49 protein-coding genes and 2 tRNA genes (1 of these 51 only partly in view) are annotated in these 57,671 nt (G+C 40.7%); 44 read left to right on the top strand and 7 right to left on the bottom strand.

Features of this window, described 5'->3' with window-relative positions:
• The first annotated feature begins 366 nt into the window (after positions 1-366).
• The 5 genes from DWW85_RS04500 to sigG all read left to right on the top strand — a co-directional run bounded on the left by DWW85_RS04500 (position 367) and on the right by sigG (position 6,832).
• Complete coding sequence (locus DWW85_RS04500) at positions 367-2,940, top strand: tubulin-like doman-containing protein (protein ID WP_117807651.1); 2,574 nt, start codon at positions 367-369, stop codon at positions 2,938-2,940.
• Positions 2,941-3,093: 153 nt separating this feature from the next.
• Complete coding sequence (locus tag DWW85_RS04495; RefSeq protein ID WP_117807650.1) at positions 3,094-3,798, top strand: 4'-phosphopantetheinyl transferase superfamily protein; 705 nt, start codon at positions 3,094-3,096, stop codon at positions 3,796-3,798.
• A 51-nt stretch (positions 3,799-3,849) separates the two neighbouring features.
• Positions 3,850-4,353, top strand: coding sequence for a helix-turn-helix transcriptional regulator (locus tag DWW85_RS04490; protein WP_117807649.1), 504 nt, complete (start codon positions 3,850-3,852; stop codon positions 4,351-4,353).
• Between the two features lie 2 nt (positions 4,354-4,355).
• Positions 4,356-5,954, top strand: a complete 1,599-nt coding sequence (locus DWW85_RS04485) for a peptide chain release factor 3 (RefSeq protein ID WP_008400679.1) — start codon at positions 4,356-4,358, stop codon at positions 5,952-5,954.
• Between the two features lie 101 nt (positions 5,955-6,055).
• Positions 6,056-6,832, top strand: a complete 777-nt coding sequence (gene sigG, locus DWW85_RS04480; protein ID WP_021943748.1) for an RNA polymerase sporulation sigma factor SigG — start codon at positions 6,056-6,058, stop codon at positions 6,830-6,832.
• Positions 6,833-7,124: 292 nt separating this feature from the next.
• On the opposite strand, the gene DWW85_RS04475 is transcribed toward sigG, so the two are convergent.
• Entirely contained in the window at positions 7,125-7,352 is a 228-nt protein-coding gene (locus tag DWW85_RS04475) for a hypothetical protein (RefSeq protein ID WP_117807648.1), read from the bottom strand.
• A 15-nt stretch (positions 7,353-7,367) separates the two neighbouring features.
• Positions 7,368-8,753, bottom strand: coding sequence for an argininosuccinate lyase (gene argH, locus DWW85_RS04470; protein ID WP_117807647.1), 1,386 nt, complete (start codon positions 8,751-8,753; stop codon positions 7,368-7,370).
• Positions 8,754-8,952: 199 nt separating this feature from the next.
• Here argH and DWW85_RS04465 point away from each other — a divergent pair, with 199 nt between their 5' ends.
• The 8 genes from DWW85_RS04465 to DWW85_RS04430 all read left to right on the top strand — a co-directional run bounded on the left by DWW85_RS04465 (position 8,953) and on the right by DWW85_RS04430 (position 13,614).
• Entirely contained in the window at positions 8,953-10,020 is a 1,068-nt protein-coding gene (locus DWW85_RS04465) for a transglutaminase domain-containing protein (protein WP_226801002.1), read from the top strand.
• Positions 10,021-10,111: 91 nt separating this feature from the next.
• Positions 10,112-10,636 carry a DUF1700 domain-containing protein gene (locus DWW85_RS04460; protein WP_117785011.1) on the top strand — a complete coding sequence of 175 codons (525 nt, stop codon included), beginning with the start codon at positions 10,112-10,114 and terminating at the stop codon, positions 10,634-10,636.
• Between the two features lie 119 nt (positions 10,637-10,755).
• A tRNA-Val gene (locus DWW85_RS04455) sits at positions 10,756-10,828 on the top strand.
• Positions 10,829-10,843: 15 nt separating this feature from the next.
• Positions 10,844-10,917 (top strand) — tRNA-Met (locus DWW85_RS04450).
• A gap of 145 nt (positions 10,918-11,062) precedes the next feature.
• A complete protein-coding gene (ispF, locus tag DWW85_RS04445) occupies positions 11,063-11,611 on the top strand; it encodes a 2-C-methyl-D-erythritol 2,4-cyclodiphosphate synthase (protein ID WP_117807645.1) in 549 nt (182 codons plus the stop codon).
• 12 nt (positions 11,612-11,623) lie between these two features.
• A complete protein-coding gene (locus DWW85_RS04440) occupies positions 11,624-12,550 on the top strand; it encodes a GNAT family N-acetyltransferase (protein ID WP_117807644.1) in 927 nt (308 codons plus the stop codon).
• A gap of 59 nt (positions 12,551-12,609) precedes the next feature.
• A complete protein-coding gene (locus tag DWW85_RS04435; protein ID WP_117807643.1) occupies positions 12,610-13,131 on the top strand; it encodes a DUF6106 family protein in 522 nt (173 codons plus the stop codon).
• 66 nt (positions 13,132-13,197) lie between these two features.
• Positions 13,198-13,614 (top strand): hypothetical protein, encoded by a 417-nt coding sequence (locus DWW85_RS04430; RefSeq protein WP_021943756.1) that lies wholly within the window; start codon positions 13,198-13,200, stop codon positions 13,612-13,614.
• Positions 13,615-13,752: 138 nt separating this feature from the next.
• On the opposite strand, the gene DWW85_RS04425 is transcribed toward DWW85_RS04430, so the two are convergent.
• Entirely contained in the window at positions 13,753-13,986 is a 234-nt protein-coding gene (locus DWW85_RS04425) for a hypothetical protein (protein WP_021943757.1), read from the bottom strand.
• 148 nt (positions 13,987-14,134) lie between these two features.
• Between DWW85_RS04425 and DWW85_RS04420 the strand changes: the two genes are divergently transcribed.
• The 6 genes from DWW85_RS04420 (at position 14,135) to DWW85_RS04395 (ending at position 22,640) form a co-directional block, all read left to right on the top strand.
• The gene (locus DWW85_RS04420; protein ID WP_309295069.1) at positions 14,135-14,788 is read left to right on the top strand and encodes an epoxyqueuosine reductase QueH; all 654 of its coding nucleotides are present in this window, start codon (positions 14,135-14,137) and stop codon (positions 14,786-14,788) included.
• A gap of 165 nt (positions 14,789-14,953) precedes the next feature.
• Positions 14,954-16,027, top strand: a complete 1,074-nt coding sequence (locus DWW85_RS04415) for a carbamoyl phosphate synthase small subunit (RefSeq protein WP_117807642.1) — start codon at positions 14,954-14,956, stop codon at positions 16,025-16,027.
• Positions 16,027-19,230: a carbamoyl-phosphate synthase large subunit gene (gene carB, locus DWW85_RS04410; protein WP_117784906.1), complete on the top strand. Its 3,204-nt coding sequence runs from the start codon at positions 16,027-16,029 to the stop codon at positions 19,228-19,230. The genes DWW85_RS04415 and carB overlap by 1 nt, the downstream gene beginning before the upstream one ends.
• A gap of 80 nt (positions 19,231-19,310) precedes the next feature.
• A complete protein-coding gene (locus tag DWW85_RS04405; RefSeq protein ID WP_117807641.1) occupies positions 19,311-20,969 on the top strand; it encodes a putative manganese-dependent inorganic diphosphatase in 1,659 nt (552 codons plus the stop codon).
• 26 nt (positions 20,970-20,995) lie between these two features.
• Positions 20,996-21,643 (top strand): HAD-IIIA family hydrolase, encoded by a 648-nt coding sequence (locus tag DWW85_RS04400; protein ID WP_021943762.1) that lies wholly within the window; start codon positions 20,996-20,998, stop codon positions 21,641-21,643.
• Positions 21,644-21,761: 118 nt separating this feature from the next.
• Complete coding sequence (locus DWW85_RS04395) at positions 21,762-22,640, top strand: TIGR01212 family radical SAM protein (RefSeq protein WP_117807640.1); 879 nt, start codon at positions 21,762-21,764, stop codon at positions 22,638-22,640.
• A 33-nt stretch (positions 22,641-22,673) separates the two neighbouring features.
• Here the strand turns inward: DWW85_RS04395 and DWW85_RS04390 are convergent, their stop codons facing one another.
• Together DWW85_RS04390 and DWW85_RS04385 are read right to left on the bottom strand one after the other, a co-directional pair.
• Complete coding sequence (locus DWW85_RS04390) at positions 22,674-23,066, bottom strand: helix-turn-helix transcriptional regulator (protein ID WP_021943764.1); 393 nt, start codon at positions 23,064-23,066, stop codon at positions 22,674-22,676.
• Position 23,067: 1 nt separating this feature from the next.
• Entirely contained in the window at positions 23,068-23,484 is a 417-nt protein-coding gene (locus DWW85_RS04385; RefSeq protein WP_117807639.1) for a helix-turn-helix transcriptional regulator, read from the bottom strand.
• Positions 23,485-23,665: 181 nt separating this feature from the next.
• Here DWW85_RS04385 and thyA point away from each other — a divergent pair, with 181 nt between their 5' ends.
• From thyA to mnmA, 17 genes are all read left to right on the top strand, one after another.
• Entirely contained in the window at positions 23,666-24,496 is an 831-nt protein-coding gene (gene thyA / locus DWW85_RS04380; RefSeq protein ID WP_117807638.1) for a thymidylate synthase, read from the top strand.
• 131 nt (positions 24,497-24,627) lie between these two features.
• Positions 24,628-25,737: a heavy metal-binding domain-containing protein gene (locus tag DWW85_RS04375; RefSeq protein WP_117807637.1), complete on the top strand. Its 1,110-nt coding sequence runs from the start codon at positions 24,628-24,630 to the stop codon at positions 25,735-25,737.
• A gap of 2 nt (positions 25,738-25,739) precedes the next feature.
• Positions 25,740-26,762, top strand: coding sequence for a rhomboid family intramembrane serine protease (locus DWW85_RS04370; RefSeq protein ID WP_117807636.1), 1,023 nt, complete (start codon positions 25,740-25,742; stop codon positions 26,760-26,762).
• 40 nt (positions 26,763-26,802) lie between these two features.
• The gene (locus tag DWW85_RS04365; RefSeq protein ID WP_117807635.1) at positions 26,803-29,310 is read left to right on the top strand and encodes a hypothetical protein; all 2,508 of its coding nucleotides are present in this window, start codon (positions 26,803-26,805) and stop codon (positions 29,308-29,310) included.
• 57 nt (positions 29,311-29,367) lie between these two features.
• Positions 29,368-32,910: a hypothetical protein gene (locus DWW85_RS04360; protein WP_226801004.1), complete on the top strand. Its 3,543-nt coding sequence runs from the start codon at positions 29,368-29,370 to the stop codon at positions 32,908-32,910.
• 226 nt (positions 32,911-33,136) lie between these two features.
• Positions 33,137-34,123, top strand: a complete 987-nt coding sequence (locus tag DWW85_RS04355; RefSeq protein ID WP_117807633.1) for a rod shape-determining protein — start codon at positions 33,137-33,139, stop codon at positions 34,121-34,123.
• Positions 34,124-34,140: 17 nt separating this feature from the next.
• Complete coding sequence (locus tag DWW85_RS04350; protein ID WP_117807632.1) at positions 34,141-36,174, top strand: YgiQ family radical SAM protein; 2,034 nt, start codon at positions 34,141-34,143, stop codon at positions 36,172-36,174.
• A 217-nt stretch (positions 36,175-36,391) separates the two neighbouring features.
• A complete protein-coding gene (locus DWW85_RS04345) occupies positions 36,392-37,576 on the top strand; it encodes an acetyl-CoA C-acetyltransferase (RefSeq protein WP_008400709.1) in 1,185 nt (394 codons plus the stop codon).
• 49 nt (positions 37,577-37,625) lie between these two features.
• Complete coding sequence (locus DWW85_RS04340) at positions 37,626-38,417, top strand: enoyl-CoA hydratase-related protein (protein ID WP_008400710.1); 792 nt, start codon at positions 37,626-37,628, stop codon at positions 38,415-38,417.
• Between the two features lie 151 nt (positions 38,418-38,568).
• Complete coding sequence (locus DWW85_RS04335; RefSeq protein ID WP_117807631.1) at positions 38,569-39,441, top strand: 3-hydroxyacyl-CoA dehydrogenase NAD-binding domain-containing protein; 873 nt, start codon at positions 38,569-38,571, stop codon at positions 39,439-39,441.
• Positions 39,442-39,477: 36 nt separating this feature from the next.
• On the top strand, positions 39,478-40,644 hold the full coding sequence (locus DWW85_RS04330) for an acyl-CoA dehydrogenase (RefSeq protein ID WP_008400712.1): 1,167 nt from the start codon (positions 39,478-39,480) through the stop codon (positions 40,642-40,644).
• Positions 40,645-40,660: 16 nt separating this feature from the next.
• Complete coding sequence (locus DWW85_RS04325; protein WP_008400713.1) at positions 40,661-41,446, top strand: electron transfer flavoprotein subunit beta/FixA family protein; 786 nt, start codon at positions 40,661-40,663, stop codon at positions 41,444-41,446.
• 27 nt (positions 41,447-41,473) lie between these two features.
• Positions 41,474-42,535 carry an electron transfer flavoprotein subunit alpha/FixB family protein gene (locus DWW85_RS04320; RefSeq protein ID WP_117807630.1) on the top strand — a complete coding sequence of 354 codons (1,062 nt, stop codon included), beginning with the start codon at positions 41,474-41,476 and terminating at the stop codon, positions 42,533-42,535.
• 245 nt (positions 42,536-42,780) lie between these two features.
• Positions 42,781-44,304: an MATE family efflux transporter gene (locus DWW85_RS04315; RefSeq protein WP_117807629.1), complete on the top strand. Its 1,524-nt coding sequence runs from the start codon at positions 42,781-42,783 to the stop codon at positions 44,302-44,304.
• 130 nt (positions 44,305-44,434) lie between these two features.
• A complete protein-coding gene (gene nifS, locus DWW85_RS04310) occupies positions 44,435-45,622 on the top strand; it encodes a cysteine desulfurase NifS (RefSeq protein WP_117807628.1) in 1,188 nt (395 codons plus the stop codon).
• A 99-nt stretch (positions 45,623-45,721) separates the two neighbouring features.
• Positions 45,722-46,162 carry a Fe-S cluster assembly scaffold protein NifU gene (nifU, locus tag DWW85_RS04305; protein ID WP_021943777.1) on the top strand — a complete coding sequence of 147 codons (441 nt, stop codon included), beginning with the start codon at positions 45,722-45,724 and terminating at the stop codon, positions 46,160-46,162.
• A 75-nt stretch (positions 46,163-46,237) separates the two neighbouring features.
• The gene (gene mnmA / locus DWW85_RS04300) at positions 46,238-47,326 is read left to right on the top strand and encodes a tRNA 2-thiouridine(34) synthase MnmA (RefSeq protein ID WP_117807772.1); all 1,089 of its coding nucleotides are present in this window, start codon (positions 46,238-46,240) and stop codon (positions 47,324-47,326) included.
• Between the two features lie 190 nt (positions 47,327-47,516).
• Here the strand turns inward: mnmA and DWW85_RS04295 are convergent, their stop codons facing one another.
• A complete protein-coding gene (locus tag DWW85_RS04295) occupies positions 47,517-48,332 on the bottom strand; it encodes a histidinol-phosphatase HisJ family protein (RefSeq protein ID WP_117807627.1) in 816 nt (271 codons plus the stop codon).
• Between the two features lie 414 nt (positions 48,333-48,746).
• Here DWW85_RS04295 and gap point away from each other — a divergent pair, with 414 nt between their 5' ends.
• From gap to eno, 8 genes are all read left to right on the top strand, one after another.
• Entirely contained in the window at positions 48,747-49,784 is a 1,038-nt protein-coding gene (gene gap, locus DWW85_RS04290) for a type I glyceraldehyde-3-phosphate dehydrogenase (protein WP_021943780.1), read from the top strand.
• A 146-nt stretch (positions 49,785-49,930) separates the two neighbouring features.
• Positions 49,931-51,142 carry a phosphoglycerate kinase gene (locus tag DWW85_RS12870; protein WP_117807626.1) on the top strand — a complete coding sequence of 404 codons (1,212 nt, stop codon included), beginning with the start codon at positions 49,931-49,933 and terminating at the stop codon, positions 51,140-51,142.
• 78 nt (positions 51,143-51,220) lie between these two features.
• Positions 51,221-51,973, top strand: coding sequence for a triose-phosphate isomerase (gene tpiA, locus DWW85_RS12865; RefSeq protein ID WP_021943782.1), 753 nt, complete (start codon positions 51,221-51,223; stop codon positions 51,971-51,973).
• A gap of 258 nt (positions 51,974-52,231) precedes the next feature.
• Complete coding sequence (locus DWW85_RS04275) at positions 52,232-53,005, top strand: ABC transporter permease (protein ID WP_117807625.1); 774 nt, start codon at positions 52,232-52,234, stop codon at positions 53,003-53,005.
• Between the two features lie 10 nt (positions 53,006-53,015).
• Positions 53,016-53,849, top strand: a complete 834-nt coding sequence (locus DWW85_RS04270) for an ABC transporter ATP-binding protein (protein ID WP_117807624.1) — start codon at positions 53,016-53,018, stop codon at positions 53,847-53,849.
• Between the two features lie 17 nt (positions 53,850-53,866).
• Entirely contained in the window at positions 53,867-55,411 is a 1,545-nt protein-coding gene (gpmI, locus tag DWW85_RS04265; RefSeq protein ID WP_117807623.1) for a 2,3-bisphosphoglycerate-independent phosphoglycerate mutase, read from the top strand.
• Between the two features lie 18 nt (positions 55,412-55,429).
• Complete coding sequence (gene mscL, locus DWW85_RS04260) at positions 55,430-55,855, top strand: large conductance mechanosensitive channel protein MscL (protein WP_021943786.1); 426 nt, start codon at positions 55,430-55,432, stop codon at positions 55,853-55,855.
• 208 nt (positions 55,856-56,063) lie between these two features.
• On the top strand, positions 56,064-57,353 hold the full coding sequence (eno, locus tag DWW85_RS04255; RefSeq protein ID WP_021943787.1) for a phosphopyruvate hydratase: 1,290 nt from the start codon (positions 56,064-56,066) through the stop codon (positions 57,351-57,353).
• A gap of 7 nt (positions 57,354-57,360) precedes the next feature.
• Here the strand turns inward: eno and DWW85_RS04250 are convergent, their stop codons facing one another.
• Positions 57,361-57,671, bottom strand: the final stretch of a protein-coding gene (locus DWW85_RS04250; protein WP_117807621.1) for a nucleotidyltransferase family protein. Its footprint extends 937 nt past the window's final position; 311 of the gene's 1,248 nt are visible here — the last part of the coding sequence; its start codon lies off the right edge, out of view; the stop codon is at positions 57,361-57,363.

The following is a 57,671-nucleotide window of genomic DNA, read 5'->3' as shown; positions in this document are numbered from 1 at the left end:
CCTACATTTTACTTATAGTAATGAAAATTACTATGAGAAGATGGTATTAAGTATTTTGTATAATATTTTATTAGAGAAATTTATAGACAGAAAAAGTCCATCAGACTTGTTTTCTGAATGAGCAAGTCTGATGGACTTTTTTGTCGCAAAAATTTATGCATAAAGAATAAGAACTATGCGTAGAATATTAAGATTGCATAGAAAAAAGAATGCAAAACCTCTAAAAAATATGTAGTTTTTTGTTGAAAATCACATAAAATAGTGTTAGCATAAATATATATGTTAGTATATTTGTAACGAGACTGCACAGAATTGACGGAAACCGCTTCTGTGCCGGGGGAATGGTTATAATTAAGGAGATTGTATATGATACTTATTGATACGCAAAAAGAAGAATTTAGCAAGCTGAGGGATATCCGCGTATTTGGAAGAATCAGTCACGATGACCGGTTTAATGGGAATCTGCTGGTGATCGGTCTTGGCGGTGTCGGAAGCAGAACCGTTTGTAACTTAAAGGGGATGATGGTTGATGATATCATACCGGAGGATAATATTCATTTTCTGATGATTGATTCAGACATTCCTGAGATGGAACAGACAATTGAGGACAGCAAAGAGCATGTTGGTTTTAATGCACTTGAAGTATTAAGTATCTACAGACCGAATATTGAAAATATACTTGCAGATGGAATCAAGAAAAATCCGGTACATCCGAATCTTGCAAACTGGATGGATGCAGACTTTCCGGATGTTACAGTGACAAAAGACGGTGCGCATGGCAATCGTCAGATCGGACGACTCATGTTTTCAAATGCTTATGAAGATATCCGTATGCTGTTATTTGACAGACTGGAAGAGATTCATGATAAGGCGAATGGTAATTGGATGGATGTGATCATTGTATCCAGTCTTTCCGGCGGAACCGGAAGCGGTATCTTATCCGATCTTACATATAATATCCGGGCGTATGGAAAAGCAAAGAAGTGGGCGAATCTTCGAATCGGAGGCTGCCTGTTGATGCCGGATGTTATATTTGGCAACAAGAGCGTAACGGAAGATCCGGAGTTAATGTTCCGGATGATGGCAAATGGCTGTGCTGCGTTAAAAGAAGTCGATTACTATATGAAGCTTTCAGAAAAGGATGATGCATATATATTTGAAAGCACCACCCATAAGCTGGTGATCCGGGAGAATCTGTTCGATGCCTGTATGCTGGTATCCGGTAAGAAGGACAGCCAGGGATACCTGCCGGAGGGTACAGTTCTGATGGACACAGCAAGCTTCCTATATAAACTTGCATGTAACAAATATATCGGTAACAATGATGTAAACGATGACAGAAAGCTGCTTCGGGATGTATTCTTTGACAATGAGAAATATTCTGTGACAAACTGGAAGATGGAACATTCGGATTCTGAGATTGCGACAGCAAATTGTTATTATAAGGTTGTCAGTGAAGCAGATTACAAGATACCGATCCGTGAGATTGAGAATATCTGTGAGAGTGATCTGTTTAACAAAGCATATAAGCGTTTGTTTGTTTCACCATTTGACAATCCGCAGATTGAAGCGGATATCAAGGATGCGTTAAAAGAGCTGGATGATTTTCTTCATGCAGAACCGGGGGATGAGATCAACCTCAGTGTGAACGGATTAATCCAGTTTGGACAGTTTACGAAGCCAACCTATAAGATGATCAAGAAGCATACAGATGGACTCAGAGAACATATGGGTGAGAAGCTTGATAATATGGATAAAGAGCTTCCGGTCATGATCAAGTCCATTAAGAATAAATTGTGGAATTCCTTAGATGCTGTAATTGCCAAATATATCAAGGTATGCGGTCCGTATGCAGCGATTGATATTATCGGAGCACCAACAGCCGGTGTAGCAGATTCTACCAGAGGTATGATGGCAGAGGTTAAGAAGCTGCAGGAGCTTCACAGCAAATATACACCATCCGGTGAATATTCCAGAATTATAGAATCTATATGTGAGATTGTAGCAAAACGTTTCTTCACTTTTCCGTCTGCAAAGCGTGAGACAGAGAATGGATATTATGATGCCTGTATCAAAGAGACACTTGCTTCAGAACGAAATCGGATCATGGATGAGATTGATGCACAGGATCTGTTTGGTGATACACTTCGTTGGTTGCAGCAACGGGCAGAGCGTTTGGATGAGATCTATTCCCAGTTCGGAGAAGATCTGAAGAATTCAATCGAGGATCTTGCAAATGAAGGTAAGGTAACAACGAAGAATATATTAAAGAATGCGGCCAGACATGAATTCCTTCCGACTGATTATGTAAATGACAGTCGTATCAATGAGGTAAAGGATGGACTGATCCGGTTGATGTTAGATAATGAAGCAAATATTGATAACGGAAGAGTTGTTCCAGTCAAGGATGCGATGGAGAAGATTTATCGTCGTTTATTCAGCGGTATCGGAGCATATGGTCCGGAGAAGATGTTATCCGTTGCATTCTCAGATAAGAAACTTGCAGAGAATGATATCAATGTTATGTTTGGTTCACCGACAAATGACCGACGGGATGAAGTTATGCAGAAGGTAGCTGCTGCATTTGTAAATGATATTCAGGAAGAAAAGCAGTTATGTGTGCTCAAGGATGGCTACAAAGAACTTTTGTTGAATAAGCAATATATATCAGTGCCAAATGTAATGCCGTATTTCAGTAGGGCAGTAAAAGGAATCTTGATGGATAAACCATATAATGAGAAGGAGGATTCCATTACATTGAATCCTGGTGAGATCGAGATTTCGATCAATGATATGTATGTCGGCGTGCCTGCATCTATGATGGCATGTACAGCAGAGATGCAGAAAGCCTATAATGCAGTAGATAGTTCTTACAAGGGACTGCATATTGACGAAGTGAATAGGGATATGAGAGATTTCCCGAATCTTTGCACGTTATAATAAATAGTATGAAAGAATCCTACATGTGGAGGTGTATGAAACCGTTAGTGTTTTTCAAACTTTCGTATGTGGGGTTTTTTTAAATTTGATTTTTACCGGAATATGGTTATACTAGAAAAAGGTTTACATGAATAGATAGAAAGGAAAATTTCCATGCTGATTTGGTATGCGGATGTGTCGGATATGACAGAGGAGCAGATGAAAAAGTATCTGGAAGAGCTGTCTGAGTATCGTTTGGAAAAAGTGAATAGGCTTCGATATGAGAAGGATAAGAAATTGTCGGTTGCTGCGGGAATTTTGCTTGACCGGGCGTTAAAAGAGTGTCATTTGTCTGAGAAAGACTGTCGCTATCAGATCATGGAGCATGGCAAGGTTTATCTGGCAGATCATCCTGAGATAGCATTTAATATCAGTCACAGCGGATGCGTTGCAGTTCTGATCTTTCATAAAGAAACGAAGCACGATCTGTCCTGTGGCATTGATATCGAGCTGATACAGGGTGGACGGGAGAAGATCGTGAACCGGTTATTTTCAGAAGCGGATAGAGAACAATATAAGAAGTTGGATCCGGATGCGGCTGCATTATATTTTGCACGGGTCTGGACCCGGATGGAATCATTTGGTAAGATGACAGGAAAAGGACTTGATTTTTCAGAACCGACTCAGAAAAAAATTATGGATCGTTCAGAGATGAAAAAGAAAAATATCTATTTCCGGGAATTCAGAATAACAGATAAAACAGGTCGGAAATATAATCTCTGTGCCTGTGCAAATAAGGAAGGTTTGTTAGAAGAAACTGTATTTTCTGATAAGTCGGTTCTTTTTTCTTCTCAGAATGTAGATTGTGTGGTAATATGATGATGAAAATTTATGTACTGATACATAAGTGAAGTTTTGGAGGAACATGATATGAGTAAAAAAGCTACGAAAGCACTGAATAATCCGTATTATATCGCAAGATATAATGCATCAAAGAATAATCCAAATCTTACCAGCCGGGAAAAGACGGCTGAGATTTTAAATATTGACCGGACGCGGTTATCAAGGATCGAGCTTGGCATGTCAGTTCCTTATCCGGAAGAAGTTCTGGCGATGGCGGATGTATATGAGATACCGGAGCTTTGTAATATGTATTGCTCAGGGGAGTGTGCAATCGGTCGTGAGACAGTGAAACCGATCAATGCAGATAGCCTGGATCGACTGATCCTTCAGTTCCTTGGATCTTCTCAGAAGATGGAGAATATCACGGAGCAACTGATCAATATCACTTCCGATGGAATTGTAGATGAAGGAGAATTGGAACAGTTTGATTCGGTTCTGACTGAGTTGGAAAAAATGTCAGTCAACATTCAATCGTTGATGATGTGGGCTAAAAAAAATAAAGATTCAATTATGAGTAAAAGAGGAAATTAGAAATGGCAGACAAGAATATCGAAAACGAGATTAAGAAAAGAAGAACATTTGCGATCATATCCCACCCGGATGCCGGTAAGACAACTTTAACAGAGAAGTTTCTCCTGTTTGGTGGTGCGATCAATACGGCAGGATCGGTAAAAGGAAAAGCAAATTCCAAATATGCGGTATCCGATTGGATGGATATTGAGAAGGAGAGAGGTATATCAGTTACCTCATCCGTTCTTCAGTTTAATTATGAAGGCTACTGTATCAATATTCTTGATACACCGGGACATCAGGATTTCTCAGAAGACACATATCGAACCCTGATGGCTGCGGATTCTGCTGTTATGGTTATTGATGCATCAAAGGGTGTAGAGGCACAGACGATCAAGCTTTTTAAGGTCTGTGTAATGCGTCATATCCCGATTTTTACATTTATTAATAAGATGGATCGTGATGCAAGAGATACATTTGAATTGTTGGATGAGATTGAAAATGTCCTTGGAATACGTACCTGTCCGATGAATTGGCCAATCGGTTCCGGTAAGGAATTTAAGGGTGTCTATGACAGAGAGACCAAGATGGTCGATACCTTTGAAGCTATCTCAACCGGTGGTGCGAAGAAGGCTGCGGAGACGCAATATCATATCGAGGATCAGGAGCTTAAGGATCTGATCGGACCGTACCTGTATGACCAGTTTAAGGAAGAAATTGAATTGGTTGACGGTGCAACCGATGAAGTCGATCTCGAGAAGGTTCAGAAGGGAGAGCTTTCACCCGTATTCTTTGGTTCTGCACTGAATACATTCGGTATCGATATGTTCCTGAATTATTTCCTGAAAATGACGACACCTCCGCTTGGAAGAATGTCGGATCAGGGTGTGATCGATCCGGTTACAGAACCATTTTCAGCTTTTGTCTTTAAGATACAGGCAAATATGAATAAAGCGCATCGTGACAGAATCGCATTTATGCGTATCTGTTCAGGTAAATTTGAAGCCGGTATGGAGGTTTACCATGCAGCCAGCAAGCGTAAATTAAAATTATCCCAGCCGCAGCAGCTTATGGCGCAGGATCGTAAGATCGTAGAAGAAGCATATGCGGGTGATGTAATCGGTGTATTTGATCCGGGATTATTTTCAATCGGTGATACTCTTACATTTCCGGGTAAGAAATTTCAGTACGAAGGAATCCCGACATTTGCGCCGGAGCATTTCTGCCGAGTTGTTCAGATGAATACGATGAAACGTAAGCAGTTTGTACAGGGTGTTACTCAGATTGCACAGGAGGGTGCAATTCAGATCTTTCAGGAGTTTACAGCAGGATTGTCGGAGATTATCGTAGGTGTTGTAGGTGTTCTTCAGTTTGATGTATTAAAATACAGACTGGAGAATGAATATGGATGTGAGATCCGTTTAGAGCCGATCCCTTATAACTATATCCGCTGGGTAAAAGATCCATCTACAGATCTTACAAAGCTGAAACGTGTCAGCGATGTTAAGAAGGTGAAGGATATGAAGGGTAATCCATTGTTATTATTTGCAAATGAATGGGTTATCAATCAGGTGCTTGAGCATAATGAAGGACTGGAACTGTTAGAGTTCAGAAAGAATTAAATAAATGAATAATCTACCCTGAAAATGTAAATCCTTTTCTTATGAGGCCTAAGAAAAAATCCGTTTGACGGACAGGCAGACATAAGCAGGAGGAACATGATATGGCACTGAACAGGGTAGTGATATGTGGTGTGAATACAGCCAGACTTCCGTTACTGACAGACAAGGAAAAGGATGAATTGTTTGACAGGATCGAGCAGGGAGATATGGCTGCCAGAGAGACCTTTATCAAGGGCAATCTGCGACTGGTTCTGAGTGTGATCCAGAGATTTTCGAATTCAAATGAGAACCCTGACGATCTGTTTCAGGTTGGATGCATAGGATTGATAAAAGCAATTGATAATTTTGACCGGAGTCTGGATGTGAAGTTTTCGACGTATGCAGTTCCGATGATACTCGGAGAATGCCGGAGGTATCTGCGGGATAATAACAGTATCAGGGTATCCAGGTCGTTAAGAGATATTGCATATAAGGCGATCTACACAAAGGATGCTTTGTTAAAGAAGCTGGATCGGGAACCGACCGTGGATGAAATTGCAAAGGAGATCGATGTAGCACCGGAAGATATCACGACAGCACTGGATGCCATATCGACACCGGTTTCATTATATGAGCCTGTTTATCAGGAAGGCGGAGATACGTTATATATCGTAGATCAGTTAAGTGATAAGAAGAATAAAGAAGAAAATTGGGTAGAGAATATTTCATTGAAAGAGGCAATGAAGAAATTAAATGAGAGAGAATATAATATATTAAGGCTCCGTTTCTTTGAAGGAAAGACACAGACCGAGGTCGCATCGGAGATCGCCATTTCACAGGCGCAGGTCAGCCGTATCGAAAAGAGTGCGATCAAATCGCTAAAAGGCTACCTTCGATGAGACATGAACGATAAAGAGGTATCTATATATTATTTCTACAGAGCATTTTCATTCTATTTTACGCTGTATAACTTCGAACTAACCTCGGCTGATAGCCTTGGTAAGGTCTCAGTTATCACGTAGCGGTACTAAACGCACCGCCTTGCGGTTCGTTAAGGACCGACATGAAAAGGGTCAGTAGAACAAAATATAGATACCTCTTTATCTGTTTACGGGTAAATCTGTGTTATTGTGATTTCCCATATTTTATTATAGTTTTTTACATTTATTGTGCTTTTTTGCTTTGACCTATTTAATTTTTTTGTTTGGCTTCTAACTGTGACTTGGCTTCGGTGGCAAGCTCTGCCATATAATCCTGAACGGTTGTGCCGCCGGTGTCGCTGTTTTTCATGAGATTTGCTTTCAGTTTTTCTACTTCCTCAAGTGGAAGATCACTCATCATGGCAACTTCGGCCGGTTCGATGTGAACATTTAACATTCGTTCTGCCAGATCATATTTTGCTTTTGTTGTTCGATTCAATTCTGATTCATCTCCTTACTTATTCAGATCCTTCAGATAAGCTTCGTTGATCTCGATGATCTTATTCATGGCTTCCGGTCCCGGAGCACCAATCGTATTACGTTTATTGACACATTCTTCCATACTGATCGCCTGATAGATGTCGTCTTCAAATACCGGGCAGATTGCCTTGTAGTCGTCTAATGGAAGCTCATCCAGTGAGATGTTCCGTTCGATACAGGCGAGAACCAGTTCACCTACGATGCCGTGCGCATCCCGGAATGGAACACCGTGGTTTACCAGATAATCGGCAGCATCCGTAGCATTTGTGAATCCGTTCTTTGCAGATGCTTCCATACGGTCTTTATTTACAGTCATAGTTTTTATCATACCGTTAAATAATGCGATACATCCTTTTACGGTATCGATCGCATCAAAGGTAAATTCCTTATCCTCCTGCATATCCTTATTATAAGCAAGCGGAATCCCCTTCATTGTGGTAAGGAGAGAAGTCAATGCACCATAGACACGTCCGGTCTTACCACGAACCAGCTCTGCGATATCAGGGTTCTTTTTCTGTGGCATGATCGAGCTTCCTGTGCTGTATGCGTCATCCAGTTCGACAAACTGATATTCATTTGTATTCCAGATAATGATCTCCTCTGAGAAACGGCTCAGATGCATCATGATCGTTGAAAGTGCAGATAATAATTCGATACAGTAATCGCGGTCTGCGACAGAATCCATACTGTTAAGGGTAGGACCTGCAAAGTCAAGAAGGGAAGCAGTTAATTCGCGGTCCAGAGGATAAGTTGTGCCGGCTAAAGCACCGGAGCCCAGTGGACAGTAGTTCATTCTTGCATAGATATCACACAGACGGCCGTAATCGCGCTTGAACATCTCCATGTATGCACCAAAGTGATGGGCGAGAGTGATCGGCTGCGCCTTCTGTAAATGTGTAAATCCGGGCATATATGTGTGAATATGTTCCTTCATCAGGGAATGTAAGGTGTTCATTAATTCCAGCACAAGAGCTTTAATTTCGACGATCTCATCTCTTACATAGAGCTTCATATCAAGAGCTACCTGATCATTACGGCTTCTTCCGGTATGTAATTTCTTACCGGTATCACCGATACGGTCGATCAGATTTGCTTCTACAAAGCTGTGAATATCTTCATATTTGGATGTGATTTCAAGTGTGCCATTTTTTACATCGGTAAGGATGCTGTTTAAGCCGTCGATGATCTGATCACGTTCTGCTTCCGTAAGAATGCCGGATGCTGCAAGCATAGTAACATGTGCGATGCTTCCGCGGATATCCTGTTTATAGAACTTCTGATCAAAAGAGATCGAAGCATTAAAGTTATATACTAATTGGTCTGTTTCTTTTGTAAAACGACCGCCCCAGAGCTGTGCCATAATGTAGTTCCTCTTTTCTCTAAATTTATTTTAACTGTTTCATTTTACAACAGGATGAGAGCTTAATCAACAAAAACAGGGATTAGCAGAAGAATTTTGCACGGTAAATATCAAATTTTTATGAAATAGATATTTACAGGTTTACAGCAGTTGCGGACAGATGATAAAATAACTTAAATTGTCAGAATGGATGGATTGGATGAAGAAACGACATTTTATTTTGAAAGGAATCATTACGGCACTTGTGCTGATCGTTCTTTTCTATACAGGAAGATGGGCATTTTTTAATATATTTCATCGTCAGGATGTTGTGGACGGACTGGTAGCATTACGAACAAATGTGATGCATTCGATGGAAGATGGAAATGATTCTGATATCTTTTATGTAAAAAATGTAAAGATAAAGGATATAAGTGATATCAATAAATATGTGGATTCGGCATTTGGAAGTGTAGATACCTATCGAGTACTGGTGTCCTCCGGCGATTATCTTGCAATTCAACTTTCTTTTGATCGGAGTGAGAATTATTATGTGATCCGGAAGGTGCTTTTTGATGAAGAGATACCATCGGATAAAAAGAAAGCACTTGCCATGTATGATTCATATATAGAATTTTACAAGACCTGCATCAAAGAACCGATGAGCGATTTTGATAAGGAGAAAGCAGCACATGATTATCTGATAAAGAACTGTGTATATGGCTTTCCAGAGGAACAGCAGGATGCATATGATGCTTATGGTGTTCTTGTATCCCATAAGGCGGTCTGCGATGGCTATGCAGAGGCATTTTTTATGCTGATGACCTGTTTGGATATTCCTTGTGATATTGTGGTAGGGACTGCGGATGGAGATCTGCATGCATGGAATCAGATAGAACTTGACGGGGAATGGTATAATATTGATCTGACCTGGGATGATGCGGTTCCGGATATGGGTGAATATGTAAAACACACATATTTTAATCTGACAGATGATACACTTGCCGAAAATCATACATGGGAACGGGAGTTTTACCGTACCTGCACAGATACAGATATGAATTATTATGTGAAGACGTTTGCAGTATTTGATGATTTTGAAGCATATAAGAAAGGAATCACGAAGCAGATCGGACGCTCGGATGTGCTCGAAGCAATTGTTTATTATATGGATACGGACAGACCGGATCTGTCATTTCTCTATGACAGTTCGGCTATAAAAAAACTTAAGTATCTGGTTGAAGATATGGGAGAATATTATGTGATCATTGTATATGTAAATACATGATTTTATTATTGTAAAACAAAATGCCCGCGACAGTACGGGAGAAAGGAAAACTCAATGTCTGATGAACAGGCGAGGGTGAAGTGTGATAGATATGAGCAAGAAAGAATTTATGGATCAGCTCAGAGAAGGGCTGGATGGCAATGTATCATATGAGAAATATTGTGAAACAATAGAATATTATGAGTCTTATTTCCGGAGAAAACTGGCAGAAGGAAAGACTGAGGAGGAGATTGTTGCGGAACTTGGCTCCGGGCGACTGATCGCAAAGACGATTGTTGATACCGCAGGAGCTGACCGGACAGAACAGAGTTATACTTATACAGAGACAACAGGCGGCAGACGCGGAAGTGTGAGCCGAGATGGAGAAGACGCACCAAAGGGCTGGCATGTCAAAATGGATGAAAATGGAAATACCAGTGTCTGCTTTGGAAAACTTGATTTTTCTACAACGCTTGGGAAGGTTGTGATCGGAATCGGACTTATTTTATTACTTGCATTGATTGTATTGCTTGTTGTGATTGGAGTTAAGATTCTTGTATATGTGATCATTCCGGTTGCTGCAATTTTGTTTATTGTGAACCTGATTATCAGTCTGATCGACAATCATCGAATGTAGTCGGAAGTAGAATTTTTAACAGATAAAAAAGTTTTAAAAAAAGTTGAAAAAAGTTCTTGACAATTATCGGTATATCCCTTATACTAGCAAAGGTGTTCGACAGAGAACACAAACGAAATGGGATCTTAGCTCAGCTGGGAGAGCATCTGCCTTACAAGCAGAGGGTCACAGGTTCGAGCCCTGTAGGTCCCATTTAAAATAAAATATGGCGGGATAGCTCAGTTGGCTAGAGCATGCGGTTCATACCCGCAGTGTCGAGGGTTCAAATCCCCCTCCCGCTACTAACCTTTAATCGTCATGAATGTCATGACGATTTTTTTCTTTGCAGAAAAGTTTGTTGATTATGAATGGATAAATTATTATAGAATGGATAAACATTTTATCATCGGGTGAGATGGGTAAATAAGAAATAAGGAGAAATCAAATATGCGAGTTGGAATGGGCTATGATGTTCATAAATTGGTAGAAGACAGAAAGTTGATCCTTGGCGGAGTGGAGATTCCATATGAGAAAGGACTGCTTGGGCATTCAGATGCAGATGTTCTGCTACATGCGATCATGGATGCGCTTCTTGGAGCAGCGGCACTGGGAGATATCGGCAGGCATTTTCCGGATACAGATGACCGTTATAAGGGTGCAGACAGCATGGTGCTGTTAAAGGAAGTGAAGAAGCTTCTGGACGAGAATTTTTTCTTTATAGAGAATATAGATGCGACAGTGATAGCACAGCAGCCGAAGCTTGCCCCATATATAGAAGATATGAGAAAGAATATTGCAGAATGTCTGGAGCTTCCGGTGAACAGGGTGAATGTGAAGGCTACGACAGAGGAAAAGCTGGGATTTACCGGAGCAGGCCTTGGAATCAGTTCACAGGCTGTCTGTCTGTTAGAGACTGTTGGAAACTATGATTATGATGTTATGGGAATGAATCAGGGAGGCTGTGCCGGTTGTCAGGGCTGTCCGGTCAGGCAGTAGGTAGTTTCGGGTATGAATGAAGAAAGATACGATCATATGGATCGTAAATCGTTTGATTCGATCAGGATAGAGATTGCCGGAGCGGAAGATTTGAACGAGATACGAAAACTCTGGAAACAGTCATTTGACGATCAGGATGCATATATGGATTATTATTTTTCAAGTGTAGCAATAAGGAATCAGATCTTTGTGGCAAAGAATGGCTCTAAGATCATTTCCATGGTGCATTTAAATCCATATACTCTTGCTGAGACGACAGCAGGAGTGACAGCATATAAAAAGGGCGGTTATGTTGTCGGAGTTGCGACAGTCCCGGAATTTCGCAAACAGGGAATTATGTCGATGTTAATGAAGTATGTACTGTCATATGCGGCAGAGAATAATTACGATTATATTTATCTGATGCCGGAGAAGGAGATCTATTATAAAGGACTGGGATTTGCTCCGGTGGTAGAAAGCGGCTTTTATAATATAACAGATCTGAAACCTGAGAAGAATAATTATGAGCTTTGTGGGCTGGAAGATATAACAGATGAACAGTTGGAGAGCTTTTCTGAAAAACTGACACAATGCTATAATCTCTTTGTACCACGAACCAGAGCCTATCTGGAGGATCTTGGAATGGAATGTCAGTCTCTATTCGGTGATGTATATATCATAAAGGATGAGAATGAGATAGCGGCAGTATATGGAACTATGTATGATGGAGATTATGCAGAGATCGTTCAGTATTGTACAGATACCGGTTCACTTGATCCGTTGTTATATGGCGTTTGTGAGAGTGGCATCCGGGTATTTCCGGAAATCGAACTGTTTGGAACTTATGCGAATCATAAGATGATAAAGAAAGGTCATGGGATCATGTTTTATGAGCCGTATATGGAGTGCACAGAATTATATAGAAAATTAGATCATATTTTCATAAATGAAGTGGTTTAAAAAAGTATGGATACCATGTATAATAATTATAGAATGTATATACAAAAAGGAGAAATAAAATGACAACAGATGGATATGTAGAACATATAGTGAAAACAAAGACTTCTGCCGGAATCATGGCATTGATCGTACTTGGAGCAATTATCACTGTGGTGGGAGCATTTTTTATGTTCTTTGTACCGGGAGGCGCAATCTTTGGACTTCCGCTTGTGGTTGTTGGTGTAATTATATTTTCACTTGCGATCAATCGAAAAGAGTGTGAGTTTGAATATTTGTTCGTAAATGATGATGTTGAGGTTGCAAGGATTACCGCAAAGAGCAGCAGAAAACAGATGTATCATTTTGAAGGCGGAGAAGTAAAGCAGATCACGACTGTAGATTCAATCTATAGGGATAATGAGCATCAGGCAAATTCCGGTATTAAAACGATGAATTTCACTTCAAAGGATAAGAACACAGAGAATCCTGTTTATTCTTTTATTCTGAATAAGAATAACCGCACAGAGGAAGTCCTGTTAGAGCTTGATGCAAAGACGATTGAACATGTAAAACAATTTTTTAAGGGAAAAATCCGGGAATAGAGAAAGTCAGGAACAGACACATATTTATAAGCAGAAAGACAGATACTATAAAAAGAGGTGCTTGCGATGAAGATTACTTTTTTTAAATATCTGTCTTTGTTTTTGACCGGAGGGATGGTATATTATTTTCTTGAGATATTTACCAGAGATTATTCTCATTATTCCATGATAATCTGTGGGGGGCTGTGTATGATTGCCTGCGGAGGTTTGAATCAGATGTTCCCGAGAATGCCGATTCCGCTACAGATGATTTTATCGTCAGGGATCATAACTTTGTTTGAATTTGTAACCGGAGTTATCGTAAATCTGATCTTTCATGTTGGAGTATGGGATTATTCATACCTGCCATATAATGTAATGGGGCAGATATGTCTGCCGTATTCTGTGCTGTGGATGTTTCTTTCATTGATCATAATATTTGTGGATGATGGAATCAGGCATTTTCTGTTTGGAGAGGAATTACCGGAGTACAGATTATTTTGAATAAATGAAATGAGAGTTTTTTGTTGCTGAAGAAGCTGCGACATTTAGAGTATTAAAAAAAGCTTATAACAGATCCGGTCTGAAATCCGGACTTCTGATGATAAGCTTCTTTTATGTGGTGTGAAATTAAATACGAAATTATGGCTGAAGAGGAGTCATCTTAAGTCCTTTATACAGTTTGGTATAAAGACTTCTTTCGTCGGAGTAAAGCATGATTCCCCGTGCACCATCTTTAACAATGTAGGCGTATTTATTCTTCTGTACATTCATGTACAAAACTTCCTCCACATTCAGTTCTTTGGCCTTCACTTTAGCAACACTGACACTTACCGGCTGTAATTTATATTTTTTGATTGCCTGTTCAACTGTCATGATAAACACCTCCATCATATAGTATGCCTATGTTTGTTTGAATATAGTATATTGTATAGATAGCACAAAGTCAACTGTTAATAGTGCACAAAAAGACAAGAAAAGGAAAAAACTTCCGTTATTTTTTATAAAAAAGGAGAGATAAATAGTGAAAAATGCAAACTATTATACTATGATGGAAGAAGAATTAAAGAAAATATCGGATTCCGGCAGTAAGAAGAAGCTTCTACTTCATTGCTGCTGTGCCCCTTGTTCCAGTCATTGTCTGGAAGTCCTGGCCAATTATTTTGATATTACTGCTTATTTTTATAATCCGAATATCACAAATGATGAAGAATACGGGAAACGCTGGAACGAATTGAAACGCTTTGTCCATGAAGTATATCAGGAGAATGGGGTGGAACCATATCTGGAAGAGCATGAGAGCGAACGGTTTCTTGAAATGGCAAAAGGAATGGAAGAAGAGCCGGAACGCGGGATACGGTGTTATGCCTGTTATAAACTTCGTCTGGATAAAAGTGCCGCGTTTGCAAAAGAACATGGATATGACTATTTCACCACAACCTTGTCGATCAGTCCACATAAAAATGCAGACTGGCTCAATGAAATCGGAGAAGAGCTGGGTGAGCAGTATGGTATAATGTTTTTACATAGTGATTTTAAGAAGAAAAACGGATATAAACGCTCAATCGAGCTTTCAAAGAAATATAATTTATATAGACAGAACTTCTGCGGCTGTGAGTTCAGCAGAAGAGCGTATGAAGCAACAGAAAAAATGAAGCAGGAAGCTGCTCAGAAATAAGTTGACGAATTTCGATGAAAAAGTGTTGTCTAACAATAACAAATGTGTTAGAATTGACAAAACTAGAAAAAAGAGGCAGATGAGGATCTTTGTATGTGTGCACAGATTCTCTGTTCACTCTTTTTTTTTGAGCAAAAATAGAAAAAAGAAGAAAGGAATTGTATTATGAAAGCTTTTTTGATACTTGAAGATGGACATGTATTTGAAGGCACCAGTATTGGAGCAACCGATGAGATCATAAGCGAAATTGTTTTCAATACGTCTATGACAGGTTACTTAGAGGTGTTGACAGACCCATCCTATGCCGGGCAGGCAGTTTGTATGACATATCCGTTGATTGGTAATTATGGTGTATGTCTGGAAGATATGGAGGCTGATAAACCATGGCAGTCAGGATTTATTGTAAGAGAGATTGCGAAGAAGCCAAGTAACTTCAGAAGTGAACAGAGTATTAACCAGTTCCTTATTAATAACAATATAACAGGTATCGAGGGAGTTGATACCAGAGCATTGACAAAGATCCTCAGAAATCAGGGTACAATGAAGGGCATGATCACAACAAATGCTTCTTATGACCTTGAAGATTGTCTGAAGCGGATCAAAGCATGGGAGATGGGACATGTTGTTCTTGATGTTACATGCAAAGAAAAGAAAGTTTATCCGGGAGATGGCTACAAGGTAGCTGTTATCGATCTCGGTGTTAAGAGAAATATTATCAAATCTTTATTAAAGAGAGGCTGTCAGGTTACCGTATATCCTGCTGAGACACCTGCGGAGGAGATCATCGCAGATGCACCGGACGGCATCATGTTAACAAACGGACCTGGAGATCCAAAGGATTGTAAGGTTACAATCAAAGAAGTGAAAAAACTTTTCGATACAGATATTCCTATTTTTGCAATATGTCTTGGACATCAGCTGCTTGCACTTGCAAATGGCGGCGATACCGTAAAGATGAAATACGGTCACAGGGGTGCGAACCATCCTGTAAAAGATTTAAAGACCGGAAAGGTTTATATTTCAACCCAGAATCATGGATATATGGTAAAAGAAGAGAGCCTTGACAGAAAGGTTGCCGAGGTCAGCTTTATCAATGTAAATGATGGTACAGTAGAAGGTGTTCATTACCTTGGTAAGAATGCACAGACTGTACAGTTCCATCCGGAAGCATGTGCCGGTCCTCTTGATACAGACTTCTTGTTTGATGTATTTATGAATATGATGGAGGTGTCTAAGTAATGCCAAAGAATCCGAATATTAAAAAAGTTGTTGTAATTGGCTCCGGTCCTATCGTAATCGGACAGGCTGCAGAATTTGACTATGCCGGTACACAGGCTTGTCGTTCATTAAAAGAAGAAGGTCTTTGCGTTGTTCTGATCAACTCCAATCCGGCTACGATCATGACAGATAAGGATATCGCAGATAAGGTATACATTGAGCCATTAACAGCCGATGTTGTAAAAGCAGTGATCGAGAAAGAAAAACCAGACAGCCTTCTGCCAACACTGGGTGGTCAGGCAGCTTTAAATATCGCAATGGAACTGGAAGAATCCGGTTTCTTAAGAGAACATGATGTTATGTTGATCGGTACATCTTCTTCAACAATCAAAAAAGCAGAGGACAGACTGGAATTCAAGAAAACCATGGAGAAAATCCATGAGCCTGTAGCACCATCTGAGGTTGTTACAACGGTAAAAGCCGGTCTCGAATTTGTTAAGAAGATTGGATATCCGGTTGTACTCCGTCCGGCATACACCCTCGGCGGAAGCGGCGGTGGTATCGCTGAGAATGAAGAAGAGTTTGTCGAGATTCTGATGAATGGTCTGAGACTCAGCCGTGTCGGTCAGGTTCTGGTAGAGCGTTGTATCGCAGGCTGGAAAGAGATCGAATACGAAGTAATGCGTGATGCAAATGGTACCTGTATTACAGTTTGTAATATGGAGAATCTGGATCCGGTCGGTGTCCATACCGGTGACTCTATCGTAGTAGCACCATCCCAGACATTGGGTGATAAAGAGTATCAGATGCTTCGTACATCTGCATTAAATATTATTTCTGAATTAAATATCCGTGGTGGCTGTAACGTACAGTTTGCATTACATCCAACTACATTTGAATATTGTGTAATCGAAGTAAATCCTCGTGTAAGCCGTTCGTCGGCACTTGCATCCAAGGCAACCGGTTATCCGATCGCCAAGGTTTCTGCAAAGATCGCACTTGGTTATAATCTGGATGAGATCAAGAATGCAATTACCAAGAAGACATTTGCAAGCTTTGAGCCTGCACTGGACTATGTTGTTGTTAAGATTCCTAGACTTCCGTTTGATAAGTTCATCAAGGCAGATCATGATCTGACAACACAGATGAAGGCAACCGGTGAGGTTATGAGTATCTGCACAAACTTTGAGGGTGCATTGATGAAAGCAATCCGTTCTCTGGAACAGCATGTAGATGGTCTTCATTCCAGCAGATATAAGAATATGTCTGACAGTGATATCTTAAAGCTTCTGCATCATGTAGATGACAGACGTATCTTTGTTATTGCTGAGGCGCTTCGCCGTGGCATTACACAGGAAGCAATTCACGATATCACAAAGATTGATCTTTGGTTCATTGATAAGATCAACAATCTGGTTGACTATGAACAGGAGATCCGTGATTCCAAGGGAGATATCTCCAAGGAACTGATGAAGGAGATCAAGCGTGTAGAATTCCCGGATAAGGTAATCGCACAGCTTACAGGAAAGACAACAAAAGAGATCAAAGAGCTGCGGTATGGCTATGGTATCCGTGCATCTTTCAAGATGGTTGATACCTGTGCTGCAGAGTTTGAAGCATCTACACCATACTATTATTCCTGCTTCGACGGTGAGAGTGAAGTAGAGGAAGATCATTCCGTAAAGAAGGTTATGGTTCTTGGTTCCGGTCCTATTCGTATCGGACAGGGTATCGAATTCGATTACTGCTCCGTACACAGTACATGGGCATTTGAGAGAAAGGGATACCAGACCATTATCGTAAATAATAATCCTGAGACAGTCAGTACAGATTTTGATATTGCAAATAAGCTGTATTTCGAGCCGCTGACAGCAGAGGATGTAGAAGCAATTGTAGATCTGGAAAGACCGGATGGTGCGGTTGTTCAGTTCGGCGGACAGACAGCGATCAAGCTGACGGAAGCACTGATGGAGATGGGTGTTCCGATCCTTGGTACAAGTGCAGAGAATGTAGATGCCGCTGAGGATAGAGAATTATTCGATGAGATCCTTGAGAAGTGTTGTATCCCAAGACCTGCCGGAAAGACGGTATTTACCAGAGATGAAGCCTTAGAGGCAGCCAATGAACTCGGTTATCCGGTTCTGGTAAGACCTTCTTATGTATTAGGTGGACAGGGAATGCAGATCGCGATCTCTGATAAAGATATTATTGAATTCATGGATATCATCAACAGACATGTTCAGGAGCATCCTGTTCTGGTTGATAAATATATCATGGGTAAGGAAGTAGAAGTAGATGCCGTATGTGATGGAGAAGACATCCTGATCCCTGGTATCATGGAGCATGTAGAGAGAGCCGGAATCCATTCCGGTGACAGTATCTCTGTATATCCTGCACAGACACTTTCACCAAAGATCAAACGTGTAATTGAAGATTATACAAGAAAGCTTGCAAACAGCCTTCATGTAATCGGTCTGATCAATATACAGTTTATCGCATACAATGATGAAGTATATGTAATTGAGGTAAATCCTCGTTCCAGCCGTACTGTTCCATATATCAGCAAGGTTACCGGTATTCCGATCGTAGATCTTGCAACCCGTGTTATCACAGGTGAGAAGATCAAGGATATGGGATATAAGCCGGGACTTCAGCCGGAAGCAGAATACTTTGCGATCAAGATGCCTGTATTCTCATTTGAGAAGATCCGTGGAGCTGAAATCAGTCTGGGACCGGAAATGAAATCAACAGGTGAATGTCTTGGTATCTCCAAGGACTACAACGAAGCCCTTTACAAGGCGTTCCTTGGTGCAGGTGTAAATCTTCCAAAGACAAAGAAGATGATTCTTACAGTTAAGGACGCAGACAAGATGGATGCAGTAGAAATCGGCAGACGTTTTGCGGCTCTTGGTTATGAGATCTTCTCTACAAAGAGCACATGTAGAATCCTGAATGAGAATGGAGTACCTGCTGAACTGATCAACAAAGTAGAGGAACCATCACCAAATCTGTTGGATCTGATCTTAAGTCATGAGATCGATCTGATCATCGATACTCCGTCACAGGGAATTGAACGAAGCAAGGATGGTTTCGTGATCAGACGTCATGCAGTTGAAACCGGTGTTACCTGTCTTACAAGCCTTGATACAGCGAATGCGCTGCTTACAAGTTTGGAGTCATCCGCAAACAGACGATTATCACTGGTTGACATCAGCGAATTATAAGTATAATATGATACAACCTGACAAAACAGGCTGCTGCATTTTGCAGCAGGCTGTTTTGCGTTCTTAATAGGAGGTGGAATATGCATAACATTCCAAGAGATGAGGTATTTGTGATCGGACATAAGAATCCGGATACGGATTCAATTTGTTCAGCGATCGCGTATGCAGATCTTAAGAATCAGTCAGAAAATAAATATATTCCCAAAAGAGCGGGTAATATCAATAAAGAAACAGAATTTGTATTAAATTATTTTGATGTGGAAGTGCCGGAGTTGATCAAAAACGTGGACACCCAATTGAGTGATATTTCTTACCGACTCGTTTCCGGTGTACCGGGTGATACAACAATGAAGAAAGCATTTGAGATCATGCAGAAGAATGATGCAACGACGTTGCCAGTTGTGGAGAATGGAAAGATTCGTGGAATATTAACTGTCGGAGATATTGCAGAAGCTTATATGTTGAATTCGGAGGACGACATTCTGTATAAAGCGAGAACCAGATGCCGTCATATTATTGAAACGATCGATGGTGAGATGGTTTGTGGAAATCCACACAGCTATATCACAAATGGAAAAGTTATCATTGGAGCGGCTCATGTGGAGTTGATGGAGCATTTTATAAAACCGGGTGACCTTGTTATCTTAAGTGACCGGAAGGAATCCCAGCTGATGGCAATTGAAAAGGGAGCAGGTATGCTGATCCTTTGTCTGGTAGATAAGGTAGATGATGATGTAGTAAAACTTGCAGCATTTAAGGGCTGTTCGATCATCATATCACAGAATGATACCTATAAGGTGGCCAGACTGATCGGTCAAAGTATACCGGTAAGATTCTTTATGGTTCGTGATAATATCATGACATTTAATGAGGATGATTCGGTTGAAACGATCAAAAGCGTAATGTCGAAGACGAGAGTCCGTTATTTCCCTGTCGTAGACAAGAGCGGGAATTATCTGGGATTGGTTTCCAGACGTAACTACATCAATGCCAGAAAAAAACAGGTGATCCTGGTCGATCATAATGAACGTACCCAGTCGGTTGATAATATCGACAAGGCAGAGATCCGGGAGATCATCGATCATCACAGAATTGCAAATGTAGAAACACTTGCACCGGTTTATTTCAGAAATCAGCCGGTCGGCTGTACATCTACGATCATATATCAGATGTACAGAGAACAGAATATTATACCGGATAAGAAGATTGCGGGATTGATGTGTGCGGCTATTTTATCAGATACGCTGCTGTTTAAATCGCCGACCTGCACCTGCGAGGATAAGAATGCAGCATATGCTCTTGCACAGCTTGCAGAGATAAATGTGAATGATTTTGCAATGGAAATGTTCGATGCCGGAAGTAATCTGAAGGGAAAGACGATTGATGAGATTCTGCATCAGGATTATAAGAAATTTGAGATTGACGGACGTACCTTTGCGATCGGACAGATCACATCGATCAATACCAGAGAGATTGAACAGATACAGAAGAGTATGTACGAGTATCTGACCGATTATACAGAAAACGGCTGTGATGTATTTTTGTTTGTAATGACAAGCATTTTAGACGATAGTTCCGGAATGCTGGCATTTGGAGATGAGGCAGAGGAGATCTGTTCCCGTGCGTTCCAGACGAAATTTGTAGATCATTATGCATATCTGGAGGGCGTGGTTTCCAGAAAGAAACAGATTGTTCCGGCACTGGTTCGGGCTGTACAGGAACTCGATCAGCCGGAATAGAATAAAGGCAGAAAGGCAGATGTACAATGAAGAAATATCAGGCAGTTATATTTGATTTGGATGGAACACTTTTAAATACATTAGAGGATCTGGCGGACAGTACAAATTATGCACTTCGTCAGATGAATTACCCGGAACGGACAATCGATGAGGTCCGCCGTTTTGTAGGAAATGGTGTAGAAAAGCTGATGGAGCGTGCAGTTCCGACGGGAACTTCAGAAGATGATACATTAAAAGCACTTGCGATATTCAAGAAACATTATTCGAAGAATATGTTGAATAAGACAGGTTCTTACGAGGGAGTTATCGATGTGCTTAAGGTGTTAAAAGAAAAAGGAATACCGGCAGGGATCGTATCGAACAAATTTGATGCTGCAGTAAAGGGACTGCGGGATCAGTTTTTTGGAGAGTATATTTATACTGCGATTGGGGAGTCTGCAAATGTAGCAAAGAAACCGGCACCGGATACCTGCATCGAAGCAATGAAGGAAATGCAGATCGGACGGGAAGGTACAGTCTATGTAGGAGATTCAGATGTGGATATCATGACCGCGAAGAACAGCGGACTGGAATGTATCTCTGTTACCTGGGGCTTTCGTGATGAAGAATTCCTGTTAGAACATGGTGCTACCCAGATCATCCATAAGCCGGAGGAGCTGCTCGAATTCTTTTAAACGGTAGAGCTGCTGCCTGACTGATATGGAAGTTGGATGGGCTTATGAATCGGTTTGATATGAAAGATATGCACTATGCAGATGTACATGGCGAATCAATGTATAAGGAATATGTAAGATGAATATATATACAGCGAATCAATATATAAAGGATACCTTCGGGGAGAAATTATACAAGCTGTCATTAAATGCCGGAACCACCTGCCCGAACCGGGATGGAACGGCAGGAATTGGCGGTTGTATCTTTTGCAGTAGTCTAGGATCGGGTGATTTCAGCCCAAAAGCGGATATGGACATAGATCGACAGATTGAACAGGCAAAACAGCTGGTTGCTTCGAAGTTCAAAGGTAAACATTATATTGCATATTTTCAGTCATTTACGAATACATATGGTGATATCGACCGTTTGCGGGATATTTATAGAAAGGCAGCGATGCGGTCAGACATTGCGGTTATTTCAATTGCAACCAGACCGGATTGCCTGGGAAATCAGGTGATCGATATGCTGCGTGATATACAGAGGATTAAGCCGGTGTGGGTAGAACTCGGACTTCAGACGATACATGAGGAAACGGCAAAGTTTATCAATCGCGGATATCCCATTTCGGTATATGACGAGGCGGTAAAAAAACTCAGGAATCTTGGTGTACATGTGATCGTACATATGATACTGGGACTTCCGGGAGAGACGCAGAGAGATATGATCGAAACAGCAGAGTATATAGGAAAGAGCGGTGCACAGGGCATAAAGCTGCAACTACTTCATGTCCTTAAAGGAACAAACCTTGCTGAATTGTATCAGAATGGAGAATGTTCTGTTTTATCGCTGGAAGATTATACAGAATGTGTTGTTTCGTGTCTGAAGGTACTGCCGCCGGATATGGTGATCCACCGTCTGACCGGAGATGGGCCAAAGAAACTATTGATCGCACCGCTTTGGAGCGCAGATAAGAAAAAAGTAATGAATACGATAAATGCAGCAGTCAGGCAGGCATAGCCCGGGAAACTGATTGCTGCATTTTTGTTGTTTCTATATCTGCTGATTGCAGATAGATGCTGCTTCTAAAAAAGTAGAAGCAGCATGTTTGTAGACATCGGAAAGGGAGTTATATCGTTCAAACAATTCAAAAAAGTCCCAGGAAAAGGTGTGCCCGTAGGTAAACAGACGGAACAATTCTTCGTTTTTTAGATTTTCGAAAGAAGCAAGATCAATGCAGACGAGAAAGATCAGAAATTCAATATTGATATGATAGTATACGGCTGTGCGGAAGATCAGCCGGATATCCGGATAACTGCGGCCATGTTCATAATTGGAATAGGAGGAGGGTGTGAGTTTCAGATGCTTTGCTGCTTCCTGAATGGTAAGATGGTTTCCGGTTCTGAGTGCGGTAAGAGCACTTCCTATATTTGTTTTCGTTGTCATATTAGAAGTTCCTTTCATTTGTAGTTTTACTGTCTGAAATACGAAGATCTATATAAGTGTCGATCAGCTTTTGATCGATGGATGACAGACAGGCGATTTTTGCAGATCGTTCATTGCTCTGTGCATCTGTGGGCAGAGCCGGAACGGCAAGGTATGGATTTTCTTCATAAACTGCTTCCGGCATTGCACCGGCCGGAGCATTCTGGACAGCCAGAGTATAGGCAAACAGAAAGTCGTGCTCTAATATCCGGGACAATTCCATGATATGCTGCATGCCGGGGATGATCCTTCCGGTTTCGTAACTGGCATAGCTGGCACGGGATACAGACAGCTGTTTTGCGACCTGTTCCTGAGTCAGATGTTTCTTCTTGCGGAAATACTTTAATAAGTCAGGAAGTGGATTGTTTTCTTTTTTCATATTGGATTCCTTTCATTTGTTTTTTTTCGATCATAACAGAAAAGGTGGCTGCAGGAGTGTTGATGTAATAACTTGTATGGTTTGATGTAATAACTTGCATGTTTCGGGATAAAAAGTTGCGTTTTTAATATTGATACGGTACAATTACAAAAGTTCAGAAGATAAAAATGGAGGTATAAAAATGAGCCGTGCAGATGATATATTTATTTCAATGTGCCGTTCGATCATAGAGAACGGATACAGTACAGAAGGGGAAAAGGTTCGTCCAAAATGGGAGGATGGAACCAGTGCCTATACGATCAAACAGTTTGGTGTTGTGAACCGGTATGATCTTTCAAAAGAATTTCCGGCGATCACACTTCGCAAGACGTATGTGAAATCTGCTATTGATGAACTGCTCTGGATCTGGCAGAAAAAATCAAATAATATCCATGATCTGAAGAGCCATATCTGGGATAGCTGGGCAGATGAAGATGGCTCGATCGGAAAAGCATATGGTTATCAGATGGGAGTAAAACATCAGTATAAAGAGGGTATGATGGATCAGGTGGATCGTCTGATCTATGACCTGAAACATAATCCATACAGCAGACGTATGATAACCAATATGTATGTGCATCAGGATCTTCACGAAATGAATCTGTATCCATGTGCATACAGTATGACCTTTAATGTGACCGGAGACCGCCTGAATGCAATATTGAATCAGCGTTCACAGGACGTACTTGCAGCAAATAACTGGAATGTGGTCCAGTATGCAGTGCTGGTTCATATGATCGCGCAGGTGACAGGCTTCAAACCGGGTGAACTGGTTCATGTGATCGCAGACGCACATATTTATGACCGCCATATTCCGATCGTGAAGGAACTGATCGAGAGAGAAACCTATCCTGCACCGAAATTTAAAATGAATCCGGATGTAAAGGATTTTTATGAGTTCACAGTAGATGATTTTACGATCGAAGATTATAAGACCGGACCTCAGGTGAAAAATATTCCAATCGCGATTTAACGGATATTTGTAGTTATTTGAATAAAATTACTAAAAAAAGATTGTATTTTAAGATAAAATTCACAAAAAGTATTTGTCTATTCTAAAAATTTGTGGTACAATTTTCATATATTTTTGGAGGTGCGTTACACATGGAAGATATTATGATTACATCTGGCACAAGTTTTGAAGGATATGAGATCTCAGAATATGGTCCATATAGATTTGTGCAGACAATTTTAAGTTCAAACTTTCTGAAGGAGATTGGTTCATCAATTGCAGATATTGCTACAGATCGAAGCAGCATATATCAGGAGAAGCTGGATGGAGCAATGAATGAAGCAATCAAGTCATTCAAGGAGATGGCTGGCAAGACCAAGTACAATGCAGTTGTAGGTTTCCATACAAATGTAGTAGATTACTCATCTAATATTACATCTGTTGTTGCTGCGGGTACATTGGTTTCTATCAAGAAAGAATATCAGTCCGAATTTGAGAAGAGTGTATTTGTCAGAAAAGAGTTATATGTTAATAACTATTATGACAAGCTTGTTCCAAGAGCTGTAAAGATCGTTCTTGCTTCAGAAGGAAAAGGAACCAGAATATCAGCATGGTTTAATAATTACAATATGGAAGATATCAAAGCAATCAAGGCAGATATTAAATTTACAAATATTTATGGTGATGAGATCACATTGACCGGAGTTGATTTCGTATTTGATAAAACAGGTCAGTCGCTTCTGAAGTCTGATTATATTGAATGTAAGCTTCCGGATAAGTACATAAAGATCATTTCAAGCTCAAAGGTATATATCCAGAAGTATGTAACTTCCCGTGGAGTATATTCCTGCGGAGATGATCCGATCGATGTAGATCTCAGTCCATTAAAGTTCAAAGCCCTTAAGATGAAAAAAGGTCTGGATGCGGTATGTAACTATAAGTCAGACGGACTGGTATGGACCTGTAACTGTGGTCATGTAAATGAGGGCGGAGCAGAAGAATGTGTGATCTGTTCCAGAAAACAGGATGAGATGAAGAACACGGTTTCCTTTAATTATGAGCCTATGATTGAGGAAATGCGTCAGAAAGAATATGTTATGGAGATCAAGGATGTTCTTATGAAGCACATTAAGGACATTGATTCCGGCCTTCGTATGCAGTTGTTGGAAATCATGGAGTCCGGTCTTCAGTATGAGAAGACCCGTGGCAATATGAAGGATACGGTTATTGAAAAGGTAGAGAATCTGTTCCTTGGATTATAAAAATGCAGCAATATGTTCTACAGATAATTGAGCATCTGGAAGAAATGGGATATAAAAAACTAAATCCTGAAAGCAATAACGTATATGGCAGACTGGGAACAGATGCCATATATGTTGTTGTGCTTGGAAGCAGCAGAGATCTGAGGGCAGAAAGCTTACAAAAGTTTAACAGACAGATCATACATGACTTGTCTGCAGACAGTGATAAAAGGATCGAACTGCTTAATATATTACTGACACCGAATGGATTGTTTGATGATTCTGTAAATGAGATTGTTTCAAAGATGAGCAATGTCTGGCTGTTCAGTGAAGACTATGGCAAACTGTATGTGTTTGAAAATCAGCCAATGGATTTTGATGGTTTGCAGCCGGTGCTTGACAAACAGATCCTTCAGGAAAAGGGCAGGAATCTTTCAAGGATCCGTAAAACGTTTGGTGTAATAACACCGATATTGATATTAATCAATATTATTATTTTTGTGATATCTGTATATACAAGAGATGCAGCGGGGAATTCTTGGCTGGAGGAATTGCTTGCGGATAATTTGTATGACGTAATCGTAGAAAAGCAATATTATCGAATCATAACATCCATATTTTATCATTTTTCTCTGATTCATCTATTCAGCAACATGGTTGTTCTGGTTGCGCTGGGAGCGAGAGTTGAGAATCTGATGGGACGGATTGGCTTTCTGATTTCATATTTGTTTTGCGGGATCACCGCTTCAATATGTTCGTTGATCAGCTGTTATCTGGGAAATTATTATACATATGCAGGTGGCGCATCCGGGGCAATCTGTGGATTGATGGGAGTGCTGATCGTATTTGCATTTTTTAATAAAGGACATATTTCAGGAATTTCGTTAAAAGATCTTTTGTTTTTATCCGTGCTCACAATATTAAATGGATATGTTTCAGATGGAATTGATAATGCAGCGCATGTAGGCGGCCTTATCGCTGGACTTTTAGTTGGTATAATTGCGATCCTGATCCATAAGGCTGTTGTAAAAGATAAACCTATGTGATAAAATTAAGAGATGAAAAAATTGTTAGGAGTATGGTTTGATGGGTACTGGAATAAGTATGTCAAGTGTGAATAAAATTAAAGAACTGGCTGAAAGCAGAGACTATAGTCTTGCTTTGGATATACTTGAACATCAGGATTTGACCAAGTCCCTTTCGCCACAGTTTATTAAGATCTGTGGTGAAGTTTATTATGAAAACGGGCGGTATCAGGAAGCCCGTGCTGCTCTTGTAAAAGCACATTCCATGGCACCTGTAGGGAATAAGATCATATATTCTCTGATCCGGGTATATTTATCCATGGGCTTTTATTCACTGGCAAATACCTATTATGAAATATATAAATTTAATCAGAATGAAAAAGATGCGGGTACATACAGGATCGAATATATGCTTGCGAAAGCAGAAAGAAAACCATACAAGGAATTGTATGGTATTCTGATATCGGCAAATGAAAAAGAAACAAGTGATATCTGGGATTTTGAGATGCTTTTATTGTATAAAGCAATGGGAAATGAAGAAAAATTCCAGTCGGAAGCCGAGATGTTCTGTGCAACTTATAAAGGTTCATCTTATATTGACAAGGTGAATCAGTTAAGAGAGAAATTATATGATGTTGATAAAGCCATCTATTGTTATCCTGAAACGGAAGCAATGGATGACGATATCGCGCAGCAGGATGTCCGTCTGATGGAAGAGAAAGTATTAGAAGCAGATGATTTGAGAATCCATCCGAAAGATCCAAAGATCACATTGATGGTTGAGGATCGGGAACCAGTTACGAATTCTATGAAGTTTAAACAGATGCTTCTGAAGTCGAAAGAAAAGAAAGAATCCAAGAAGTTACAGAAACAGGAAAAAAAAGCAGAACAGCAGAAAGAACAGACAGATCAGGAAGTATTGGATACTCCGGAGAATTCTGATCAGGAAGAGAATACCGGAAAGAAAAAGTGGTTCCTTAAGAACCGGATGTCAAAGAAAGAAGAAGAGGCAATTGAGGAAGCATTTGCGGAGCAGGAGAACTCAGAAGTAGACCGTGATCAGCTTCTTGGCGAGATTGTAAATCCGGAATCTGATGAAACTGTCGCTGAGAATGGCATGGAAGCTGAAGCAGAACCGGTTGCTGATCCTACAGGGGATGAGAAGAAGCCGAGAAGTCTGGATGAATTATCAGAGGATTCATTTGAAGATGGCGTTGACGATTTTGATTTTGATAACGAAGAATATGATTCTGTATTGATGGTAGATGTGGATGATGCAATCATGCCGGAACCATCGAATGAACATACAGAAGAGATTCTCGAAGAAGCTCCGGAAGAGATTATATCCGAAGATATAACTGACGCTTCAGATGTTGAGAAACCTGAGAATGTTGAATCGGAAGAACCTGAAAAATCTGAAACCGATGAGCAACAGATTGAGAAGAAATCAGAATATACGGAATCTGTTGAAGATCATGAGATTACTGAGGCGGAGACAAAAGATGCTAAAGAACCTGAGACATCAGAATCGAATGAAGAAGACGCCGATAGTGCTGAGACGCCAGGGCCGGCCGGGGAAGATGATGATTCTGTTGTTATAGAGGAAGTAGAAGAAACTGAGAAATCTGAGCTTGAAGAAACAGCAGAAACCGCTGAGCCTGCAGAAGATGCTGAAAAGGCAGAGATGCTGGAGGAAAATCAGAAACTGGAGTTAGAATCAACGGATACAATGGAGAAAACAACTTCTGATGATCCGTTTGATATAGATATAGCGATTCAGTCGCTTGATGAATATACATTTGACGCAGATACCTGGGAAGATGATTCATTTGAACAGGCATATGAGGATGATGATATTGTGGAGATCGAAGCAGCAACCGGATCTGACACAAAAGTGGAAGTCGAAACAGAGAATGAAGCTGAAGAGGAAGTAGAAATCGAGCCGGAAGTGGAGGTTAGGGCTGATTCCGATCCTGGATCAGAATTAGAAGTCGAAGCTGAGGCTGATTCTGAGAAAGAATCTGAGAGTAAGACGGAAGCTGAGAAGGATGTTGAAATTGATTCTGAAGCTGTGGTTGAAATGAATTTAGAGGCCGAGGTCAATCCGGAATCTGAAACGGAACAAGAACCAGAATACGGGATTGAATCGGAGAAAACGGCACATAGACGGGACTTCCCGATATTTCGTTCAAGTCTGTTTCCGGATTATAACAGCGACAAACCTCCAGTTGTAGAGTTGATGAAAGAAACGGTTGATATGAAGGCTGAATATGACAGAAAAATGTCAGATAATCTGGAAAAAGAAGAACAGCTTATTAATCAGGCAGATGAATTACTGGCAAGACTTGGTATAGAGCTTGGAACCAAATATGCATCAAATACAGACTACTTCAATATGCATAGTGATAGTTTTGTTAACCTGATTGAAGATGAAACAGACGTCGAAAACGCGGATCTGTCATCTGATGAGAAGGGGATATCGGAACAAGAAGATAACAGAAAAGAACAGCTTGAGCACCTAGATAAAAAACAGGAGAAGAAATACAAGCTTAAGAGAAATGACAAATAATTAGATTAATATATAAATATTATTTTTTATTTGATAATGTGGAAGGAGGCGTACAAATTGGCTGTAGATCAAACAGAAGCTATGATTGCTGCGATAAAGGCACAGCTTGAAAAAGAAAGAGCCGCTGAAGCTGCAAAGCAGAAGAGACTGGAAGAAGAGCAGGCACTGAAAAATCTGAGCAGTAATAAAAAGAAGTCTTCAGATAGTGGAAGCAAGAGCCAATATAAGACTTTGTCTGCTGAAGAACTTGCGCGTATTGAGGAGAAGAAACGACGTAAGAGAGAAGAAGCATTGGGTATTGTTCATGAGGATAAGCCTGAAGAGACAGAGAACAACGAAGCAGAAACTAATAAGCCAGATACAAATAAAGAGGCAGAGGGTGAAGCAAAAGAAGCAAAGACAGAGGATAAGAATGACAAGCAGAAAATGCCGAAAATCAGTCTTAACCTTGGTGGTATTGCCGATGAAGGCCTTGGCGGCCTTGGCGGCGGTTTAGGAAGCGGACTGGGAGAAGGTCTCGGTGGCGGACTTGGCAGCGGTTTAGGAAGCGGACTTGGTGGCGGACTTGGCAGTGCACCTTCAGAAGGCGGATTGTCCGGAAAAACAGAGGACGCAGGCAGTGGCCTTGGTGCTTCATTAAATATTAAAGGTAAGGTGGATGATTCCCTTTCACCTAGTAAAGTTGGTGAAACAGAGAAACAGACACTTACAGATGATTCTGTACGTTTTGATGAGGATGATATGTCTTCTGTTGCTGCAGATGATGCAGAATGGACACCAGGAAAGAATGTTGAGGTAAAAGAAGTAAAGACACCAAAGGGTAATGATAAAAATGGCGACTTGTTCAGTATTTTACCTGACAGAAACAAAAACGCATCTGATGTTTCGTCCATGTATGATATAGATGATGATGACGATGATGATGATTTCCTTGGTGCCGGCATTAAGAATCTGTCAAATATAGATGAGACAAGTGAAGAAGAAGCAGCACGGATCAAGGCAGAAGAGGAAGCTAGGAAGAAAGCAGAAGAGGAAGCTAAGAAGAAGGCAGAAGAGGAAGCTAAGAAGAAAGCAGAGGAAGAAGCCAAGCGTAAAGCTGCAGAAGAAGAAAACCGTAAGAAAGTAGAGGAAGCCCGCAAGAAAGCTGCTGTAGAAAAAGCAAAGATCGAGGCTGAAACAAAGAAGAAGCAGGCAATCGAACTGGCTGAACGGAAAGCACAGGACGCAAAGAATGTTGTTGAGACCGCTCAGAAGACCATTGCAGATTCAGAGAAAGAAGAAAAAGAATTAAAACTTCAACTGGAAGAATGTGCAAAGAAGAAGGCTGCTTATGATGACAAGGTAAAGGCTGAATTTGATGCAAAGAAGAAGGCAGATGAAGAACTCCTTGCAAAAGAAGATGCAGAGCTGGATTCAAAGGTAACTTCGATCAAGAAAGAGATTGAGGATACAAACAAAAAGGCACAGAATGAGTCTGATAAGGTATTAAAGGAATGCGATCCTGAAACCATTAAGACAAAGATCATCAATGATGCGCAGGCTGTTGCAGATGCAGCGATCAAGAAGCTGGCAGATGCAAAGAAGGCAAATATCGAGAAGCATGAAGCTGAATATGCGAAAGCATGTAAAGATGCTGAAACATCATCAACCAAGCTTGAGGAAGATAAGAAGAAAGCAATTGAAGCTGCTAAGAAGAAGAAAGAAAAGCAGAATGACAAAGCTAAGAAGCTGATGGATGATGCAGAACAGAACAAGCAGCGCGCTGGCGTTATCTTTACAGATTCAAAGAAAGCAGAAGAAGAGGCAACATCAAATCTTAAGAATACAACTGAGATGGAATCTGAGTCATTGAAGGCGCTTGCAGGACTTGAAAATAAACTTGCTGAAAGTGAGACCAAGTTAAAGACTGCAATGAACAATAATGATTCCGCAGCAAAAGCAATAGATACAGCAAAGAAAGCTTTAAAGGATGCAGAAGCAAAAGAAGCAGAAGCATTAAAGAAACTGGAGGAGGCAAGATCTGCAAAGGCAGCGGCTGAAACCAGAATTTCCAAGGGCGAGGCTGATAAGAAGAAGCATCAGTCTGAAATTGATACGCTTAATGAAGAGAAGAAGACTACAAATGCAGATATTGCAGAAACAAAGAAGAATGTAGAATCCTTCAAGGCTGCAAAGGCAGAGGCACAGCAGGCTTTGGATGCTGCAAAGAAGTCGGTAGTTGAAGCGGAAGATCTGCTTTCAAAGGCTGAAAATGCAGAGGAAGAAGCTGAACAGATTCTGGAAAAGGCTAAGATCGAAGAAGAAGTTGAGATCCAGAATGCCGAAAAGACTGCAGCAGATGGTAAAGATAATCTGGAAAAAGAAAAGAAAGCCAGAGATGATGCGCATGAGAAATTCCTTGCAGATGAGGAAGAAAAATATGCAACAGGAGAGGCTGCAGAACTTGAAAAGGTTCAGTCTGCTGCAATGACGGCAGAAAAAGAAGCTGCTGATTCCCGGAAGAAGGCAGAAGAAGCTGCAAAGAAGTTGCTGGATGCTGCAAAGAAGAAAGAAGAAGAATTAAAGAAGAAGATTGCGGATCTTAAGACGGAACAGGCAGAACGTATTGTAGCTAGAAAAGCTGCAGATGAAGAAGCAGTTAAGAAAGCAGAAGAAAAGAAGAAACATGATCTTGATTCTCTGTTAAAAGAAGAGATCAGTACAAAGAAGCAGTTAGAAGAAGTTACAAGCAGAGCTGCAGCGGCAGCAAAAGTGCTTGAAAAAGCAGTTAAGAAGGAAGAGGAAGCAAGAAAACAGGCGGAACTCTTGAAAGCCGGAAAACTGGATGAAGCTGCAAAGATTGATGTTTCATTAGAAGCAACAGATGAAGCTGCTGTAGAAGCAGAACAGAGTGAGATCAATCAGGAAATGAAGAAAGCATTACCTGCAGAAGCAAAATATCTGTATAAATATCTGTGTGTAAATCCTGCGGGAGCACAGATTGTAAATGTTCTTCAGGCTATGAAGGTTGATCCAAAGAGGTCAAAGAACCTGGTAATCCTTGGATTACATGGATTTGGTTCTGCCAAAATCGGAGAAGATTTTGCAGAGTGCTATTATGACCTTGGCTTCTGTACATCTCCTGCAAAGGCAAAAGTAAAGGCAAAAGTAATCAACAGTGGTAAACTTGCAGGTGCAGTTACAAAACTGAAGGGTGGCTGCCTGATCGTTGAGAGTGCCGGATTGATCACACCGGAGCGTTTCAAAGAAATGGTTGATCTTTGTTCCACAGAAAAGAATGATGTAAAAGTTATTCTTACCGGTGAAAAAGTTGCACTCAGCAAGATGCTTGCAGATAATATGACACAGGCGAGAAGTTTCAATAACAGAGTATATTTCGATCAGATCAAGGAAGAAGATTTGATCGTCATTGCCAAAGAATATATCATTGAAAAAGGTTATAAGTATGAAGATGGTATTGATGGCAATATTAAAAATGTACTTATGGCAATGGAATCTGGTAATATTGACAGATTATTGACAGCTATCGATGAAGCAATCGAACGTGCAGATGCAAGAAATGCAGAAGCAAAGAAAGTTATGAAGACGGATATAAAATAAGAAAGAAAAATAGCAGTCGTATGATTGTATTTTCCAGCTTATATTTTGGTTGAAAAAAATGGTGCCAATGTTTATAATATTTATTATTGTAAACTTGGCACTTTTTTGTGCGGTGATGAGGCAAGATTTGTATTTAAAGTAGATTTTGACAACTGCCGCGATAACTTTAGAAACAAACAAAAATTTGTTTCTTATAGTTGTTAACTTTAAGGAGATATAAGATAGTATGGATATTGGAGTAGATTTGGGAACCTCAAATGTGCTGGTATATGTTAAAGGTCGTGGAGTAGTCATCAACCAGCCATCTGTTGTAGCATATGAAAAAAACTCAAAGTGCATTATTGCGATTGGAAATAAAGCGAAGAAGATGATCGGGAAGACACCGGAGTCAATCGAGGTCGTAAGACCGCTTGTAAAGGGAGTTGTTTCAGATTATACCGTTACAGAGCGAATGTTAAAAGTATTTATCCGTAGCGCGATGGAGAAACGGACCGGAGTTGGCAGACCGAAAATCTGTGTCTGCGTTCCGAGTGGGGTAACGGAGGTTGAACGAAGAGCGGTCGAGGATGCGGTCTACAGGACGGGTGCAAAAAGTGTCTATGTTATGGAAGAACCGCTTGCGGCAGCAATCGGTGCTGCTGTTGATATTGAAGAAGCGAAAGGAAATATGGTCGTAGATATCGGAGGAGGTACAACGGATATTGCGGTTATATCACTTGGTGGAGCAGTTGAAAGTCAGTCGATCAAAGCAGCGGGTGATGATTACAATGCATCGATGATCCGTTATATCAGAAGAAAGTATAATCTTCTGATCGGAGAACAGACTGCGGAGAAAGCAAAGATAGCGGTAGGATCGGTCTATGAGAGGCCGGAGGACATCACCTATGTTGTAAAGGGAAGAGATCTGATCAAGGGACTTCCAAAGGCGATCACGATCACCGCAAATGAGACAATAGAAGCATTTGCAGATACAACTTCTCATATTTTGACGGCAATTCATGGGGTACTTGAGACGGCTCCGCCGGAGCTGGTCGCGGATATATCGGTAAATGGAATTGTTCTGACCGGTGGTGGCAGCCTGATGTATGGAATGGATAAGCTGATCAAGGAAAAAACGGGAATTGATACGTATGTTTCGGATAAAGCGTTAGAAGCAGTTGCACTTGGTGCCGGTATGTCGGTTGATATTGCAGCAAGAAAAGAAGAAGCATAGAAAGCAGAGAAAAGAAAATGACAAATACACATAATTTTCTGCCAGTGAATAAAAAAGATATGATAGAAAGAGGATGGGAACAGCCGGACTTTGTGTTTATTACCGGAGACGCTTATGTGGACCATCCTTCTTTTGGTCCGGCAATTATCAGCAGAGTTTTGGAAGCACATGGATATAAGATCTGTATGATTCCACAGCCGGATTGGAAAGATGATAAGAGTATAGATGTATTCGGCAGACCAAGACTTGGTTTTCTGGTTTCCGGTGGCAATATGGATTCTATGGTCAATCATTATACTGTTTCAAAAAAACACAGAAGTATGGATTCCTATTCTCCCGGTGGAAAGATGGGGCTGAGACCGGATTATGCAACAGTGGTATATTGCAATCTGATCCGTAGAACGTATAAGGATGTTCCGATCATTATTGGTGGGATTGAAGCAAGTCTCAGAAGACTTGCACACTATGATTACTGGTCGAACAAATTAAAGCATTCAATTCTGATCGATTCACAGGCAGATCTGATTTCCTATGGCATGGGCGAACACAGCATGGTTGAGATTGCAGATGCGTTAGACAGCGGAATAGATGTCAGGGATATCACATTTATCAGAGGCACAGTCTACAAGACAAAAGATCTGTCCGGTGTAGAAGCTCCGGTGATCCTGCCTGATTATGCAGCACTTCAGGAAGATCGTTTAAAATATGCAGAAAGCTTTTATACACAGTATATCAATACAGATCCATATTCCGGAAAAGTGCTGGTGGAAGGATATGGCAACCGGGGATATGTTGTTCAGAATCCTGCGGCATATCCACTCACGCAGATGGAGATGGATGACGTATATGGGTATGATTACATGAACACCTATCATCCAATGTATGAAAAGGATGGGGGAATCCCGGCTATAGCAGAGGTGAAGTTCAGTCTGGCAAGCAACCGTGGATGCTTTGGCGGATGCAGCTTCTGTGCACTAACTTTTCATCAGGGCAGGATTGTTCAGACCAGAAGCCATGAATCAATCATTGAAGAAGCAAAGCACATGACGAAAGATCCGGAGTTTAAAGGATATATTCATGATGTTGGAGGACCTACAGCGAATTTCAGACATCCGTCTTGTGAAAAACAGATGAAATATGGTGTGTGTCAGAATAAACAATGTCTGTTTCCAAAACCATGTCAGAACCTGAATGCCAGTCATAAAGATTATGTTGAACTGCTCCGTAAATTAAGACAGATACCCGGTGTGAAGAAGGTATTTGTAAGATCCGGTATACGATTTGATTATCTGCTTGCAGATCATGATGATACCTTTTTACGGGAGCTTTGCCAGTATCATGTCAGTGGACAGTTAAGAGTTGCACCGGAGCATATCTCAGATAATGTTCTGAAGTACATGGGAAAACCATCCAATCAAGTATATGAGACATTTATAAAAAAATATGAGAAAATCAATGAACAGTATGGGTTGAAACAATATGCAGTACCGTATCTGATGTCATCACATCCGGGTTCTACTTTAAAAGATGCAGTCGCGCTGGCAGAATACATCCGTGATATCGGATATATGCCGGAGCAGGTACAGGACTTTTATCCAACACCATCGACAATCTCGACCTGTATGTATTACACAGGGGTAGACCCGCGAACGATGGAACCGGTATATGTGGCGAGAGATCCACATGAAAAGGCAATGCAGCGTGCACTGATCCAGTACAGAAGACCGGAGAATTATGATCTGGTAAAAGAAGCTCTGATAAAGGCGGGGCGGACAGATCTGATCGGATTCGAAAAGCATTGTCTGATAACTCCAAGAAAGATGGATAGGAATACTTCGGGACATAAAGATGTCCATAAAAAGAATCCGTCAGGACAGGCAACACGGAATCAGAATAACAAGAACAGTAATCATAGAAAACAGGATAAATCCGGTAAAAATTCAGGAAGTTATAAATTCGGGCAGGATAACAGAAACAGCAGAACCGGAAAACCTGCAGGACAAAATGATAAAAAATATCAAAAACAGAAAACAGGAAAGAAAAAACACTGATATTTTATATAAAATTAAGAAAATAACCAGAAATGAAAAAATAATGATTTCTAATGCGTGCATTTCATTTTTGGTTGCGTGGTACTTTCTTTTGTGCTAGAATGTAGCCAGAAAGTGTGCTGTTATGTCAATAATGGTCATTATTGTGCCATTTACAGCATGAATGTACCATGATATAACACTTACATTATAAAAAAATACGGAGGATTTCATTATTATGGCAAAGAAAATTGTATTAGCAGGCGCATGCCGTACAGCTATCGGTACTATGGGCGGATCATTAAGTACAACACCAGCTCCAGTACTTGGTTCAATCGTTATCAAGGAAGCTTTAAACAGAGCAGGAGTTCCTGCAGATCAGGTAGATCATGTATATATGGGTTGTGTAATCCAGGCAGGTCTTGGACAGAATGTTGCACGTCAGGCATCAATCAAAGCTGGTCTTCCAATTGAGACAACTGCTGTTACAGTTAACGTTGTTTGTGGTTCAGGTCTGAACTGTGTAAATATGGCTGCTCAGATGATCGAAGCAGGAGATGCTGATATCGTTGTAGCAGGTGGTATGGAAAACATGTCAATGGCTCCATATGCTGTAATGCAGGGACGTTTCGGATACAGAATGAATGATGGTAAACTTGTAGATACAATGGTACATGATGCTCTTTGGGATGCATTCAATGATTACCATATGATCAAGACTGCTGATAACATCTGTGAGCAGTGGGGACTTACTCGTGAAGAACTTGATGAGTTTGCAGCAAAGAGCCAGCAGAAGGCTGTAGCAGCTCAGGAGTCAGGTGCATTTGACGCAGAGATTGTTCCAGTTATGGTTAAGAAGAAAAAAGAGATGGTTGAGTTCAAGAAGGATGAGGGACCAAGACCTGGTACAACAGTTGAGACACTTTCAAGACTCAGAACTATCAATCCAAATGGTTTCGTAACAGCAGGTAATGCTTCAGGTATCAATGATGGTGCAGCAGCTATCGTTGTTATGAGCGAAGAAAAGGCTAAAGAACTTGGTGTTAAGCCAATGGCTACATGGGTAGCAGGTGCTCTTGGTGGTGTTGATCCATCTATCATGGGTATCGGACCAGTTGCTTCAACAAAGAAGGTAATGGCTAAGACAGGTCTTAAGATCGAAGATTTCGATATCATCGAAGCAAACGAAGCATTTGCAGCTCAGTCAGTTGCAGTAGCTAAGGATCTTGGATTTGATGTTGACAAGCAGGTTAACCCAAATGGTGGTGCAATCGCACTTGGACATCCAGTAGGAGCTTCAGGATGCCGTATCCTTGTTACACTTCTTCATGAGATGCAGGCAAAGGGTGCTAAGACAGGTCTTGCTACACTTTGTATCGGCGGTGGTATGGGCTGCTCAACAGTTGTTAAGATCGAAGACTAATCCGGTCGGCTGAAAAACCATATTACATTTCTATATAAGGAGATAAACGATGGAATTTGTAACATATGAACAGGACGGATTTGTTGGTGTTATCACTATTAATCGTCCAAAGGCATTAAACGCATTAAACAGCACAGTTCTTGAAGAACTGGATGCAACATTCAAAGCTGTTGACCTGAATACAACAAGATGTCTTGTACTTACCGGTGCAGGAGAGAAATCATTTGTAGCAGGTGCAGATATCGGAGAGATGTCAACACTTACAAAGGCTGAAGGCGAAGCTTTCGGTAAAAAGGGTAATGACGTATTCCGAATGATCGAGACATTCCCAATCCCTGTAATCGCAGCCGTAAATGGATTTGCACTTGGTGGTGGATGTGAGATCTCCATGAGCTGTGATATCAGAATCTGTTCTGAGAACGCAGTATTTGGTCAGCCTGAAGTTGGCCTTGGAATCACACCTGGATTTGGTGGAACCCAGAGACTTGCCCGTCTTGTAGGTGCAGGAATGGCAAAGCAGCTGATCTACACAGCAAGAAATATCAAAGCTGATGAAGCATACAGAATCGGTCTTGTAAATGCTGTATATCCATTAGAGGAGTTATTACCGGCAGCTAAGAAGATGGCTTCTATCATCGCAGCAAATGCTCCGATTGCAGTTCGTAACTGTAAGAAAGCAATCAATGATGGATTACAGGTTGATATGGATCAGGCAATCGTTGTAGAAGAGAAATTATTCGGCGATTGCTTCGAGACAGAGGATCAGAAGGCAGGAATGGGCAACTTCCTTGAGAAAGATAAGGAAAAGAAATTAAAGGTTGTTCCTTTCCAGAATAAATAAATCAACAATCTTGATATTGACGTTTAGGGTGGTTATTTTGAAATCAAAATCAACCATCCTAAATGTTTGATATACCAAAGTGAGCATGTCAAACGAAACGTATATGAATTTCTCATGTTTGCTTAAAAATAATTTTTAGGAGGATATTAAAATGAAAGTTGGCGTTATTGGTGCAGGAACCATGGGTCAGGGAATTGCTAAGGCATTCGCTCAGGTTGATGGATATGAAGTAGCACTTTGCGACATTAAGCAGGAATGGGCTGAAGGCGGTAAGGACAAGATCGCTAAAGGTTATGCCAGACTTGTTGAAAAAGGAAAGATGACACAGGAGAAGGTTGATGGTATTCTTGCCAGCATCACTCCAGGTCTTAAGGAAGACTTATGCGCAGATTGCGACCTTATCGTAGAGGCTGCTTTCGAGAATATGGAAGTTAAGAAGACAACATTTTCTGAGCTTGACAAGATCTGCAAGCCAGAGTGTGTATTTGCATCAAATACATCTTCACTTTCCATCACTGAGATTGGAAATGGTCTTACCCGTCCTATGATCGGTATGCACTTCTTCAATCCAGCTGACAGAATGAAGCTTATCGAAGTTATCGCAGGTGTTAACACACCGACAGAGACTGTTGATAAGATCGTTAAGATCTCAGAAGAGATCGGTAAGACACCTGTACAGGTAAATGAAGCTGCCGGATTTGTTGTAAACAGAATCCTGATCCCAATGATCAATGAAGCTGCATTTATCAAGATGGAAGGTGTGTCAGATATCGCTGGTATCGATTCAGCTATGAAACTTGGTGCAAATCATCCAATGGGACCTCTTGAATTAGGTGATTTCGTTGGCCTTGATATCTGTCTTGCTATTATGGATGTACTCTATAACGAGACAGGCGACAGCAAGTATCGTGCATGTCCATTACTTCGTAAGATGGTACGTGGCGGCAACCTTGGTGTTAAGAGTGGTAAGGGATTCTATGTATACAATGCTGATCGCACAAAGACACCAGTTGATGCTCAGTAATTGACTGATAAATATATTTATGGAGGAAGAAATAGAATGGATTTCGCTTTAGACAAGAAGTATGAAATGGCGCAGAACTTATTCAGAGAATTTGCACAGAATGAAGTAAAGCCTCTTGCTCAGGAAATTGATGAAAATCACAGATTCCCTAGAGAGACAGTAGAGAAGATGGCAAAGTATGGTTTCTTAGGAATACCTGTTTCTAAGGAAGATGGTGGACAGGGTTGTGATCCTTTAACATATGTTATGTGTGTTGAGGAACTTTCAAAGGTTTGTGGTACTACTGGTGTTATTGTTTCCGCACATACATCTCTGTGTGTAGATCCAATCCAGACATACGGTACACCAGATCAGAAAGCTAAGTACCTCCCAGATCTTGCTTCCGGTAGAAAGCTTGGCGCATTTGGTCTTACAGAGCCGGGTGCTGGTACAGATGCACAGGGTCAGCAGACAAAGGCTGTTCTTGATGGTGATGAGTGGGTTCTTAACGGATCTAAGTGTTTCATTACAAATGGTAAAGAAGCAGATGTATATATTATCATTGCAGTTACAGGTACAATTGAAAAACGTGGTAGAAAGCAGAAAGAGATTTCAGCATTTATCGTAGAAAAAGGCACTCCGGGATTTACATTCGGAACAAAAGAAAACAAGATGGGTATCTGTGGTTCATCCACATATGAACTTATCTTCACAGATTGTCGTATTCCTAAGGATGCACTTCTCGGACAGAAGGGCAAGGGATTTGGTATTGCAATGCATACACTTGATGGTGGTCGTATTGGTATCGCAGCTCAGGCTCTTGGTATTGCTGAGGGTGCTCTTGATATCACAATCGACTATGTTAAGGAAAGAAAGCAGTTTGGTCGTTCAATCGCTCAGTTCCAGAATACTCAGTTTGTACTTGCTGATCTTGCAACAAAGGTTGAAGCAGCTAAGTTACTGGTATACAAGGCAGCTAAGAAGAAAGAACAGTACCAGGCTGATCACAAGACTTCATACTCTGTAGAAGCTGCTATGGCTAAGCTGTATGCTGCAGAAGTAGCTATGGAAGTAACAACAAAGTGTGTACAGTTACACGGTGGTTATGGTTATATCAAAGAGTATGATGTAGAACGTATGATGCGTGATGCTAAGATTACAGAAATCTACGAAGGAACCTCAGAAGTTCAGCGTATGGTTATTTCTGCAAACTTATTAAAATAATTAGGAGGTACTTAACGTGAAGGTTATAGTTTGTATAAAGCAGGTACCTGATACAAAGGGTGGCGTTCAGTTTAACCCAGATGGTACATTAAACAGAGGAGCAATGCTTACAATCATGAACCCTGATGATAAGGCAGGTCTTGAAGCTGCACTTAGATTAAAGGATCAGTATGGAGCAGAAGTTACAGTTCTTACAATGGGTCTTCCAAAGGCTGCAGATGTTCTTCAGGAAGCAATTGCTATGGGCGCTGACAAGGGCGTTCTTGTAACAGATCGTGTTCTTGGTGGAGCTGATACATGGGCTACATCAACAACAATCGCTGGAGCACTCAGAAAGCTTGATTATGATCTTATTATTACAGGTCGTCAGGCTATTGATGGAGATACAGCTCAGGTTGGACCACAGATCGCTGAACATCTTGGAATTCCAGTTATTTCATATGCACAGGAGATCAAGGTTGATGGAGATTCCGTAATCGTTAAGCGTCAGTATGATGATGGATATCATATGTTAAAGGCTAAGATGCCTTGCCTTGTAACAGCACTTTCAGAGTTAAATGAGCCTAGATACATGACTCCAGGTGGAATCTTCGATGCAGTTAATGCAGAGATCACAACACTTGGCAGAGCAGACCTTGTAGATGTTGATGATTCAAACCTTGGTCTGAAAGGTTCACCAACAAAGATTGCAAAGGCTTCCGATAAGGTAAGAAAGGGTGCAGGCGAGAAGGTTGTACCTGATTCTCCAGATGAAGCAGTTAGCTATATTGTTGGCAAGTTAAAAGATAAGCATGTAATCTAATATAGTAAAGGAAAAGTGGTGAATAAAATGGGCGCAATGAACGCAGAAGATATGAAGAACTACAAAGGCGTATTTGTCTTTGCACAGCAGGTAGATAATAAGTTAAGTGGTATTTCATTTGAATTGATCGGTGAAGGAAAGAGACTTGCAGATAAGCTTGATGAAAAGGTTACAGCAGTCCTGATCGGTTCCGACGTAAAGGGTCTTGTAGACGAACTTGCAGAGTACGGTGCAGACAGAGTTATCGTTGTTGATGATCCAGAATTAAAAGAATACAGAACTGAGCCATATGCACATGCACTTGCTTCAGTTATCAATGAGTACAAGCCAGAGATCGTTTTAGTTGGTGCTACGGCTATTGGTCGTGATCTTGGTCCTACAGTATCAGCAAGAGTAGCTACAGGTCTTACAGCAGACTGTACATTACTTGAAATCGGTGATTTCCCTCTTGTTGCACTTCCAAATCAGGAGCAGAAGCACAATCAGCTTCTTATGACACGTCCTGCATTCGGTGGTAACACAATCGCTACAATCGCATGTCCTGATAATCGTCCTCAGATGGCAACAGTACGTCCGGGCGTTATGCAGAAGCTTGACAGAGTAGCTGGCAAGAAGGCAGAAGTGATCGAGTACAATCCTGGATTTACTCCAAACAACAAGTATGTTGAGATCCTTGAAATCTCAAAGGCTGTTTCAGATATCAAAGATATCATGGACGCTAAGATCCTTGTTTCAGGTGGTCGTGGTGTTGGTTCAGCAGAGAACTTCAAGCTTCTTGATGATCTTGCAGAAGTACTTGGCGGACAGGTATCATGCTCACGTGCAGTTGTAGATTCAGGCTGGAAGCCAAAGGAGCTTCAGGTTGGTCAGACTGGTAAGACAGTTCGTCCACAGGTATACTTCGCAATTGGTATTTCAGGTGCGATCCAGCATGTAGCCGGTATGGAAGAGTCAGATATCATCATCGCTATCAACAAGGATGAGGATGCTCCTATCTTTGATGTAGCTGATTATGGTGTTGTTGGAGATCTGAACAAGATCGTTCCTGCTCTTACAGAAGCAATCAAGGCTGAGCTTGCTAACAAGTAATTCAGTTTATAATTGAAAATGAACATTTCGAACTGCCGGGTTTTATACCCGGCAGTTTGTGTGTAAATGAGCCGACAGGCGAGATGGGGCATGAAAGAACATGAGAATGTTCTTTCACGCACAAAAGGGTGTGCCCTATTACATATTTTTCTGTTGAAACAATAAAAACAATGCTGTATGATAAATACTGTTGTGAAAAAGACAAATGACAGTTAGATAAAAGAAGAATAAGGTTGAAGAGACAAATGAGTAAGTATGAAAAACAGGAAGAATTGAAACGAGAAGAACTAAGCCAGGAAGAGCAGCTGTTAAAAACAGAAGCTGACAACACAAAATTGACAGACGACAGTAAGAATGTAAAAATGACAGATGCGTGTGAAGAAAGCAGAACAGAAAATACTGCCGGAGAAAATAAGATGGGAACCATGCCAATGGGGAAGCTATTGATTTCAGTATCACTTCCAATGGTAATTTCAATGTTGGTACAGGCACTTTATAATGTAGTCGACAGTGTATTTGTATCGCATTTTGATCAGGATGCACTGACGGCAGTATCGACGATATTTCCGTTACAGAATCTTATGATCGGGGTGACCTCCGGTCTCGGTGTCGGTTTTAATGCATTGATCTCCAAATCCCTTGGTGAAAAAAATCAGAAAAAAGCAAATGATGTAGCCAAGCAGGGAATCTTTCTGGAACTTATTGGATTTGCAATTTTCTTATTGATCGGTTTATTTGGTATCGAAGCATTTATGAAGAGTCAGACGGATGTTGCAAAGATCATTGATTATGGAGTAGATTATGGACGTATCTGTTGTATCTGTTCCTTTGGTATCTTTGCACAGATGACATTTGAACGTATGTTACAGTCGACAGGTCGGACGCTTTACACAATGAAGACACAGGCACTTGGAGCTATTATCAATATTATACTTGATCCGATTATGATCTTTGGATATTTTGGACTTCCGGCAATGGGTGCTGCAGGTGCGGCAATAGCAACGGTTATCGGACAGTGTATTGCGGCATTACTTGCAATCTATTATAATCTGAAAAAGAATCCGGATATCCAGTTATCATTGAAAGGCTTCCGTCCGGAAGGTGATGTGATCGGAAGGATTCTTTCCATTGCAGTTCCTTCTATTGCGATGGTTGCGGTAGGCTCGGTAATGACATATGGATTTAACCGTATTCTATTTACATTTACGCCGATCGCAGTTTCAGTGTTTGGTATTTTCTATAAAGTACAGAGCATGGCATTTATGCCGGTTTTTGGTCTAAATAATGGTATGATCCCGATAGTATCATATAATTACGGAGCAAAACAGCCGGATCGAATGCTCAAAGCTGTTAAATATACAATGATGGCTGCAATCTGTTTCATGCTGTTATGTCTGACTGCGATGCAGGTGATTCCGGACCTGATTCTTAAGGTATTTGATGCACAGGAGGATATGATGGCGATTGGTATTCCGGCACTTCGTACGATGAGTATTTCATTCCTGTTTGCAGGAATCTGTATTGTATGCTCCGGTATGTTCCAGGCACTTGGTAAAGGTGTGTACAGTCTGATCGTATCCCTTGCCAGACAGTTGATCGTTCTGCTTCCGGTTGCTTATGCATTTGCAAAATTAACCCAGAATCTGGAACTGGTATGGTTGTCCTTCCCGATTGCGGAGGTTGTCAGTGTTATTCTTTCGATCGCTATGGCGTTACAGACAAAAAAGAAAATTATCGATCCTTTAAAGAATTCTGTGAAAACAGTATAGGAATAAGCAGAACATTTGTCATAAAATGGCATATTCTATAAAATAGCAGAATGTTTCATAAAGGATCAATAGAAAACGACGGTTCGGGATATAGCTATGGTACATAAAGAATCAGAAAGAAGGAAATGAAATGAGTGATTTGATCTATCTCGATCATGCAGCAACGACGGCAGTTCATCCGGACGTTTTAAAAGAAATGCTGCCATATTTTACCGATAAATTCGGAAATCCATCCAGTGTTTATGGATTTGCGGCAAATAATAAAAATAAACTGACAGAGGCAAGAGAGACGATAGCCGGAGCACTTGGTGCAAAGTCGGAAGAGATTTATTTTACAGCCGGTGGTTCTGAGTCTGATAACTGGGCATTAAAATGTACGGCAGAAGCCTATGGAGTACATGGGGGACATATCATTACAACAAAAATCGAGCATCATGCTATCCTGCATACCTGCAAGTATCTGCAGAATAGAGGGTATGATGTAACTTATCTGGATGTAGATGAAAATGGATTGGTTGATCTGAATACACTTGAGGCGGCCATCCGGCCGGATACTTTTTTGATCTCGATCATGTTTGCAAATAATGAGATTGGAACGATTGAACCAATAAAAGAGATTGGAGAGATCGCACACAGACACGGTATTTTGTTTCATACGGATGCAGTTCAGGCATTTGGACAGATCCCGATTCACGTAGATGAAATGAACATTGATATGTTAAGTGCGAGCGGACATAAGTTTAACGGGCCAAAGGGAATTGGTTTTTTATATATCAAAAAAGGTTTAAAGTTAAAGAGCTTTATTCATGGTGGCCAGCAGGAGCGAGGACGCAGAGCCGGTACAGAAAATGTACCGGGAATCGTAGGTATTGCAAAAGCGTGTGAGATCGCAATGGCAGAAATGGAAGAACGGATGAAAAAGGAGACGGAGCTCAGAGATTATCTGATCGAACGGATATTGAAGGAGATCCCGTATACCAGACTGAATGGACATTCAAAGAAACGACTGCCAAATAATGTCAATATCAGCTTTCAGTTCGTGGAGGGAGAATCCATTCTGATCATGCTTGATATGGCGGGTATCTGTGCATCCAGCGGCTCTGCCTGCACATCGGGTTCGGTTGATCCTTCTCATGTGCTGCTTGCGATCGGACTTCCGCATGAGATCGCACATGGTTCACTGAGACTAACCATTGGATATGAGAATACGAAAGAAGAAATGGATACGGTTGTCGATAATCTGAAACGGATCATTACAAATCTACGTAATATGTCACCATTATATGAGGATTATGTCAAGAAAAATCATATACAGTAAGATTGTTAAAAATGAAAGATCAGATTCGGTCGGAGTGAATATTAGAATGCAATTGTGAAATGTGTGAGATAAAACTCCCAAAATGTGAAGGAGAATGATATGTACAGTGATAAAGTGATCGATCATTTCCAGAATCCAAGAAATGTCGGCGAGATTGAGGATGCCTCCGGTGTCGGTACGGTTGGAAATGCTAAATGCGGGGATATGATGCGGTTGTATCTGAAAATTAATGAGGAGCAGGTGATCATAGACTGCAAATTTAAGACCTATGGATGTGGAGCTGCAGTAGCATCCAGTTCCATGGCAACGGAGATGATTAAAGGAAAAACAGTTGCCGAGGCAATGAAGCTTACAAATAAAGCGGTTATGGAAGCATTGGATGGACTTCCGCCGGAAAAAGAACATTGTTCTTTGCTTGCAGAAGAAACACTGCATGCAGCTTTGTGGGACTATGCAGAAAAGCATGGAATCAAGATTCAGGGACTTGTAAGGCCGGTACAGGATATTGAAGACCGGATGGTGAGAGAACTGGAAGATTAAACAGTATTTGGATACTTGACAGCCGGAGAAATCCGGTTCTATACTGCAAGCAGAAATTGCTGGAAGGAAGATAAGATGGATAAAAAGACAGTATGTGTCGGTATGTCAGGAGGCGTGGATTCTTCTGTAGCCGCATATCTTTTAAAAGAACAGGGATATAACGTGATCGGTGTGACCATGCAGATCTGGCAGGATGAGGATGCAGATCAGATCAGTGAGCATGGCGGTTGCTGTGGCTTGTCGGCGGTAGATGATGCGAGAAGAGTAGCTGCACAGCTTGAGATTCCTTATTATGTAATGAACTTTAAAGAAGATTTCCGAAAATACGTCATTGACTATTTTGTAGATGAGTACCGGAACGGAAGAACTCCGAATCCATGTATCGCATGTAATCGGTATGTAAAATGGGAGTCGCTGTTAAGGAGGTCGTTAAGTATCGGTGGAGACTACATTGCTACCGGACACTATGCAAGAGTGGAACAGCTTCCAAATGGCAGATATACCTTACGCGTGGCAAAAGGAATCGAGAAGGATCAGACCTATGCACTTTATAATCTGACACAGGATCAGTTATCAAAGACGTTGATGCCGGTTGGAGAATATAATAAGACACAGATCCGGCAGATTGCCGCAGATATCGGTATCCAGGTAGCAAATAAACCGGACAGTCAGGATATCTGTTTTGTACTGGATGGTGATTATGCCGGATATCTGGAACGGGAAGAGGGCTTAAAGGCAGTACCGGGAAATTTTGTAGATATGAATGGAAAAGTCCTTGGTACACATAAAGGTATAATTCATTATACGATCGGACAACGGAAGGGACTTGGACTTGCGATGGGACACCCGGTATTTGTTGTGGATATTATACCGGAGACAAATGAAGTGGTGATCGGAGAAAATGCAGATACATTTTCAAAAGAGCTGATTGCAGATAAAACGAACTTTATGTCTGTCGAGCATCCGAAAGATGGTATGCAGGTGATCGGAAAGATCCGGTATGCACATAAGGGTGTGCCATGCAGAATTTATATGTTGGATGATGACAGGGTTCGTGTTGTATTTGACGAACCGGTTCGGGCAGCCACCAAAGGACAGGCGGTTGTTTTTTACGAAAATGACTATATCGTCGGAGGCGGTACAATAAAAGAGATTATACGATAGGGATTATAAAAAATGACACTGTTGTGGATTTTATTGTTTAAAGAATCGTTAATGGTTCTGCCATATAGCAGCTTGCTAAGTACCGGCCTCGAACGAGGCTTGCTGCATAATAGTGAATATGTGACAGAACAGTGTGATTCTATGTAGTAAAATCTACAACGGTGTCATTTTTGTCATATAAACCTCATTTTTATAATTTATGAAAAACAGGCTTCATATGATTATAGGTACAGTAATATTGAAAGCCGGTTTCGGTCAGGATATCTCTGGCATAGGTTTCAAAATCATAGCCAATGTATTTTGGAACATGGGCATCACTTCCGATGGTGATGATCTCACCGCCAAGTTCTTTGTATAGCTTCAGGATTTCAGGATGCGGATGTGCATAGGTCATGTTCTTATACAGACTTCCGGTATTGATCTCGATGCCCTTCCCATGTTCGATAATCGTTTTCAGAATTGCTTCAAAGACATCTCCATAATCAGAAAAGCGGAAGGCTGCTTCGCCGGATGGGCAATAACGGACGGCATAGTCCAGATGACCGTATATGGAATAATTATCAAAGGTCTGTACATTTGCAAGAATGGATTCAAAATATTCCAGCAGTGCTTCTTTTTCCGAACGTCCTTCATAGTAAGCGGGATAGTAGGGATCCTTGCCATATACAAGATGAGAAGAACCTATAATAAAGTCAAAATCATGATATTTATCTGTGTAAGCAATGATCTTGTCTGCGATATGAGACATCAGACCGAGTTCGACACCGAGGCGGATTGTAAGTTTATCCTTGTACTGTTCCTGCAACTTTCTTACAGCAGAAATATACCGGCTTGTATCTAACAGAAAGGTATGACCTTCCTCGTCTTTTGGATAATCAATATCATGATGATCTGTAATACAGATCTCAGACATGCCGAGGTACAGTGCCTGTTCAGCAATATCTGTAAGTTTTGTTTTAGAATCATCGGAAAATTCGGAATGTAAATGATGATCGCAAAGCTTCATATGTAAAAACCTCCTGTTGGATGTTAACGTTGTGAAATTGATATTATTATAGCACGTCAGGAAACAAAACACACCTGCAGGAACTGAAAAATAGTGAATACGAACAGAAGATAAGAAAAAATCTTACAAAAGAAGTATATATCGGCAACACAAGAATCATGTGTGAAATATTTCGAAAAAAGGGTTAAATGGTTGAAATAAATATGAAAATATCATAAAAAGTTGATTCTTTGTACATTTTGCAATATAGTGTTTGTTTATTTTTGCGTGAATTGGACAATTTTTTTTTGAGAAAGACTTGAAATTTACACACAAATTAGGTATGATTTTGTTGTGTGAATAGCACGATTAATTACTGCGCTTTGCAGTATATTATAAATACTTTTATTATTCAAAACTTAGGAGGAATAAAAAATGGCAGTAAAAGTAGCAATCAATGGTTTTGGACGTATTGGTCGTCTCGCATTCAGACAGATGTTCGGAGCAGAAGGATATGAAGTTGTTGCAATCAACGATTTAACAAAGCCTTCAATGCTTGCAGATCTTCTCAAGTACGATACAGCACAGGGTGGTTACTGTGGTAAGATTGGTGAGAACCTTCATACAGTTTCAGCTGATGATGAGGCTAACACAATCACAGTTGATGGTAAGACACTTACAATCTACAAGGAAGCAGATGCAAACAATCTTCCTTGGGGTAAGATTGGTGTTGACGTAGTTCTTGAGTGTACTGGTTTCTACTGCTCAAAGGAAAAGTCAATGGCTCATATCAATGCAGGTGCTAAGAAGGTTGTTATCTCAGCTCCAGCAGGAAATGATCTTAAGACTATCGTATTCTCAGTTAACCAGGATACATTAACAGCAGAGGATCAGATTATCTCAGCTGCTTCATGTACAACAAACTGTCTTGCACCAATGGCTAAAGCTCTTAATGATTATGCTCCAATCCAGTCAGGTATCATGTCAACAATCCACGCTTACACAGGCGATCAGATGATTCTTGACGGACCACACAGAAAGGGCGACTTAAGAAGAGCAAGAGCAGGTGCTGCTAATATCGTTCCTAACTCAACAGGTGCTGCTAAGGCTATCGGTCTTGTTATCCCAGAGTTAAATGGTAAGTTAATCGGATCAGCTCAGAGAGTTCCAGTTCCAACAGGTTCAACAACAATCCTTACAGCAGTTGTTAAGGGTGCTGACGTAACAGTTGATGGAATCAACGCTGCAATGAAGGCTGCTGCATCAGAGTCATTCGGTTACAACACAGATCCTATCGTTTCATCAGATGTAATCGGTATGAGATATGGTTCATTATTTGATTCAACTCAGACAATGGTATCAAAGATCGCTGATGACTTATATGAGGTTCAGGTTGTATCATGGTATGATAATGAGAACTCATACACAAGCCAGATGGTTAGAACAATTAAGTACTTCGCAGAGTTAGCATAATTGACTGACAAATTGTAGTAATTAATTTGACCTTACAAGGGGTCCGGTCTTCATGGACCGGGCCCTATATTTCTTTTACAGAGATGTATTTGCGTTCTGTAACAAATATGAAGATAAAAGTATAAAAATCAGGAGGTTTAATAGTAATGTCATTAAACAAAAAATCAGTAGATGATATTAATGTAAAGGGACAGCGTGTCCTTTGCAGATGTGACTTTAATGTACCATTAAAGGAAGGTAAGATCACAGACGAGAACCGTCTTGTAGCAGCACTTCCTACAATCAAGAAATTAATTGCTGATGGTGGAAAGGTTATTCTTTGCTCACACCTTGGCAAGGTTAAGACAGAAGAAGATAAGAAGACAAAGACTCTTGCACCGGTTGCGGTAAGACTTTCAGAGCTTCTTGGACAGGAAGTTAAGTTTGTTGCTGAGCCTGAAGTTGTTGGACCAAAGGTAAGAGAAGCTGTAGCAGCTATGAAAGATGGCGAAGTTATCTTACTTGAGAACACACGTTTCAGACCGGAAGAGACAAAGAACGGTGAAGCATTCTCTAAGGATCTTGCTTCTATCTGTGATGTATTTGTAAATGATGCATTTGGTACAGCTCACAGAGCTCACTGCTCAAATGTAGGTGTTGCAGGTCTTGTTGATACAGCGGTTGTTGGATACTTAATGCAGAAGGAGATCGACTTCCTTGGAAATGCAGTAGAGAACCCGGTAAGACCATTCGTAGCTATCCTTGGTGGAGCAAAAGTTGCAGACAAGTTAAATGTTATCTCTAACTTACTTGAGAAGTGCGATACACTGATCATCGGTGGTGGTATGGCGTATACATTCTTAAAGGCAAAGGGATATGAGATCGGTAAGTCATTAGTTGACGAGTCTAAGATCGACTACTGTAAGGAAATGATGGAAAAGGCTGAGAAACTTGGTAAGAAGTTATTACTTCCGGTTGATTCCGTTATGATCGACGATTTCCCTAATCCAATCGATGCTCCGGTTGAAACAGAGATCTTTGATGCAGACAAGATGTCAGCAGACAAAGAGGGCTGTGATATCGGACCTAAGACAATCGAATTATATGCAGATGCTGTTAAGACAGCTAAGACAGTTGTATGGAATGGACCTATGGGTGTATTCGAGAATCCTACACTTGCTGCTGGTACAAAGGCTGTAGCTGCTGCTCTTGCTGAGACAGATGCTACAACTATCATCGGTGGTGGTGATTCTGCTGCTGCTGTTAACCAGTTAGGATATGGTTCTAAGATGAGCCACATCTCAACAGGTGGTGGAGCTTCCCTTGAATTCTTAGAGGGTAAGGAACTTCCAGGTGTTGCTGCTGCAAACGACAAATAAATTATGTACATGTTCCATCTGACTCGGATGGAAGAATATACAGATAATGAAAATAATATTTTCAAGGAGATAAAAGACATGTCAAGAAAGAAAATCATCGCTGGTAACTGGAAGATGAACATGACTCCAAGCCAGGCTGTAAAATTATGTGAAGAGTTAAAGCCATTAGTTGCAAATGATGACGTAGATGTTGTATACTGCGTACCTGCAATTGATATTGTACCTGTAGTAGAAGCTGTTAAAGGCACAAATGTAGAAGTTGGTGCTGAGAACATGTACTTCGAAGAAAAGGGTGCATACACAGGTGAGATATCAGCAGAAATGTTAGTTGACGCCGGTGTTAAGTATGTCATCATCGGACATTCAGAGCGTCGTGACTACTTCAAAGAGTGTGACTGTCTCTTAAATAAGAAAGTTAAGAAGGCATTTGAAGCAGGTCTTACACCTATCCTTTGCTGTGGTGAGTCATTAGAGCAGAGAGAAATGGGTATCACACTTGACTTCATCCGTCTTCAGATCAAGAGTGATCTGAAAGATATCACAGCAGATCAGGTTAAGAACATGGTAATTGCCTATGAGCCAATCTGGGCTATCGGAACAGGCAAGACTGCTACATCCGATCAGGCACAGGAAGTATGTAAGGCAATCCGTGACTGCATCGCTGAAGTATATGATACAGACACAGCAGAAGCTGTAAGAATCCAGTATGGTGGATCTATGAACGCTGGTAATGCAGCAGAGCTTCTTGCAAAGCCTGACATTGATGGTGGACTTGTAGGTGGTGCTTCACTGAAGGCTGACTTTGGAAAGATCGTAAACTACAATAAGTAATTTTAATGCCGGATTTCATATTGAATCTGTAAAATCAGGAAAATGATCTGGTAAAGAAGATACCGTGAGGGATCGGGTGGTCAATAATATGACTGTCCGGTTTCCGCGGTATTTTTGTTATTCTATTATTCATACGAAATGAATAGATTTGTGGGATTTTTTTGTACATTTACGAAAAGTATACTTCGTTGACGATTATGTATAACTGTGATATAATTCAAACGATTTTTGAACAAATACGCAGAAAAGGAATTGACTATGGAATATTTAAAGACATTCTGGAGCAGAAGATATCTGCTTGAGGAACTGGTAAAAAAAGGTATTAAGTTAAAGTACAGGCGTTCATATCTTGGAATCTTATGGTCTTTGCTGGAGCCTATTTTGACAACGATCGTATTGACGATCGTATTTGGAACGTTATTTGATAACAGCAATAAAACCTTCCCGGTTTATATTTTGAGCGGTCGTCTGTTATATTCATTTTTCAGCAGTGGAACAAAAGCCTGTGCAAAATCGATACGGTCAAATGCAGGTATGATCAAGAAAGTATATGTTCCGAAGTATCTGTATCCGATGTCTTCCGTATTATTTAACTATATTATATTTTTGATTTCGCTGATTGTTATGATCCCATTGATGGTGTTTTGTCATGTGAAGCCAACCTGGTCATTATTACTGGTTATCCTTCCGCTTATTCTGCTTCTGATGATCACATTTGGAGTAGGCATGGTACTTGCGACGGTTACGGTATTCTTCCGTGATATGGAATATTTGTGGGATGTTGTATTGATGATCATTATGTATACATGTGCGATTTTCTATTATCCACAGAGATTATTAAAGAGTGGATTTAGCTGGCTGTTAAAATATAATCCGTTATATTGCGTCATCCATAATTTTAGAGCATGTTTTCTGGGTGATCCGTTAAACTGGAATTATATGTTATATGCGTTCGTTTTCTCTGTTTTTGCTATCTTGATCGGAACGTATACATTCTATAAGAAACAGGACGAATTTATTCTTCATATTTAAGGAGACAGACATGGGCAAGGAAGCATTGATCGTTGATGATGTAAGCATGAAGTTCAACCTGAGCAGTGAAAAGGTTGACAATATTAAAGAGTATATAATTAAATCAATAAAACGACAGATCAGTTATGATGAATTCTGGTCATTAAAGCATGTCAGCTTTTCATTGGACAAGGGTGACAGGCTGGGAATCCTCGGCTTAAATGGTGCAGGAAAGAGTACCCTTTTAAAGGTTATTTCCGGTGTATATAAGCCAACAGAAGGACATGTGATCAAGCATGGAAAGGTTGTTCCGTTGCTGGAATTAGGAGCAGGCTTTGACGCACAGTATACTGGAAAGGAAAATATTTTTTTGTATGGTACAGTGCTTGGATATTCCAAGAGTTATCTGGAAGAAAAGTATGATGAAATCGTTGAGTTTTCGGAGCTTGGTCGTTTTATTGATGTCCCAATCAAGAATTATTCATCTGGTATGAAATCAAAATTGGGATTTTCAATTGCAACGATTGCAAATCCGGATATTCTGATTCTGGATGAAGTATTATCCGTGGGTGATGCCAGATTTAAGAAGAAGAGTGAAGCGAAGATCATGCAGCTTATGGAAGGCGGAACAACAGTATTATTTGTTTCGCATTCTCTGGAACAGGTACGACGGATCTGTAATAAAGCAATGATCCTGGATCATGGAACATTGAAATCCATTGGCGATATTGATACAATATCAGAGGAATATACGAAAATGATCGCGATTCCTGCTAAGCCAAAGAAGAAAAAAGCAGATGCTGGAAAAAAGGCTTCTGAAAAAAAGGCAGATGAGGAAAAGGCTGCTGATAAGAAAGAAAAATAATTAAAAGGAGAAAAATAATGAGTAAAAAACCTGTAGTTTTAATGGTACTTGATGGTTATGGAATTAGTGACAAGACAGAAGGCAATGCAATCGCACTGGCAAATACACCTGTTATGGATCAGCTTAAGGCTGAATATCCTTATGTAAAGGGTGCTGCTTCCGGTCTTGCAGTTGGACTTCCGGACGGACAGATGGGTAACTCAGAAGTTGGTCATATGAATATCGGTGCAGGAAGAATTATATATCAGGAATTAACAAGAATTACAAAGTCCATTCAGGATGGCGATTTCTTTGAGAATGCAGAGATGTTAGAAGCAATCGAGAACTGTAAGAAGAACAATTCCGATCTTCATGTATGGGGACTATTATCCAGTGGTGGTGTACACAGCCATAATACACATCTGTATGCAATTCTTGAGTTATGTAAGAAACATAATTTTGAAAATGTATATGTTCATCCATTCTTCGATGGCAGAGATACAGCTCCAGCATCAGGAAAGGGCTTCTTAGAGGAACTGATCGCAGAGATGAAGAAGATTGGTGTAGGTAAGGTTGCATCCCTTTCCGGTCGTTATTATGCTATGGATCGTGATAACAGATGGGATCGTGTTGAACTTGCATATAAGTCACTTGTAACAGGTGAGGGTGTACAGGCAGAAGATCCTGTTGCTGCAGTACAGGCATCTTATGACAAGGAAGTATATGATGAGTTTATCCTTCCTACCGTTATTACAGAGAATGGTAAGCCGGTATCACTTGTAAAGCCAAATGATTCCGTTATTTTCTTTAACTTCAGACCAGACAGAGCAAGAGAGATCACCAGAGCATTCTGCTGTGACGATTTTGACGGATTCAACAGACCAGACGGAAGATTTCCATTGGTATATGTATGCTTCAAAGATTATGATGAGTCTATACCAAACAAGATCGTTGCATTCAAGAAAGAAGAAATCGACAATACATTTGGTGAGTACCTTGCAGCGAATGGTAAGACACAGGTTCGTATTGCAGAGACAGAGAAGTATGCACATGTTACGTTCTTCTTTAATGGAGGCGTAGAAGAACCAAATAAGAACGAAGACAGAATCCTTGTTAAGTCCCCTGCGGTTGCAACATATGATCTCCAGCCTGAAATGAGTGCTCCGGAAGTATGTGAGAAGCTGGTAGATGCTATCGGTTCTGATAAATACGATGTGATCATTATTAACTTTGCAAATCCTGATATGGTAGGTCATACAGGCGTGATCCCTGCAGCGATCAAGGCAGTTGAGACTGTTGATGCCTGCGTAGGAAAGGCAGTTGAGGCAGTTAAGAAGGCAGATGGTGTATTATTTATCTGTGCAGACCACGGTAATGCTGAGCAGATGATCAATTATGAAACTGGTGAACCACATACAGCCCACACAACAAATCCGGTACCATTCGTACTTGTAAATTATGATGAGCGCTATGGTTTAAGAGAAGGTGGATGTCTTGCAGATATCGCTCCAACACTTCTTGAAATCATGGAACTTCCACAGCCTAAGGAAATGACAGGTAAATCACTTCTTATCAAGAAATAATGAAAGAAGGACAGACAAATGAAGAAATTTTTTCAGGAGTTTAAAGAATTTGCATTAAAGGGAAATGTTCTGGATATGGCGATCGGTGTTATCATCGGTGGTGCTTTTTCAGGACTGGTAACTTCACTGACAGACTGTTTTATCAATCCACTCATTGGATGTATCGGTGGTGCCGAAGTACAGGGCAAGATTCATTTGCTGGGAGACCAATATATTGATTATGGCTCGTTCATTACAGCAGTGATCAACTTCATCATCATGGCATTTATCATTTTCCTTCTGATGAAAGGAATTAAAAAGCTGTTATCTCTTGGAAAGAAAGAGGAAGTTGCGGCACCTTTAACAAGAAAATGTCCATATTGTTATGGTGACATTGATGTTAAGGCTACAAAATGTATGTATTGTACATCTGACGTAGAGCCAACTGTAAAAGCAGAAGAATAAAAAGAATGATATTCTGTGTTATATGGACACAGAACGGAGTAACAATATAAAAACAAATAAAAAATACCTGCCGGAGAAGCATAGTTACAGATGCTTTATCCGGCAGGTATTTTTTATAAGATGAATACTTTGGAAAAAAGTGTGAATACTATAAAAGAATAAAATTTGCCAATAATTGTACGGATAGAAAGGCAGAATGGAGAATCACATGAACAGATTGGAAATTATTGAAATTAAAGCGAGAGAAATACTTGATTCCAGAGGAAATCCTACAGTTGAGACCGATGTTACGCTGGCATGTGGATGCAAGGGTAGGGCAATGGTTCCGTCCGGTGCATCCACCGGACAATACGAAGCGCATGAGCTTCGGGATGAAGAAAAACGTTACATGGGACAGGGGGTTTACGGAGCCTGCAATAATGTAAATAACAGAATTGCAGATAAACTGATCGGAATGGATGTAACAAGACAGATTGATATTGACCGTATTATGATCGAGGCAGATGGAACTGAGAATAAGACACGATATGGTGCAAATGCCATGCTGAGTGTATCCCTTGCCTGTGCCAAGGCGGCTTCGCTGGCACTTGGAATGCCGCTTTACCGGTATCTTGGTGGAGTGAATGCAAAGCGTCTTCCGGTTCCGATGATGAATATATTAAATGGTGGAAAGCATGCGGATAATACTGTTGATTTTCAGGAGTTTATGATTGCTCCGGTAGGGGCAGAATCCTTTAAGGAGGCAATGGAGATCGCCTGTGAGATTTATCATACGCTGAAGATTGAATTGAATGTCAGAAATTTGAGCACAGGAGTTGGAGATGAAGGTGGATTTGCACCGAATCTTGCAACCACATATGAAGTACTGGATCTGTTAGTAGAAGCAATCGCAAAGGCCGGGTATAATCCGGGAGTCGATGTACAGATCGCAATGGATGCGGCAGCATCGGAATTATATGATGTAGCTTCTGACCGATATATCTTTCCGGGAGAATCCCGGATGACCGGAAAGGAAATCCGGAGAAATTCAGAGGAGATGGTCCAGTTCTATGAGGATCTGGTGACAAGATATCCGATTTATTCGATCGAAGACGGACTGGATGAGAATGATATGAATGGCTGGAAGGTTCTGACCTACCGGCTTGGAAATCGTATCCAGTTAGTTGGAGATGATCTCTTTGTTACAAATAAAAAACGACTGAAAAACGGAATTGAAGATGGAATTGCAAATTCAATCCTGGTAAAGGTGAACCAGATCGGAACTCTGACAGAGGCAATGGATGCTGTGGAAACGGCTCATAAAGCCGGATATTCGTCGGTGATTTCCCATCGGTCTGGGGAAACAGAGGATACATTTATTGCGGATCTGGCTGTGGCTATGAATTGCGGACAGATCAAGACCGGAGCACCAGCCAGAAGCGAACGTACAGCGAAATACAACCAGCTTCTCCGGATTGAAGAGGAGCTTGGCAAAAATTCCATATACGGAATGGAATGATCACCAATTAAGAACGAACAGGAAGCCGGGCGGTAAAATCGTCCGGTAATTCTGTTTTATAGGCGGCATAGACAGCAGTGTTATATAAGCGCGTTGCTTTGATATCCTGTTCAAATAGTAAACGGCCGGTATCGGAAAGGAAACGGATGCCATCTGCCGGCTTTGTAAAGACAGGAAGGTCACTGTTTCTCTTAATCTGACGAATCACATCGGATCCGGATCGGTTCAACGCAAGAATATGTCCATAGTGATTCCAACCGCTTTCTTTATACATGGACATAGTATTCTTCCGGATGTCCAGAATAAAATGCAGCAATG

Source organism: Clostridium sp. AF17-21AC (assembly GCF_003461365.1).
Classification (GTDB): Bacteria; Bacillota; Clostridia; order Lachnospirales; family Lachnospiraceae; genus Coprococcus; species Coprococcus ammoniilyticus.
Note: the sequence above shows the minus strand (reverse complement) of the source record. Positions and strands in the feature narration are given on the sequence as shown.

What these genes read in the sequence shown, in the direction of transcription:
- DWW85_RS04275 (WP_117807625.1), top strand. Translation starts at nt 52,232, where the DNA reads ATGGAATATTTAAAGACATTCTGGAGCAGAAGATATCTGCTTGAGGAA.
- DWW85_RS04405 (WP_117807641.1), top strand. Translation starts at nt 19,311, where the DNA reads ATGCATAACATTCCAAGAGATGAGGTATTTGTGATCGGACATAAGAAT.
- sigG (WP_021943748.1), top strand. Translation starts at nt 6,056, where the DNA reads ATGGCACTGAACAGGGTAGTGATATGTGGTGTGAATACAGCCAGACTT.
- DWW85_RS04415 (WP_117807642.1), top strand. Translation starts at nt 14,954, where the DNA reads ATGAAAGCTTTTTTGATACTTGAAGATGGACATGTATTTGAAGGCACC.
- DWW85_RS04345 (WP_008400709.1), top strand. Translation starts at nt 36,392, where the DNA reads ATGGCAAAGAAAATTGTATTAGCAGGCGCATGCCGTACAGCTATCGGT.
- nifU (WP_021943777.1), top strand. Translation starts at nt 45,722, where the DNA reads ATGTACAGTGATAAAGTGATCGATCATTTCCAGAATCCAAGAAATGTC.
- DWW85_RS04355 (WP_117807633.1), top strand. Translation starts at nt 33,137, where the DNA reads ATGGATATTGGAGTAGATTTGGGAACCTCAAATGTGCTGGTATATGTT.
- DWW85_RS04490 (WP_117807649.1), top strand. Translation starts at nt 3,850, where the DNA reads ATGAGTAAAAAAGCTACGAAAGCACTGAATAATCCGTATTATATCGCA.
- DWW85_RS04430 (WP_021943756.1), top strand. Translation starts at nt 13,198, where the DNA reads ATGAAGATTACTTTTTTTAAATATCTGTCTTTGTTTTTGACCGGAGGG.
- DWW85_RS04330 (WP_008400712.1), top strand. Translation starts at nt 39,478, where the DNA reads ATGGATTTCGCTTTAGACAAGAAGTATGAAATGGCGCAGAACTTATTC.
- mnmA (WP_117807772.1), top strand. Translation starts at nt 46,238, where the DNA reads ATGGATAAAAAGACAGTATGTGTCGGTATGTCAGGAGGCGTGGATTCT.
- thyA (WP_117807638.1), top strand. Translation starts at nt 23,666, where the DNA reads ATGAGCCGTGCAGATGATATATTTATTTCAATGTGCCGTTCGATCATA.
- DWW85_RS04395 (WP_117807640.1), top strand. Translation starts at nt 21,762, where the DNA reads ATGAATATATATACAGCGAATCAATATATAAAGGATACCTTCGGGGAG.
- DWW85_RS04495 (WP_117807650.1), top strand. Translation starts at nt 3,094, where the DNA reads ATGCTGATTTGGTATGCGGATGTGTCGGATATGACAGAGGAGCAGATG.
- argH (WP_117807647.1), bottom strand. Translation starts at nt 8,753, where the DNA reads ATGGCACAGCTCTGGGGCGGTCGTTTTACAAAAGAAACAGACCAATTA.
- tpiA (WP_021943782.1), top strand. Translation starts at nt 51,221, where the DNA reads ATGTCAAGAAAGAAAATCATCGCTGGTAACTGGAAGATGAACATGACT.
- DWW85_RS04390 (WP_021943764.1), bottom strand. Translation starts at nt 23,066, where the DNA reads ATGACAACGAAAACAAATATAGGAAGTGCTCTTACCGCACTCAGAACC.
- DWW85_RS04440 (WP_117807644.1), top strand. Translation starts at nt 11,624, where the DNA reads ATGAATGAAGAAAGATACGATCATATGGATCGTAAATCGTTTGATTCG.
- ispF (WP_117807645.1), top strand. Translation starts at nt 11,063, where the DNA reads ATGCGAGTTGGAATGGGCTATGATGTTCATAAATTGGTAGAAGACAGA.
- DWW85_RS12870 (WP_117807626.1), top strand. Translation starts at nt 49,931, where the DNA reads ATGTCATTAAACAAAAAATCAGTAGATGATATTAATGTAAAGGGACAG.
- DWW85_RS04375 (WP_117807637.1), top strand. Translation starts at nt 24,628, where the DNA reads ATGGAAGATATTATGATTACATCTGGCACAAGTTTTGAAGGATATGAG.
- DWW85_RS04500 (WP_117807651.1), top strand. Translation starts at nt 367, where the DNA reads ATGATACTTATTGATACGCAAAAAGAAGAATTTAGCAAGCTGAGGGAT.
- DWW85_RS04385 (WP_117807639.1), bottom strand. Translation starts at nt 23,484, where the DNA reads ATGAAAAAAGAAAACAATCCACTTCCTGACTTATTAAAGTATTTCCGC.
- DWW85_RS04425 (WP_021943757.1), bottom strand. Translation starts at nt 13,986, where the DNA reads ATGACAGTTGAACAGGCAATCAAAAAATATAAATTACAGCCGGTAAGT.
- eno (WP_021943787.1), top strand. Translation starts at nt 56,064, where the DNA reads ATGAACAGATTGGAAATTATTGAAATTAAAGCGAGAGAAATACTTGAT.
- gap (WP_021943780.1), top strand. Translation starts at nt 48,747, where the DNA reads ATGGCAGTAAAAGTAGCAATCAATGGTTTTGGACGTATTGGTCGTCTC.
- DWW85_RS04335 (WP_117807631.1), top strand. Translation starts at nt 38,569, where the DNA reads ATGAAAGTTGGCGTTATTGGTGCAGGAACCATGGGTCAGGGAATTGCT.
- DWW85_RS04435 (WP_117807643.1), top strand. Translation starts at nt 12,610, where the DNA reads ATGACAACAGATGGATATGTAGAACATATAGTGAAAACAAAGACTTCT.
- DWW85_RS04320 (WP_117807630.1), top strand. Translation starts at nt 41,474, where the DNA reads ATGGGCGCAATGAACGCAGAAGATATGAAGAACTACAAAGGCGTATTT.
- nifS (WP_117807628.1), top strand. Translation starts at nt 44,435, where the DNA reads ATGAGTGATTTGATCTATCTCGATCATGCAGCAACGACGGCAGTTCAT.
- DWW85_RS04295 (WP_117807627.1), bottom strand. Translation starts at nt 48,332, where the DNA reads ATGAAGCTTTGCGATCATCATTTACATTCCGAATTTTCCGATGATTCT.
- DWW85_RS04465 (WP_226801002.1), top strand. Translation starts at nt 8,953, where the DNA reads ATGAAGAAACGACATTTTATTTTGAAAGGAATCATTACGGCACTTGTG.
- DWW85_RS04400 (WP_021943762.1), top strand. Translation starts at nt 20,996, where the DNA reads ATGAAGAAATATCAGGCAGTTATATTTGATTTGGATGGAACACTTTTA.
- DWW85_RS04485 (WP_008400679.1), top strand. Translation starts at nt 4,356, where the DNA reads ATGGCAGACAAGAATATCGAAAACGAGATTAAGAAAAGAAGAACATTT.
- DWW85_RS04370 (WP_117807636.1), top strand. Translation starts at nt 25,740, where the DNA reads ATGCAGCAATATGTTCTACAGATAATTGAGCATCTGGAAGAAATGGGA.
- DWW85_RS04365 (WP_117807635.1), top strand. Translation starts at nt 26,803, where the DNA reads ATGGGTACTGGAATAAGTATGTCAAGTGTGAATAAAATTAAAGAACTG.
- carB (WP_117784906.1), top strand. Translation starts at nt 16,027, where the DNA reads ATGCCAAAGAATCCGAATATTAAAAAAGTTGTTGTAATTGGCTCCGGT.
- DWW85_RS04315 (WP_117807629.1), top strand. Translation starts at nt 42,781, where the DNA reads ATGAGTAAGTATGAAAAACAGGAAGAATTGAAACGAGAAGAACTAAGC.
- DWW85_RS04270 (WP_117807624.1), top strand. Translation starts at nt 53,016, where the DNA reads ATGGGCAAGGAAGCATTGATCGTTGATGATGTAAGCATGAAGTTCAAC.
- gpmI (WP_117807623.1), top strand. Translation starts at nt 53,867, where the DNA reads ATGAGTAAAAAACCTGTAGTTTTAATGGTACTTGATGGTTATGGAATT.
- DWW85_RS04460 (WP_117785011.1), top strand. Translation starts at nt 10,112, where the DNA reads ATGAGCAAGAAAGAATTTATGGATCAGCTCAGAGAAGGGCTGGATGGC.
- DWW85_RS04340 (WP_008400710.1), top strand. Translation starts at nt 37,626, where the DNA reads ATGGAATTTGTAACATATGAACAGGACGGATTTGTTGGTGTTATCACT.
- DWW85_RS04350 (WP_117807632.1), top strand. Translation starts at nt 34,141, where the DNA reads ATGACAAATACACATAATTTTCTGCCAGTGAATAAAAAAGATATGATA.
- mscL (WP_021943786.1), top strand. Translation starts at nt 55,430, where the DNA reads ATGAAGAAATTTTTTCAGGAGTTTAAAGAATTTGCATTAAAGGGAAAT.